Here is a 56456-nt window from a genome sequence, read left to right on the forward strand (position 1 = left end):
CGCCTGAGTGCTGACGAGGCGAGCCGGATCGCGGCTGTCCTGCCCAGTCCGAAGACGCGCGAGGCGGTGAATCCCACGGGCTTTACGCGCCGTTATGGCAATACCATCGAGGCGCGAATTGGCCAGGTGCGCCGGGACGGACTGGACGCCTGCGTCTACGAATAAGGCGCATCGCCGAAGCGTCGGGTGAACATCAACAGCGAAAACAAGCGCTTGTCAAATGGCATATATGATATACCATTACATAAATGATATTTCATAACACATTGATTGTAAGGTATTTTTCTTGCGAGCAGGCGCGAAATAGATAAGACGAGCGTTTACTTGCACGCCAACAGGGGGTGGTTTGGGACTAGCGCACGAACACAGTCAGCACGGACATGACCACGGGCACAATCACGGCCTGGGCCACGGCCACTCGCATGCGCCTGCCGATTTCGGTCGCGCCTTTGCGGTAGGCATCGTGCTCAACACCGCCTTTGTCATTGTCGAGGCGGTGTACGGTATCATCTCGGGGTCGATGGCGCTGGTGGCTGACGCGGGCCACAACCTGTCCGACGTGCTCGGCCTGCTGATTGCCTGGGGCGCCAGCGTGGCAGCCAAGAAGCCGCCCTCGGCGCGTTTTACCTATGGCCTGAAGAGTTCGACTATCCTGGCGGCCTTCGCCAATGCCATGCTGCTGCTGATCGCCATCGGTGCCATCCTGTTCGAGACGGTGCACCGCTTCGTCGATCCGGTCGAGCCAGAGGGCTGGACCATGATATGGGTGGCGGGCATCGGCATCGTCATCAACACGGCCACCGCGCTGATGTTCGTGCGCGGACGCAAGCACGACCTCAACATTCGCGGTGCCTTCCTGCACATGGCAGCAGACGCGCTGGTAAGCGTGGGCGTCGTGATCGCCGGCGTTGCGATCCTGCTGACGGGGCTGGTGCTGATCGACCCGGTGGTCAGCTTCGTTATCGTTGCCGTAATCGCCTGGGGCACCTGGGGCTTGCTCAAGGACAGCGTGAAAATGGGCCTCCATGCAGTGCCCGACGGCGTCGACGAAGACAGTGTGCGCGCTTACCTGTCCGCCCGGCCAGGGGTCAGCGAAGTCTGCGATCTGCACATCTGGCCGATGTCGACCACGGAAACCGCACTGACGGCGCATCTGGTGATGCCCGGCGGCCATCCCGGCGACGCCTTCTTGCAGGAGATCACCAACGAACTCGAGCATCACCACGCCATCGGTCATGTCACAATGCAAGTCGTGCGCGCGCGCGCCAACACGCGGTGCTGTTCATGACTGACGAGATGGTACGCACAGGCGGCTGTGCTTGCGGAGCGGTGCGCTATCGCATCAGCGGCGAGCCGATGATGGTGCACAACTGCCATTGCCGCCAGTGCCAGCAGCAGACCGGCTCCACCAGTGTGGTCAACGCCTTCTGGGAAAGCGACAGGGTGGCTATCACGGGCGATCTTGCGGAGGCCGAGCTGGCGGGTGGTAGCGGCAACGCGCATGTCATCGCGCGCTGCGCCGCCTGCGGTACGGCCGTGCTCAGCTACTACGGACGCATGGGCCGCCTGATGAGCGGTGTGCGCGCGGGCACGCTCGACGATCCCGGCAGCGTGACGCCTGACGTGGCGATCTTCACCGCAGAGAAGATGCCCTGGGTGACGCTTCCGGAAGACGTTCCTTACTTCGAGGGCTACTACGATGCCCGCGAGGTCCTGCCGGAGGCGAGCCTAGACCGGCTGCGCGCGCTGGGCGAGCGACGCAAGGCGGGCGAGGGCTAGCGCTCGCTAAACGCCGCGGGATCGGGGCAGGGGAGTTCGTTGGCGTTGTGCGCCAGGGCGATGCCGACATAGGCGCTGCGGCTTTCGAACTGGTAGATGAATCCCAGCGTCTCCGGCCCAGCTGCCGGACTGACCATGTAGCGCATGTCACCGTCCTCGTTGAAGCCAAGGACGGTTATCTTGTTGCCATAGAACCACAGGTGGATCGGCTGGCTTGCGTATAGCCTGCGCGTTGAACATTCGCCGACAACGCTGGTGCTTTCGCTCTGCTCGCGAGCGGAAATGCTGAATGTCAGCGTCACGGGATAGTCTTCGGGATCGACGCGGTTCACGTTGGCTGACCAGCTGACACGTGCAGGCCACGTGGGCACGTCTTCGGCGGCAACGGGGCGATAGGACAGCGGCGGGCGCAGGCGCTCTCGGTCGACAAAAGTGCCGCCGTACCAGTCGCCATCCTGGTCAAGCAGGACGACGTCGGTGCTGAGGCTGGGTGCTTCCAGCTTCACGCCCTGTTCGAAGGCGCCATCGCCGTCGAAATCGCGGAAACAGGTGCCGCTCGACGCGACAAGGCGATTGGTGAGCATGTGGCAATAGAGGCTTGGCCGGTTGGATGAGCCATAAAGCAGCGTACCCACGGCCAAGGGATTTTCCCGTGATGCGCCGATATCTTCCTGCATGTCCGCGTCCGGCACTTCGAGCAGCTCGACGGCCAGTTCGGGGCGGATGCGGGCAGTCAGCAGGGCATCGCCGCGTTCTGCCACCAGCTCCTCGTTAGCTGCCTCGCTCGAGAATTCGGCGACAAAGCGCGTGGCGGTCTGCGTCTGGGCGAGCACAGGCGTGGCAACCAGCATGGCCGCGCCCGCCACCAGTGCGATCTTCAACATTGCGGGAGGCCCTCCACCCCTGTCTCGCCTGTCCGGCGAGGTTGCCTGAACGGCAATCATGCGGGCAACTGCCAACAGCCGCAAGCCGGAAATTCAGCCTGCAGCACAACAACTTGGGGGAGGGCGAGTCGGGGAGGAGTGAACCCCTCCCGGTGGGCCTATTCCTGCGGCTGCGCGTCCGGATTCTGCATCGGCACCTCGCCATTGGGATCGCTTTCGACGAGCTGGGCCACCTGCTGGTAGACAGCGGCGTTCTGGTTCATCTGGTCAGCGACGGGCGGGTTCTGTTCGCCTACCTGCTGGAAGAACATGCTGGCGTCGCGCAGCATCTTGGCGGCGAGTTGGGCATTGGTCGGCATGGAATAATCCCTTCTTTGCCCTCGCGCCCGGGGCGCAAGGGAATGAGCGCGCGCCAGCGTCAGGCGCGCAGGATGGTGGCCCGGCGGGGCCTGGTGAATGTTCCGGAAGGTTCGGGGAACCGGGTGGGAGGCAGATCGCGGCAGGCGATCAGGCTGCCTCTTCCTTTTTGCCTTTGCCGTTGTCGTTGGCGAGCACGCGGACGGGTTCCTTGCGGCCGGCGACCACGTCGGCATCGACAACCACTTCGGACACGTCCTCCATGCTGGGCAGGTCGAACATGGTGTCCAGCAGCAGGCCTTCCACAATCGACCGCAGGCCGCGCGCGCCGGTCTTGCGCTTGATGGCCTTCTCGGCAATCGCGGCAAGGGCTTCGTCGGTGAAGGTGAGTTCCACGTCTTCAAGCTCGAACAGCTTGTGGTACTGCTTCACCAGCGCGTTCTTCGGTTCCTTGAGGATCGTCACCAGCGCTTCGGCATCGAGGTCGTGTAGCGTGGCGATGACCGGCAAGCGGCCGACGAATTCCGGGATCAGGCCGAACTTCAGCAGGTCTTCCGGTTCGCACTTCTCCAGCATTTCGCCGATGCGAGCCTTGCTCGGATCCTCGACATTGGCGCCGAAGCCGATCGAACGCTTCTGCAAGCGGTCACCGATGATCTTTTCCAAGCCGGCAAAGGCCCCGCCGACGATGAACAGGATGTTGGTCGTGTCCACCTGCAGGAATTCCTGCTGCGGGTGCTTGCGGCCGCCCTGCGGCGGCACCGAGGCGGTGGTGCCTTCCATCAGCTTGAGCAGCGCCTGCTGCACGCCTTCGCCCGACACGTCGCGGGTGATGGAGGGGTTTTCCGCCTTGCGGGTGATCTTGTCGATCTCGTCAATGTAGACGATGCCGTGCTGCGCCTTCTCGACGTTGTAGTCCGAGCTCTGGAGCAGCTTGAGGATGATGTTTTCCACGTCCTCGCCCACGTAACCGGCTTCGGTCAGCGTGGTGGCGTCGGCCATGGTGAAGGGTACGTCGAAGGTGCGTGCCAGCGTCTGCGCCAGCAGCGTCTTGCCGCTGCCGGTGGGGCCGACCAGCAGGATGTTCGACTTGGCCAGCTCCACGTCGCCGGTCTTCGCCGAATACTTCAGGCGCTTGTAGTGGTTGTGCACGGCGACCGAGAGCACACGCTTGGCGCGCTCTTGGCCGATGACATAGTCGTTCAGCGTCTCGCAGATATCGATCGGGGCAGGAACGCCGCCGCCCTTGTTGCCGGCAAGGCCGCTCTTGGCCTCTTCGCGGATGATGTCGTTGCACAGCTCCACGCACTCGTCGCAGATGAACACCGTGGGTCCGGCGATCAGCTTGCGAACCTCGTGCTGGCTCTTGCCGCAGAAGCTGCAGTAGAGGGTGCTTTTGCTATCGGTTCCGCTCAACTTGGTCATGTCTCTCGTCCTGTGCGCCCTTGCCGGTGGACCTGTAAAGGGCACGAGCGCGGGATTCGGCCCACCAATCTAGGGCAGGCACGATGAATATCAATCGAATGAAAGCCTAGCATCCACCACTTGCGCTAGCCTGAAGGTTCAGGGTTGCCAAAATGCTACAACTCTGGCGCCGGTGGTTGACGGTGCGCGAGGATGCCAGGACTTACTCCGGAGCCCCGCCGCCGCCGGACGCTTCGCGGGCTGCTTCGTCCTTCGGACGGTGCGCGAAGACGGCGTCGACGATGCCGAACTTCTTGGCTTCCTCGGCGTCGAGGAAGGTGTCGCGATCCATCGCCCGCTCGATATCCGACAGGCTCTGGCCGGTATACTGCACGTAGAGGTCGTTCATCCGCTGGCGGATGCGCAGGATCTCGCGGGCCTGGATTTCGATGTCCGAGGCCATGCCGCGGGCACCGCCCGAGGGCTGGTGCACCATGATGCGGGCATTGGGCAGGGCCACGCGCATGCCGGGTTCACCGGCGGCGAGCAGGAAAGAACCCATCGAGGCCGCCTGGCCGATCACCACGGTACGGACCTTGGGCTTGATGTACTGCATGGTGTCGTGGATCGCCATGCCGGCCGTCACAACGCCGCCCGGCGAGTTGATGTACATCGAGATGTCGTTGGAGTTCTCACTCTCGAGGTAGAGCAACTGGGCCACGATCAGGCTGGCCATGTGGTCTTCCACCTGGCCGCTGACGAAGACGATGCGTTCGCGCAGCAGGCGGCTGAAGATGTCGAAGGCACGCTCGCCGCGGCTGGTGCTTTCCACCACGGTCGGCACCAGGCCGCCGGTAACGGGATCGGTGTGGAAACGGTCTTGGTTGTCGCCGAACAGGTCGAACATGCGTGGTCCTCTTTCTTGAAATTCGCCAAGCCTATGTCGCGTGTGGCGCGCCAAGGTTCAAGGGCCATGCAGCGGCAGTCTTCAGAATCCGTTTATCCAGCGCAAATTTGCAGGCTCGACGCCCGTCGATGCGGGTTGCCGCGGTGAATCCCTTCGTCGGGCCTGATTGGCCGCTTGTCGATAGGCGAGGGTCTTGCTGACCGGTTTCCCCTGTAACCGCTCACGATTACATCTGTCGACGATGGAGGGGACTTACTTGTCGCGCATTATCCTTGCCACCACTGCGCTCGCCTGCCTGGCATTCGCCAGTCCCGCAACGGCGCAGGAGATGGAAGAACCGTCCGATCCTGATGCCGCCGACGCTACTGCCGCAGACCCGGCAAGCGATACGCGCAACGGCGCACGCACCTACACGCCGGAGGATTTCGCCCGCTTTGCCCCGCGCAACGCGCTCGACATGCTCGGCGAGGTGCCGGGCTTCACCGTGCGCGGCGAAAACAGCGATCGCGGGCTGGGCCAGGCCAGCGCCAACGTCCTGATCAATGGTGAGCGCATCACCAACAAGAGCGACGGCGTGACCAGCCAGTTGCAACGCATTGCCACGGACCGGGTGGAGCGCATCGAGATTGTCGACGGTGCGACGCTGGGCATTGCCGGGCTGTCAGGGCAGGTCGCCAACGTAATCACCAAGCCGGGCGGAATCAGCGGTCGCTTCTCATACCGCGCCAGCTTCCGCCCGCGCTATGCCGAACCGGCTTACTACGGTGGCGAGGTGTCGCTCAGCGGCTCCGGCGACAACCTCGAGTGGACTGTTGCGGCCGCCAACGGCATCGGACGCGGCGCGGCCGGGGGCAGCAATGCCTTTATCTACGACGCGGACGGCAACGTGCTCGAACAGCGTGATATCCGCATGCAGTTCGTGGGCGACTTTCCGCGCGTTTCCGGCACCGTGAAATGGACCAGCCCGGGCGGCACCGTGGTCAATGCCAATGCCAACTACCGCCGCGCATACGAGGACTTCCGTGAATACCAGGACCGAGACCTGACGACAGGCACGGACCTCTTCCGCAGGTTCGAGAACCGCAATCGCGGCTGGGGCTATGAATTCGGCGGCAACGTGGAGTTCGATCTTGCCGGCGGGCGCCTGAAATTGATCGGGCTGGAGCGGTACAGCCGCAACCGGTCGCGCGCCGATTCCATTTTCGACTATGTCGATGGCAGCCCCGACGAGGGTAGCCGCTTTGCCTCGCGCACCGAATCCGGTGAACGCATCGGGCGTGCCGAGTACAGCTGGGACATGCTGGGCGGTGATTGGCAGCTCGACGCCGAGGCCGCCTTCAACAGGCTGGACCGGACGGCACAGCTGTTCGATCTCGACCCCACGGGCACCTTTGTCGAAATCCCTTTTCCCAACGGCACCGGCGGCGTGACCGAGGACCGGTACGAAACCATCCTCACCCACAGCCGTCCGCTGGCTGACGACCTCAGCCTGCAGATCGGGCTGGGCGGTGAATATTCGACCATTTCACAGACAGGTGCCAATGGCCTGACGCGCAGCTTCTGGCGGCCCAAGGGCTCGCTCAACCTAGCCTGGCAGCCCGAAGAGGGGCTTGATATCTCGCTCGAACTCGCCCGCACCGTGGGCCAGTTGTCGTTCGGCGATTTCCTTGCCAGCGTCTCGCTCAACCAGAACCAGCAGAACGCCGGCAATGTTGAACTGGTGCCGCCGCAGAACTGGGAGCTGGAGCTGGAGGCGACCAAGACGCTGGGCCGCTGGGGCAGCACCAACCTGCGCCTCTATGCCCGGCTGATAGACGACTATATCGAATTTATCCCCGTTACTGGCGGGCTGGAAACGCGCGGCAATATCGACAGCGCCAGCCTTGTCGGCATGCGTTGGAATTCCACCTTCCAGCTGGCTCCGTTGGGATTCAAAGGCGCGCAGCTGGACCTGACACTGGTGCTGGAAGAGACCCGGCTCGACGACCCGCTGACAGGTGAAAGCCGCAGCTTTGGCGGCCACCAGAACCGCCGGATCGAAACCGAACTGCGCCATGACGTGCCCGGAAGCAACTGGGCCTGGGGCCTGGGCGTGGAGTACAATCACACGCTGCCGTACTACCGCTTGGGTGAGACCGGCTTCAATTACGAAGGCCCCGCCTACACCTACGCCTTTATCGAGCACAAGGACGTGTTCGGGATGACGGCCAACCTGACGGTGTTCAACGTGACAGACGGCCGCGCAATCCAGGATCGCTATGTCTACGCTGGCTATCGCGACCGCTCGCCGCTGTTGTTCCGCGAGACGCAGGACCTGTCGGTCCAGCCGATCTTCAACTTCCGCCTGACTGGGGACTTCTAGACGTATTGCAGACTGGGGGCAGTGCGGGCTACATGCGCCACCGCGCCCCAAGATCCTCCGTATTACTTGACGGCGATCGAGGCCGAGACAAGTTGCGACAAATGTCTTGCTTGTCGGCAGGGAGGAAACTCTCTACCGCCCGGACAAAGTCAAATTGGGGAAAATCTGCGTGAATTCTCGCCGCCTGCTATGGGCACCCCCGGTGCTCGCCGCGGCCATTCTTGTGGCGGCAACGCCGGCCTACGCCGAAGAGGAGAACCCCGCCCCCGCTCCGCCACAGACTGGTGAGTTCGAGGGCGAGGGCGCGACCGCGCGCGAGGTATACACGCCGGAAGACTTTGACCGCTTTGCTCCCCGCACGGCTGCTGACCTGCTCGAGGAAATCCCCGGCTTCCAGTCGAGCGGTGGCGGCGGCGGTGGTGGTGGCGGCGGCGGCGAAAACCGCGGCTTTGGCCAGGCCAACGAGAACGTGCTGATCAACGGCAATCGCCTGTCCAGCAAGTCGACGAGCACCACCGAACAGCTTTCGCGCATCCCCGTTGCCAATGTCATCCGCATCGAAGTTGTCGACGGCGCGACACTGGACATTCCCGGCCTGACCGGCCGTGTGGCCAATATCATCGTGGTGCAGGGCAGCATGTCGGGCCAGTTCGAATGGCGACCGCAGTTTGCAACCGGTGTGTCGGACCCCAACTGGCTCGAAGGCGAGATCTCGGTTTCGGGTAGCAGCGGCCCGCTCGAATACACGGTAGCGCTCCAGAACGGCGGGTTCATGCGCGGATCGGCCGGACCAGCCATTTTCACCGATGCATTCGGCGTGGTGGACGAGCGCTTCAACACCAGCAAGGGCTCCTTTAACCGGCCTTCAATCGAGGGGCAGTTCCGCTTCGACGTGGCGCCGGAAGTCGTCGCCAACCTCAACGTCAACACCGGACTGACGATCTTCCGCAGCACCGAGTCTGAATTGCGGGTGGCAGGCAACCCGCTCGATCCTTTCGACGAACGCTTCCGCACCACCAATGACGAATGGAGCTACGAAATCGGTGGCGACATCGAGTTTCCGCTTGGTCCGGGCCGCCTGAAGCTGATTGCGCTGGAGAGCTACGAGGACGGCGACTTCCTTACCCGTTCGCTGCTCGAGCTCGGCTCCCTGCCCGCCACGGGTTCGCAGTTCGCCCGTTCGCAGCAGCAAGGCGAGCGGATTGGCCGCGCCGAATATTCATGGTCCATGCTGGGTGCAGACTGGCAGCTCTCGGGCGAGGCGGCCTTCAACCGGCTTGACCAGGAAGGGCGCCTGTTCGGCTATGACGCAGATGTCGCCGACTATATCGAAATCCCGTTTCCCTCGGGCGTCGGCGGCGTGCGCGAGGATCGCTACGAAGGCCTGCTCAGCGTCGGTTTCCCGATCACCGGCAACCTGTCGATGCAGTTGATCGCCGGCGGCGAGTATTCGCAGATTTCCCAGACCGGGGCCGATGCCAATGCGCGCAGCTTCCAGCGGCCCAAGGGCTCGGTGAGCCTGGCATGGGCCCCGGCTCCCGGATTGGACATCAACTTGCTGGTGGCGCGGCGGGTCGGCCAGCTCAATTTTGGTGACTTCCTCGCCAGCGTAAACCTGTCCCAAGACCAGTCGAACGCCGGCAACAACGACCTGCGTCCGCAGCAGAACTGGGATATCGAGTTGCAGGTCGCCAAGAATTTCGGACCTTACGGTTCCGCAACGCTGACGCTGTTTGACGAGAGCATCGAGGACCTGGTGCTGATCGTGCCGGTGAACGGCGGTGGCGAGGCGCGTGGAAACATTGCCAGCGCCCATCGGCGCGGTGCCCGCTTTGTCGGCACGTTGGAGCTTGGACCGCTTGGTTGGCGCGGGGCGCAGCTGGACCTGCGCATGGAAATCGAGGATTCCTCGCTCGTCGACCCGGTCACCGGTGTTGACCGCCGCTTTGACGGCAATGACCCGTTCCAGATCCGTGTCGACTTCCGGCATGACGTGCCGGCGACGGACTGGGCCTGGGGATTGGAGTTCCGCGATACGGAACGGCGGCCGTTCTACCGGGTGCGCGAGGTCATCTTCGACCACAACCCCAGTACCTTTGGCGCCGTGTTCGTCGAGCACAAGGACCTGCTGGGGGCCACCGTGCGGCTACGCGTGGGTAACCTGTTCAGCGCCAATTCGACCTTGCTCCGCACCGTCTATGACGGTTCACGCGATACCGCGCCGATCCTGTTCACCGAAGAACGGCGCAGCGAGATCGGCCAGGTCTTCAACCTGACCGTTTCGGGCAGCTTCTAACTCCCGCCAAAGCCGGCAGACGGCCAAAGAAAAGGGCGGCTGGACCCGTTCGGTCCGCCGCCCTCTTTCATGTGACTGGCCGGTGCCAGCTTACTTCTTCGCAGGAGCCTTCTTGGCCGGTGCCTTCTTTGCAGCAGGCTTCTTGGCCGGGGCCTTCTTCGCGGCGGGCTTGGCCTCGGCGCTGTCGGCCTTCTTGGCTGCGGGCTTCTTGGCGGAAGCCTTCTTCGCCGGAGCCTTCTTCGCCGGAGCCTTCTTCTTCGGCGCTTCGGCCGGAGCTTCTTCGGCTTCGATCGCGGCTTCCAGCTCTTCGCGGGTCACTTCACGTTCGGTGACTTCGGCCTTGTCGAACAGGAAGTCGACGACCTTGTCCTCGTACAGCGGGGCGCGCAGCTGGGCCTGGGCCATGGCGTCATTGCGGACATATTCCACGAACCGCTCACGGTCTTCCGGACGGTACTGCTGGGCAGCCTGCTGGATCAGCATCTGCATTTCCTGCGAGCTGATTTCCACGCCGTTGGTCTGGCCGATTTCGCTGAGCAGCAGGCCCAGGCGCACACGACGTTCGGCGATGCGCTTGTAATCGTCCTTCTCGGCTTCGATTTCCTTCAGCGCGGCTTCGGGATCTTCCTCGCGGGCAGCTTCCTGCTGCAGCTGGTTCCAGATCTGCTGGAATTCGGCTTCCACCATGGTCGGCGGCACGTCGAAGTCGTGGTCGGCAGCCAGCTTGTCGAGCAGCTGGCGCTTCATCTGCGTGCGGGTGAGACCGGCCGATTCCTGCTCGATCTGGCCCTTCATCAGCTCTTTCAGCTTGTCGAGGCCTTCGAGACCGAAGTTCTTGGCGAAGTCGTCGTCGATCTTGGTTTCGGCTTCGACCTTCACCTGCTTCACGGTGATGTCGAATTCGGCTTCCTTACCGGCGAGGTGCTCGGCCTGGTAATCGGCGGGGAAGGTGACCTTGATGGTCTTCTTGTCACCGGTCTTCGCGCCGGTCAGCTGCTCTTCGAAGCCGGGAATGAACTGGCCCGAACCGATCACCAGCGGGGCGTCCTGCGCCGCGCCGTTTTCGAATTCCACGCCGTCCAGCTTGCCAACGAAGTCGATGATCAGCTGGTCGCCTTCCGCGGCCTTCTTGGACTTGGGGGCGTCCTTGTAGCTCTTCTGCCCTTCAGCCAGGCGGCCGAGGGCTTCGTCGAGCTGCTCGTCGCTCACCGGCACGGTGAGGCGTTCCAGCTTCAGCCCCTCGATCGAAGGCGCGGTGATTTCCGGCAGCACTTCAACCTCAACGGTCAGCTCGGCATCCTTGCCCTGCTCGTAACCGTCAGCCATTTCGACCTTCGGCTGCAGCGCGGGGCGCAGCTGCTTGTCGCGGATCAGGCCGTCGACCGATTCGCGCAGCGTGGTGTTGAGCACGTCGGCGTGCAGCGCCTCGCCGTGCATCTTGCGCACGAGGTTGGCGGGCACCTTGCCAGGACGGAAGCCGGGCATGCGCACCTGCGGGGCGACCTTCTTTACCTCGGCATCGATCTTTGCTTCGATGTCCTTGGCAGGAATGGTCAGGGTGTAGGCGCGCTTGAGGCCTTCGTTGGTGGTTTCGACGATCTGCATGATAAGCCTTTACTCAAATCTCTCCGGCACTTCGGCAGGGCCTGCGGTTCAGCCAGCGGAACTGGTGCGGGCGAAGGGACTCGAACCCCCACATCTTGCGATACTGGTACCTAAAACCAGCGCGTCTACCAATTCCGCCACGCCCGCGGCCCGACGAAGTCTGCAGGCGTGACGCCTGCGAAACGAAGCGGTGCCCTTATAAGGGAGTCACAGAAAGGGCAAGGCGGACTTGCGCCAGCGCGCCAAGCCGATTGATTTTTTGTGCCGCCCAGCTATCGGGCTTGGCCCATGAGCGACGAAAACACGGCAAAGCCCGCGGGCGACACCCCGCCCGATCACCTCTCGGTTCACCCGCACAGCGAGCATTTCGATGCCGACAAGCTGCAGCGCGGTATCGGCATCCGGTTCAAGGGCCGGGTGCGTACCGATATCGAGGAGTATTGCATCTCCGAAGGCTGGGTGCGCGTACAGGCCGGCAAGACGGTGGACCGCAAGGGTCGCCCGCTGACGATCAGGCTCAACGGCCCGGTCGAAGCCTGGTACGAAGATCTGGGCGAAGATGCGCCAGTCGCGAAGGCCGACTAGGCGCTAGCCCTCAGACAATCGGATCGTTCGGGTCGTCCACCAGTGCATCGGGGTGCGTGGTGGTCATCCGCAGGATCGCGTAGCCGAGAATTGCCGAGATCAGCGATCCCAGCAGGATGCCGATCTTGGCCTCGTCCCGCAGTAGCGCCGAACCCGGGAAGGCCAGTTCGCCGATAAACAGGCTCATGGTGAAGCCGATCCCGCAAAGGACGGCGACGCCCCAGACTTCGGGCCAGGAACAGCCTTCCGGTTTCTTGACGACGCCGAGCTTCACCGCTCCCCAGACGGCGGCGAAGATGCCCATCTGCTTGCCGATGATCAGGCCTGCGGCCACGGCCAGCGGTAGCGGGTCGAGCAGGTTGTTGAGGCCGATGCCTTCGAGGCTGACACCGGCATTGGCGAAGCCGAAGATGGGGACGACCAGATAGGCGCTCCACGGCACCAACGCGTGTTCGGCATCTTCCACCATGGAATTGCCGTCCTTCGTGCGCATGGGAATGGTGAAGGCCGCCAGCACGCCGGCGATGGTGGCGTGGACGCCCGAATTGAGCACGCAGTACCACAGGATCACCGTGCATATGACGAAGGGCCACATGCGCGCGACGCCATAGCGGTTCATGGCGAACATGCCGACCAGGACGATGAGCGAGAAGATCAGCCACATCATCTTCGGGTCGGAGTAGAAAATGGCGATGATCGCCACCGCGCCGATATCGTCGACGATGGCAACGGTCAGCAGGAACAGTCGCAGTGCCTTGGGTACGCGGCTGCCGAGCAGGCCGATCACGCCCATGGCAAAGGCGATGTCGGTGGCCGCCGGGATTGCCATGCCGGCGCGGTACTCGGGATCGCCGCCGGTGACACCGAGGAAAACCAGGATCGGCATGGCCATGCCGGCAATCGCGGCGATCACCGGCAGGTTGCGCTGCTGCGGATCGGACAGGTTGCCGGAGATCAGTTCGCGCTTCACTTCCAGTCCGACGACGAAGAAGAAGATCACCATCAGCCCGTCGTTGATCCACCCGTGCAGGTTGTCGAGGACCATCAGCTTTTCGAAGTTGCCGGGAATGCCGCGCCAGAAATCCTCCCCGAACAGCGAGCCTTCGAACAGTTCGTGATAGGCGTGATAGACACCGGAATTGGCCACGATCATGGCGATGATCGCCACGGCGATCAGCAGGATTCCCTCGAACGCATCAGCCTTGAACAGGGCCTTGAAGGGACGAACGGCGACGGTGAGGAGACTGGGTTGATCCATGCTGCTAGCCCTTTTCGCAATTGCAGCACTTTTGCAAGTCTCAAGGCATGATGTAGCCAGGGCCGGCCGCAACATTGCCTTTTTCCCGATAAGGGTTAACCCTGTGTTCTGGAAGGAAACAGGGGGAACTCCGGCATGAGCAACGAGGGCTGGACGGCGCTGCAATGGCTCGCGCTCGCCGAGCACGAGTTGCTGCTGTTTGCGGGAGTCTTCTTTCTGCTCGGCGCAATTGACGAACTGGCAATGGATGTTGCCTGGCTGTGGTTGCGCTTCACCGGGCGGGCCAAGACCCGGCAGCTGTCGCGGTCGGACTTGCGCCATCGTGCGCTGGGCGGACGCGCCGCCGTGCTGGTGCCAGCCTGGCAGGAAGCCGCGGTCATCGCTGACACCCTGCGGCATGCCCTCGAAGCATGGCAGCAGCAGGACCTGCGCATCTACGTCGGCGTCTACCGCAATGATCCGGCCACGCTGGAAGCCGCTGCGCGCGGCGCCGCGGGCGATCCGCGCGTGCGGATCGTTGTGCATGACCGCGAAGGTCCCTCGACCAAGGCCGATTGCCTCAACCGCTTGTACCGCGCCTTGCAGCAGGACGAACTGCGCGAGGGTCGCCTCGCCCACATGGTTGTGCTGCACGATGCGGAGGACATGGTCGATCCCGCCGCGCTGGCCTTGCTCGACAGCGCCATTGATCAATACCAGTTCGTGCAGCTGCCGGTATTGGCATTGCCGCAGGAAAAGTCGCGCTGGATCGGCAGCCACTATTGCGAAGAGTTTGCCGAGGCGCACGGCAAGGCGCTGGTTGTCCGCGATGCGCTGGGCACCAGCCTGCCTGCCGCCGGCGTGGGCTGCGCCTTCGATCGCCAGATGCTTGGCACCATGGCTGCGGCAGCGAGTGCGGATGCTCCGTTCGACGAAGAGTCGCTGACTGAGGATTACGAACTCGGCATCAAGGTATCGGCCTTGGGGGGCAAGTCGCGCTTCCTGAGGTTGCACGGCGAAGACGGCGAGCTGATCGCCACGCGCGCCTATTTCCCATCGCGGCTGGACGAGTCCGTTCGGCAGAAGGCGCGGTGGATGCACGGCATCGCCTTGCAAGGGTGGGACCGGCTCGGCTGGACCGGCGGCCCGGCAGAATGGTGGATGCGCCTGCGCGACCGGCGCGGCCCGCTCAGCGCGCTGGTCCTGCTGACCGGATACACGCTGATGGCCCTCACCCTGGTGCTGCTGGCCTTCACGCTGGCCGGGGTCAGGCTTCCATGGCAGCCGAGTCCGCTGCTGCTGACGCTCGTGGGCCTGAACCTTGTCAGTTTCGCCTGGCGCGCTTTCATGCGCTTCACCTTCACCCGGTCAGAGCACGGCTGGCGGGAGGGCTTGCTGGCCGTGCTGCGGATCCCCGTCAGCAACGCCATCTCCATCATGGCTGGCTGCCGTGCACTTTACGCCTATGTCCGCAGCCTGCGCGGGACGCCGCCGCAGTGGGAGAAGACCGCCCACGACAATCATCCCGCCCGCAAGATCGAGCTGGAGTGGGCGTCGTGAGCGCCCGCACTTCCACGCGCGGCGTCCCGCTGCTCACACTGGTTCTGCTGCTTGGCGGCTGGGTCGCTCTGCGCGCGACAGTGTGGGAATCGCCGTTTCCCCAAGTCCTGCCGCTGCCGAGCGCGCCTTTTGCCGAGGAGCCGGTGACGCCGGTCGCTGTCATGCCAGTGATCTCGCCAACCGCGCCGGAAGCAGGCGAACCTGTCGCCGTCGAGCCGATGTGGATCGAACGGTCCGTCCCCGAACCGCTGGAGCGACCGAGCTTCGAGCGCGAAGCTGCATCGCAGACCAGCAACCGTGGCCCTCTAAACCGGGGCGGCATGCGCAGGACGGACCGGCTGATAGCCCATGCCATGTTGCTTGCTGCCGGCTATGACGCCGGCTCGCAGCCGTCCGACAATGCTCCCTACCAGCGCGGCGTCGGCCCGATTGCTCCCGGGGTGACCTATGCCCCCGAGGCGGCGCGGGACATGGGCTCTGCCGCCGCCGCGCAGCGCTGGTCGATGGACCTGTGGGCGCTATGGCGCGATGACACCACGACAGCGTTGACCTCGGGACGCCCGAGCTATGGCCGTAGCCAGATCGGCGCGGTGCTGCGCTACCGGCTCGATCCGTCGAGCGGTCACGCGCCCGAAGCGCACCTGCGCGCCACCCGTGCGCTGGAAGGGGAGCAGGAATCCGACGTCGCTGCCGGTCTCTCGGCCCGGCCGTTCCCCTCGGTCCCCGTGCGGCTCGCTGCCGAAGCGCGGGTGACCGAAACCGATCGCGGCACCGAATTGCGCGGTGCGGCCTATGCGGTCAGCGAGTTGCCTCCCGTTGCCTTGCCGGGCGGCTTCACCGGTGAGGCCTATGTCCAGGGCGGTTACGTGACTGGCGAGTTCGCCACACCGTTCGTTGACGGACAAGCGCGAATCACCCGCGAACTGGCCGGGACTGACCAGTTTCGCCTCACCGCAGGAGCCGGTGCATGGGGCGGGGCGCAAGATGACGCCAGTCGGCTGGACGTTGGCCCGAGCGCGGGCGTGACCTTCGACCTTGGGGCGGCGCGCGGCCGGGTTTCGGCGGACTACCGCTTCCGCATTGCCGGCGATGCCGAGCCGTCGAGTGGCCCTGCGCTCACACTTACGGCAGGTTTTTAGCCGCTCGGCGCCATTCAGCTTCAATCCATCGCGCCAATGGATTAGGCGCGGGTCATGGATGTCTACCTTCCCATTGCCAACCTTGCAGTCGACGGTTTCGTAATCGTCGGGCTGGGGTTGGTGACGGGCATGCTGTCGGGCCTGTTCGGCGTAGGCGGCGGCTTCCTCACCACGCCGCTGCTGATCTTCTACGGCATCCCGCCCACGGTCGCCGCCGCCAGTGCCGCATCGCAGGTGACGGGTGCCAGCGTTTCGGGCGTCTTCGCGCACAGCCGCAATGACGGGGTGGACTACCAGATGGGCGCGGTCACCGTGGCGGGCGGCATGCTGGGCGCACTGATCGGCGCGGTGATCTTCAACCTGTTGCGGAACATCGGCCAGATCGATGTCGTCATCAACGTGCTCTACGTCATCCTGCTGAGTTCCATTGGCGGGCTGATGGCGCGCGAGGCGCTGCAGTCGCTGTGGCCGGAGCGCTTCGGAGGCAGCGGCCAGCGTTCGGCCAAGCGCCGTCACCACCCGATGGTGGCCAGCCTGCCCTACCGCTGGCGCTTCTATCGCTCGGGCCTTTACATTTCGCCGCTCGGCCCGCTGATCCTGGGTGTGGTCGTGGGCATCCTGACCATGCTGATGGGCGTGGGCGGCGGCTTCATCATGGTGCCCGCCATGCTCTACATCCTCGGCATGAGTGCCAAGGTCGTTGTCGGCACCAGCCTGTTCAACATCCTCTTCATCACCATGCTGGTGACCATGGTACACGCCTTTACCACCCGCGCGGTGGACATCGTGCTCGCCGGATTGCTGCTGGTCGGCTCGGTCACCGGCGCGCAGCTTGGCACCAAGGTGGCGCAGTTTGCCAAGCCCGAGCACCTGCGGCTGGTGCTGGCCATGGTGGTGCTCACCATCGCGCTCTACATGGCCTTCGGCCTCGGCGTGCGCCCGAACGAAGTCTATTCGGTCGTGCCGCTATGAGGTGGTCCTGCCGTATCCTGCTGGCGCTTCTCGCCGCCGCACTGGCCCTGCCGGCTGCGGCGCAGACGCGCGACCCGATCCTCGTGCCGGATATCTCGCAGCACGAGATCGTCCTTCGGCAAGGATTCACCGGCGAGACCCTGTTGCTCTACGGCGCCGTCCTCGATCCGCGCGATCGCGACATCCAGTATGACGTGGTGGTGGTACTGAAAGGGCCCAGCGAACCGATCCGCTTGCGCGAGAAGCAGCGCGTGCTGGGCATCTGGGTCAATGCCGACAGCACAGATTTCCGATCGGTCCCCTCGTTCTACGCCATGGCCAGTTCGCGCCCGATCGAGCAGATCCTCGACGACGAGCGCGAGGCGGCGATCTACGAGCTGGGCCTCGAATACCTCCAGCTTTCCCCCTCGGGCCAGATCGACCCGGAAGAACAGGCGCGCTTTTCGCGCGGCCTTGTAGACCTGCGCCAGCGCCAGGGACTTTACGAGCAGTTCGACGAGGGGGTCGAGATCACCGAGGGCGTGCTCTACCGCGCTGAAATTCCGATCCCCTCCAACGTGATCTCCGGGCGTTATGTTGCCGAAACATTCGCCATTGCCGATGGCCGGGTCATTTCCTCTGCCACTTCGGAAGTGCAGGTGTTGAAGGAAGGGTTCGAGCGGGGTGTGGAGGACGCGGCAAACCAGCAGGCGCTGTTCTACGGGTTGTTCGCGGTCGGACTGTCGCTTTTCATGGGCTGGGCGGCAGGCCGCCTGTTCATGCTGCTTTAGCTGGCAAATCCGCAGTTTCCTTGGGGTTTATGCGTTCTTAACCCCGTTCGGGGTATTCGCGCAGGCTGAAATCCACTGCCGCGAAAGCAATGATCCATGACTGAGATGCCCGGGAAGCAGTTTTCAACCTTTAATTCCGTGCCGCCCGCAGATAACGGCGTGCCGGTTCCGCCGTCTGCCCCGGCCGCTGCCCCGGCCTCAGCTCAAGTTCTTGCTCAACCACCTGCTCAGGCGCCCGCTCAGGCACCTGCTCAGGCTCCGGCCCAAGTCGCGGCGCCGAGTCCTGAAATGCCCCGCGCGAAAGCTCCGGAGATGGACGACGAAGCGCTTGAATCCGCGCGCCAGCCGATTGGCGTGGTACTCGAAATTGCCGGTTCGGGCTCGCAGATCGCGCTCGACCTCGAGCGTCTCAACGAATGCATGGAAAGTCCCGATCCTTCGATCGCGCTGGCTGGCCAGGTCGGTAGCCAGATCAAGATCCGGACCAAGGACGGCTGGCTGCTTGCCAACGTGCGTGACCAGAAGCAGGACCGCCGCGGCACAGCCAATTCCATCGTCGCCCACATCGACTTCATGGGTGAAGGCAAGGAAGAAAAGCTGACCGGGAAGATCCATGGCTTTCGCCGCGGTGTGACGCGCTATCCGATCCCGGGCGCGCTGGTATATCCCGCCACCACGGAAGACCTGCGCCAGATCTACGCCAGCGACGGGCGCAGCTCGATCCAGATCGGCACCGTCTATCCCACCAACGACATCCGTGCCGGCATGTACATCGACGCCATGCTTGGCAAGCACTTCGCGCTGCTGGGCTCTACCGGTACCGGTAAGTCGACCAGCGCGGCGCTGATCCTGCACCGGATTTGCGAGGCTGCGCCCGAAGGCCACGTGTTGATGATCGATCCGCACGGCGAATATTCCGCCGCGTTCAAGAATTACGGCATGATCTTCGACGTCTCGAACCTGCAGATGCCATACTGGCTGATGAACTTCGAGGAACACTGCGAAGTGCTGCTGAAGTCCAGCGGCAACGACCTGCAGAACGACCGCGACATCCTTGCCAAGTGCCTGCTCGCCGCGCGCAGCAAGAATCGCCTGGCGCAGTCGATGGGCAAGATCACCGTGGATTCGCCCATCCCCTACCTGCTGTCCGACCTGTCCAACTTCGTCCAGGACGAAATGGGCAAGCTGGACAAGGCGACCAACACCGCACCCTACATGCGCATCAAGACCAAGATCGAAGAGATCAAGGCCGACCCGCGTTACCAGTTCATGTTCTCCGGCATGCTGGTGGGCGACACCATGGGGGAGTTCCTGTCGAAGATTTTCCGCATGCCTGGCAGCGGCAAGCCGATCTCGATCATCGACGTGTCTGGCGTGCCGTCCGATATCACCAGCACCGTGGTTGCCGTGCTCAGCCGCCTCGTATTCGACTTCGCCATCTGGGGCCGCAACGAGAAGACCAGCCCGATCCTGCTCGTCTGCGAAGAGGCGCACCGCTACGTCCCGAACGAGAAGAATGCCGACGGCAACTCGGTGGGCAAGGTGCTCAGCCGTATCGCCAAGGAAGGCCGTAAGTACGGTATCTCGCTGGGCCTGATCACACAGCGTCCGTCGGACCTTGCTGAAGGCGTGCTGTCACAGTGCGGTACGATCATCTCCATGCGTCTGAACAACGATCGCGACCAGGCCTTCGTGAAGGCCGCCATGCCCGAAGGCGCGCGCGGTTTCCTCGATTCCATCCCGGCGCTGCGCAACCGCGAATGCATCATCTGCGGCGAGGGCGTGTCGATCCCGATCCGCGTGTCGTTCGACAACCTCGAAGAGAGCAAGCGCCCGGCGTCGGAAGACCCGAGCTTCGTCGAACTGTGGAGCCGCGGCGGTGGCGAGGAAGAAGTCGTCCATCGCACTGTCACCCGCTGGCGCGCGCAGGGTACCTGATTTGCTTCTCGATCCCGCCTCCGCGGGATCGTCCTCGCTAGACGCGCAGCATAGCTGCGCCCGCTGCGGGCGGGCGGTCGCCCTTGCGGGCCTTCGGCCCGTTCCCACTGTGATCCTTCAGGCTTGGAATGGTGTCGGTCGCGCCTGGCGACCGACAGAGCGCGACTGCGCGACCGCAGGTGCCGCGTAGTCCAAAGGACGGAGCGAATAGCACCGAGGACGAGGCCGCAGAGGCGGCCTCGCAGATCAGAGATCAGGCGTCATGCGTCCGGCAGGCATCCCGTCGGCATGGCTGCCTTCGCTCGCCTCGGCAGGCCCCAGCGGCAGTTCGCTGCGCCAGTCCCAGTAGTGGTAGAACCACCAACCCATGGCGAGGCCGGCAACTGCGGCGACGGGGAAGGACAGCCAGATCGCGTCCGCACCCAGCCAATCGTAGGTAGCGTAGTAGAACCCCAGCCGTACCGGGAACAGCGCCACGCCGACCACCAGCAGCGGCACCCAGACCGCGCCTGCGGCGCGCATGGTGGCGGTGTAGATCATGGTCACGCCGAAGATGATGAAGTTCCAGCTCGCCAGCCACTGGATATGCCGCGCGATATCGACGGCGGGGCTGTCCGGCCCCAGGAACAGCACCAGCACCGGGCGGTCGAGCAGCAGCAGCAGGATCGTAACCGAGCCGGTGAAGGCCAGGTTCATCAGCAGGCCCGCGCGGGTGACGCTGTGCAGGTCGTCCCACTTGCGCGCGCCGATATACTGCGCCGCCATGGCGCTGACCGCGCCGCCAATCGCCATGGCCGGCATCTGGATATAGGTGAACAGCTGCATGGCCGCGCCGTAGGCTGCTGCCGTCATCAGCCCTTCGCGGTTGACCAGCCCGACGAAGACAATGCCCGCCGCGCTCATCACCAGCATTTGCGCGCCCATGGGCAGGCCCTTGGTGATGATGAAGCCCAACTCCTCGCGCGCAGGCTTGAGGTAGCGCAGCTCAGATCCGCGCAGGCGCAGCGGCAGGTCCTTGCGGTAGACGTAGATCACCATGGCCACGAAGGAAGCCATCGAGGCGACGATGGTCGCCGTGGCGGAACCGGCAATGCCCATGGCGGGCAGCGGCCCGACGCCGATGATCAGCAGCGGGTTGAGCACGGTGTCGATGGCGACGGTGACGCCCATGAAGATCAGCGGGGTCTTGGCATCGCCCGTGCCGCGCAGGCCCATCGACAGGATGATCGAGATCATGCCGAAGGGCATCGAAAGGAAGATCAGCCGCAGGTAGGTGAGGGCAAGCGGGTAAGCGTCGGCAGGCGTTGCCAGCAGGCGCAGCAGTGCAGGTGCCGTTGCGAAACCGATCCCCGCGATCAGGGCCATCAGCAGGGCGCAGAAGCCCACTGCCGTGCCGAAGGTGCGCCGCGCGCCGTCGACGTTGCGCGCGCCCCAGCGCTGACCGATCAGCACCGTGCCCGCCATGCCGAAACCGAAGGCGGCGCTGGCGACGAGGAACATGACGATATTGGCATTGGCCGTGGCGGCCAGCGCCTCTTCGCCGATCAGCCGTCCGACCCAGATCGAATTGATCGTGCCGTTGAGCGATTGCAGGACGTTGGTGAGCAGTGCCGGGATGGCGAAGAACATCAGCGTACGCGAGATCGGCCCGGCGGTCAGGTCGCCGCGCATGGCAGGCGCGGCAGGGCCGTCCCCGGGTGTGGAATCGTCGTTCATGTTCCGCGTGTGTCGCCGAACAGGTGGATGTGCAAGCGATCCGTCATGCGAAATCCGTATTCGAGGCAGAGCGGCGCGAGCCATTTCTCGCGCTGGCGCAGGGTTTCGCTGTCGGTGCCTTCGGGCATCAGGAACACGCGGCTGGCAGGCACCATGTGGGTGTCGACCAAGGTGCGGACCTCATCGAGGTCGCCCGGCTCGGCGATCACGAACTTGAGGAAGGCGCGCTCGTCGGTGGCCCAGCGGTCGAGCATGTCGGGCTTGAGGGCGAGGTCAGCCGGGTTGCCCGAGTGGGCCAGCTTGGGGCTGACGTTGTACTGGTCGACGCGGATGTCGAGCCGCGCAGGCGGGTCGATGGTGCCATTGGTTTCGATCTCCACCTGCATGTCGGGCAGGTTGCCCAGCATTGTCGCCAGCTTGCCAGCCTGCATCAGTGGTTCGCCGCCGGTGATGACGAGGCGTTTCTGGCCCAGCGCAGCCACGCGCGCAGCGACCTCGGCTTCGCCCAACTCCACCTGGTTGGCCTTGCGATCGAAGCTCTCGCCCGAACGGTGCGGGCGGTTGTCGCCCTCGAAGTGCCAGGTGTAGGCGGTGTCGCACCAGACGCAGGCGAGGTTGCAGCGCGACAGGCGCAGGAAGGCTACAGGCATTCCGGCGCTGGGGCCTTCGCCCTGCACGGAGGCGAAGATCTCGGGTTCGCCCGGAGCCTGTGTGGCGAGGACTAGCGACATCGTTTGCCGATAAGGTGTGACAGGTGTGACAGTGTCCTGACGCGAAAATCCATCCGATCACAGGGGGCGTGATCAATCGATCCAGTCGATTTCAGGCAAAGGGAAAAGACTGCGCCGATCATAGTCATATCCCCCTTGTTCCACATGCAAACGGCGTAGGAAAGCTACCCCAGCCGTTCCAGTGCCACCTGCAAGCGTTCGACCTCGGCACTGTGATGCGCGAGATCGGCCTTGGCCTTTTCGACTGCCTCGGGCTTGGCGCGTTCGACGAACTGGGCGTTGGACAGCCGCCCTTCGAGCGACTTGGCCTCCTTCTGCGAGGCCGCCAGCGCCTTCTCCAGCCGGATGCGCTCGGCGTCGATATCGATCACGCCTTCCAGCGGGACCACGAAAGTATCGCTGCCCGAAGCTACCTGCATGGCCGCGCCCGCAGGCGCTTCGCCAACGGTAATCGGCGACAGGCGCGCGAGCCGTTCGATGGCCGCGCTGCTGCGCTCGATCACGCTGGCGGCGAGGTCTGACGGCGCTTCGATGAAGGCGGCCAGCTTCTCGCTCGGGGAAATGCCCAGCTCGTTGCGTGCGCTGCGCGTGGCGGTGGTCAGCTCGATCACCCAGTCGATGGCATCGGTGGCCGCCTTGTTCACGCTGGCCTGCGGATTCACCCATTCGCCCACGATCAGGTCATGCGGGTGGCCGCGCGAGTTCCACAGTTCCTCGGTCACGAAGGGCATGAAGGGGTGCAGCATGACCAGGATCTGGTCGAGCGCCCAGCCGGCCACGGCGCGGGTTTCCTTCGCCGCGTCGGTATCGGGATCGTCCTGCAGCACGGGCTTGATCAGTTCGAGGTACCAGTCGCAGAAGCGGTCCCAAACGAAGTGGTAGATGGTGTTGGCGGCCGCATCGAAGCGCAGCTCTGCCATGGCCTTTTCCAGCGTTTCCGCCGTTTCTGCGAGTTCACCGATGATCCACTGGTTGGCGGCCATGCGCGCTTCGGGAGCGGCAATGTGCTTGCTCAGGCCCACGTCGTTCGACTGGCAGAAGCGCGCGGCATTCCACAGCTTGGTGGCGAAGTTGCGGTAACCCTCGACGCGCTTTTCATCCATCTTGATGTCGCGGCCCTGGCTTTCCATCGCCGCCATGAAGAAGCGTAGTGCGTCGGCCCCATACTGGTCGATCAGGCCCAGCGGATCGACCACGTTGCCCTTGGACTTGGACATCTTGGAACCGTCCGCCGCGCGCACCAGCCCGTGCAGGTAAAGCTTCTCCCACGGGCGCTCGTCCATGTTGTAGTAGCCCGCCATCATCATGCGGGCGTCCCAGAAGAACAGGATGTCGAAGCCGCTGATGAGCAGCGAGTTGGGATAGTGCTTCTTGACGAGGTCGGTGTTGTCCGGCCAGCCGAGCGTGGCGAAGGGCCACAGGGCGGACGAGAACCAGGTGTCGAGCACGTCTTCGTCGCGGGCCAGTGTAACGCCGTTACCGGCCTTTGCCTGGGCCTCTTCTTCGGTCATGGCCACATAGACCTTGCCGTTTTCGTCGTACCAAGCCGGAATCCGGTGGCCCCACCACAGCTGGCGGCTGACGCACCACGGCTGGATGTTTTCCATCCAGTTGAAGAAGGTCTTTTCCCAGGTCTTCGGGACGATCTCGATCTCGCCCGACTTCACCGCCGCGATCGGGCGCTTGGCCAGTTCGGCGGCATCGACGTACCACTGGTCGGTCAGCCATGGCTCGATCACCACGCCGCCGCGGTCGCCGAAAGGCGTGGCGATCACGCGCGGTTCGGCGTCGGCGACGATGTCCTCGCCCTGCTTGTTCTTGGAGACGTGCGGCACGAGGTGGCCGCTTTCCTTGAGCATTTCGACCACGCGCTTGCGGGCGTCGAAGCGGTCGAGGCCGATCAGTTCTTCGGGGATCAGGCCGTCGGCCGTCTGGCACACGGCGGCATCGGCATCGAGCATGTTGAGCATGTCGGCCGGCGCGATCCCGGCGCGCTTGCCCACTTCGAAGTCGTTGAAGTCGTGACCGGGAGTGATCTTCACCGCGCCCGAACCCAGTTCGGGGTCGGCGTGTTCGTCCGCCACGATGGGGACTTCGCGACCGGTGATCGGCAGCTTCACCCTGGCTCCGCGCGCGACGAGATCGGCATAGCGTTCATCGGTCGGGTGAACGGCCACGGCCATGTCGGCCAGCATCGTCTCGGGACGGGTGGTGGACACGCGGACGAAGCCCGAACCGTCAGCCAGCGGGTATTCGAACGTCCAGAAGCTGCCCTGCACGTCGATGGTTTCGACCTCGAGGTCCGAAATTGCCGTGCGCAGCTTGGGATCCCAGTTCACCAGCCGCTTGTCGCGGTAGATCAGGCCGTCGTTGTAGAGGTCCACGAAGACCTTGAGCACGGCCTTGGTGAAGTGCTCGTCCATGGTGAACTGCTCGCGGCTCCAGTCCATCGAGCAGCCGAGGCGGCGCAGCTGGCGGGTGATCGTGCCGCCGCTTTCTTCCTTCCACTCCCAGACCTTGGCGATGAAGTCTTCGCGGCTGTAGTTGGTGCGCTTGTCCTGCTTTTCCTCGAGCTGGCGTTCGACCACCATCTGCGTGGCGATACCGGCGTGGTCGGTGCCCACCACCCACAGCGCATCCTTGCCGCGCAGGCGTTCGTAACGGATCACGATGTCCTGCAGCGTGTTGTCCAGCGCGTGGCCGATGTGCAGGCTGCCGGTAACGTTGGGCGGCGGGTTGACGATGGTGAAGGGTTCCGCGTCCGGGCGGTGCGGGCGGAAAGCGCCGGTTTCTTCCCAATGGGAATACCACTTCGCCTCGATGGCGGCGGGGTCGAAAGTCTTGTCGAGTTCACGCGTCATAGGTGGCGGCCTTTGCCAGCGTGTATCCCCGTGTGCAACACGCGAAACAGTTGCGGCTCTGTCCATTTGTCACCATACCGGCTGTCCGATGAGGGAATGGGCTCAATTCAGCGTGGAGGAACGCGGCGGTCGGGCGACGCTCGTCATCAGCGGTCCCATGCTGGTCTCGACGATCGGTGAACTCGATCCCGAGCTGCGCGCCTACGACGGGTCGGTGCAAGCCATCGACATTTCCGAGGCCACACCCATCGATACCGTTGGAGCCTGGATCGTCTTCCGCTTCGCCAGCCGCACAGGTGCCGATGTCATCGGTGCCAGCGAGCAGGCCGAAGTGCTGCTCGACGCGGTGGAGGGCTGCAAGAGCGAGGCGGCGATCACGCCGGAGCGCGAGCCGATTTTCGGCCGTGTTACCGAACACGTCGGCAAGGCAGTGCTGGATCTGTTTGCGGGTATCACCCAGTCGATCGGATTCCTTGGCGGCGTGCTGGTGGCTTTTGCCACGATCGTGCGCCACCCCCGCCGCTTGCGCCTGCGGGCACTGACGCACCAGATGGAGCTGGTCGGCGTCACCTCGCTGCCGATCATCGGCCTGATGAGCTTCCTGATCGGCATCGTGATCGCCCAGCAGGGTGCTGTGCAATTGCAGCAGTTCGGCGCGGAAACCCTGACGGTGAACCTCGTCGGCCGCATCACCCTGCGCGAGCTGGGCGTGCTGATGACGGCAATCATGGTGGCGGGCCGGTCCGGCTCTGCCTTTGCCGCGCAAATCGGCACGATGAAGCTGACCGAGGAAATCGACGCCATGCGCACCATCGGCGTCTCGCCGATGGAGGCGCTGGTCCTGCCGCGCATTCTCGCCGCCGTGCTGATGATGCCGCTGCTCGGCTTTTTCGCCTCTGTTGTCGCCATCGTCGGCGGCGCGGTGATCGGCGATGTCATGCTCGGCATTCCGTTCCTGACATTCCTCGCCCGCATTCAGGAAGTTGTGCCGGTGACCGATTTCTACGTCGGCATGGTCAAGGCACCGGTTTTCGGACTGATCGTGGCCATGGCCGGTTGTTACCAGGGGATGCAGGTGCGCGGTAACGCCGAGGAAGTCGGCCTGCGCACCACCATGGCGGTGGTGCAGGCAATCTTCATGGTCATCGTGCTCGACGCCTTCTTTGCAGTGTTCTTCGAACGGATCGGCTGGATATGACCGACGAAGAACAGACGACCGAGCAGGCAGGCGGGGACGCTCCGTTCAACTGGGCCACGGCGGATACCACACCGGTGCCGATCCGGATCTCCGGACTGACCAACCGGTTCGGCGACTTTGCCGTGCATGAGGACCTCGACCTGGAGGTGCGTCGCGGCGAAATCCTGGGCGTGGTCGGTGGATCGGGTACCGGCAAGTCGGTGCTCATGCGCTCGATCATCGGTCTGCAGATTCCGGACGAAGGCACCATCGAGGTGTTCGGCCACGACATCACCGCTGCCGAACCGGACGAGGAAATCGGCGTGCGCAATCGCTGGGGCGTCCTGTTCCAGGGCGGCGCGCTGTTCTCCACCCTGACCGTGGCCGAGAATGTCGAAGTTCCGTTGAAGCAGTTCTATCCCGAACTCAGCCAGGAACTGCTCGACGAGATCGCCCGCTACAAGGTGGTCCTCAGCGGCCTGCCGGAAGAGGCGGCAAGCAAGTACCCGAGCGAACTGTCGGGCGGCATGAAGAAGCGCGCCGGCCTCGCCCGTGCGCTGGCGCTCGATCCGGAATTGCTGTTCCTTGACGAACCGACTGCGGGCCTCGACCCCATCGGTGCGGCCAAGTTCGACGAGCTGACGCGGGAACTGACCGATACGCTGGGCCTGACGGTGTTCCTGATCACCCACGATCTCGATACCCTGTACGCCATTTGCGACCGGGTGGCGGTGCTCGCGGACAAGAAGGTAATCGCGGTGGGGACGATCCCCGAGCTGCTGGAAACCGACCACCCGTGGATCCAGGAATACTTCAACGGCCCGCGCGCGCGGGCGGCCGTGGCAACACATCAACGCGGGAAAGCGTTGGACAATGACGACAGCGGGAAGGCATAGGAGAGGCCGATGGAAACAAGGGCAAACCATGTCTGGGTGGGCGTTGTCACGCTGCTCCTGCTGGCCGCGGCAGCGGTGTTCTTTGTCTGGCTTGCGCGCCTCGGCGATCGCAACAACAAGGAATACGACATCTTCTACGAACAGTCCGTGGGCGGTGTCGCCAAGGGCTCGGTAGTGACCTATTCGGGTGTTCCCGTTGGCCAGGTGACCGATATCCGAATTTGGGAACGCGATCCCGAATTCGTGAAAGTGCGCATCCGGCTGGACGGCGATACGCCGATCCTTGTCGGGACCACCGCCTCGATTTCGGCGAGTTTCACCGGCGTATCCAACATCAGCCTGTCAGGCGGGCGCAGCAACCAGCCGCCGATCTCTTGCGAGACCACCGAATGCGTCGAGGATAACGTGCCGGTGATCCCGCCGGCGGACAGCGCAGTGGGTGAAATCCTCGCTTCTGCGCCGCTGCTGCTGGAACGGCTGGCGACGCTGACGGACCGGCTGACCCGCGTGCTGGACGACGAGAACCAGAACTCTATCGCCGGCATCCTGCGCAACACCGATGCGATCAGCGCCGAACTGGCGCGCTCCAGCCCCGAAGTGCAGGCTACCTTGCAGGAATTGCAGGCCACCCTCGCACAGTCGACAGAGACGCTGGCTGCCTTCGAGGGCACCTTGCAGACGACGGACTCGCTGCTGCAAAACGAAGGGCCGCAAATCGCCAGCGAACTGCGCGAAACCCTCGCTACGGCGCAAAGCGCGGCCGCCGCGCTCGAATCCACGCTCGCCAATGTCGAACCGCTGACCCAGCAGCTGAACCAGGACACCTTGCCCGCCGCCACGGCCGCCATGCGCGACCTGCGCCAGACCAGCGCGACCTTGCGCACCATGACCGAACGGCTGGAAACCGAGGGCGCGGGTTCGTTGCTCGGCGGTCCGGCGCTGCCTGATTACGAGCCTTGAGGGGGAAGGACATGAAAATGACCAACAAGCCGATCCTTGCCGCCGCCCTGACCTCCTTGGCCGCGCTTGCCACCCTGTCCGCCTGCGTCAGCATCGGCGGGGGTGATCCGCCGGACCAGCTGCTGACGCTGACGCCTTCCGTCAATATCCCTGCCGGTACCGGTGCCGAAGGCGAAATCGCCGCCGCGCTGTCCGTACAGGTGCCCTCGGTGACGCAGCGCCTCAACGTGACGCGCATCCCGGTGACCACGAGCGACAGTTCGCTGGCTTACCTTGCCGATGCCTTCTGGGTCGAAAAGCCCGCGCAGCTGTTCCGCAATGTCCTGTCCGAAACCATTCGCGCCAAGGGCAACCGCATGGTGGTGAGCGGCGGCGAGCTGGAATATGCCGCGCGTACCCAACTGTCCGGCACGCTGGTCGACATGGGCTATGACGCGACCACCGGCAGCGCCGTGGTGCGTTATGATGCCGTGCTCGAGCTGCCTGACGGTACCGTGCGCACGCGCCGCTTCGAAAGCAGCGTTTCGGGCATTCCGGCAGAAGCGGGGATCGTGGGTTCGGCGCTCAACGAAGCGGCAAACACCGTGGCGGACGAAGTCGCGGAGTGGGTAGGCTGATCGCGAACGGGATTTCAGGTCCGGGCTGCCTTCAGAAATTCGGCCGCCCGTGTGAAAGCTTCCAGCTTCAGCGTTCGCGCTTCCTCGGCGGCCCAGTCCCAGCCCCATAGCTCTGCCTGCCAGTCCTGCTCGGCGTTGGCCGCGGCAAAAAGGGCAGGGAGGTCAGCCGCATCATCCATAGCGGCCATACCAACGACCAGCGAGGCGGCGAGCGAGGTCAGTGCAGTTAGCGCAGCGAGGGTGAATTCGTCTTCTCTCTCCAACACGGCGCCCAGCGCTGCCAGGCTGGCCTCGGGTTGCGGGCGGTGCATGATGCCGCTGGCGCGTTCGAACGTGATGCCATGGTGCCGTTCGCATGCGGTGAGAAGCGGCTCCCACAACTCTTCCTGTCGCTGGAACAGCGGTTCGTCCGGCTCGGCGCGATAGCACAGCGTATCGGTTTCGGCGTATTCGAGCAGCTTGGCCACGGTAGCGCTGCGCTCGCGCGAGATTACGTCGAGTGCATAGTCGGCCATGTCGCGGTGGAAGAAGCTCTTGGGGTCGACCTTTTCGCCTTGTGCGGCAAATTCGGCGGCTACCAGCTCTGCCAGCGCGCGGGTGGGAAGAACGTGCTGGTTGCCGCTCTGCGTCTTGATCGCGCGGCCATCGAGCAGGACCTGCCAGCCATCGTCACTCTCGGTGACCGAAACCTCTTTCCAGAACCGCTTCACGGACGTCGCGTCCCGTCGCGCTCGTTGCTGCTCCACATGCGGGAAAGCAGGGTGGGGAAGAGGAAGGTTTCGAGCATTCCGAGGACGATCAGCCCCCAGGCCAGCGGCTCGGGGAGGTCGAGTGCGCCGTTGGAGATTGCCAGCCCGGCAAGGATCATCAGCACGCCGCCGAAGCGCACGGCATTGATCACAATGAACCGGTTGCGCGCGCGCGCGTCGGCCTGCTCGCGGTCATCCATGGATGAGCTCCTCCAGTTCCTGCATGGTGCGCGCCACGCCAAGCGCGCCTGCTGCCAGCAACTCGTCTGCTTCGTGGTAACCCCAGTCGACGCCGATCGCGCGCACACCGGCGGCGCAGGCCATGTCGATGTCGAATACCGTATCACCGACCATCACCGTGTCTTCGGGCCGGGCCAGCACGTCGGCCATGGCCGCTTCGAGCATGGCGGGGTGCGGCTTTGACGGATGGCGGTCCGCCGTATGGGTGGTGGCGAATATCTCGGTCAGCCCGTGCATCGTCAGGGTAGAGGTCAGTCCGCGGTCCGACTTGCCGGTGGCCACGCCCAGCGCCCAGCCCTTGCCGTGCAGGCGGTGCAGCAGGTCGTGCATGCCGTCGAACAGCGGTTCGCGCACATTGCCCGCCTGCCGTGCCGCGAAGAAGGACTGTTTGTAAGCATCGACCGTGGCGGCCAGTTGGTCCGCCGCGAGATCAGGGGCGAGCTGCCGGATTGCCTGCGGCAGGCTGAGGCCGACGATACGGCGCACAGCGTGGGTATCGGGCGCGGGCAGGCCGCTCTCGGTGAAGGCTGCCGTCATGGCGTTGACGACTGCCGCCTGTCCGTCGCTGAGCGTGCCGTCGCAATCGAAGACTGCGAGCCGGACGGTCACTTGCGCCGCCCCTTGGGCTTGGCTCCCTTGCCGGGTTTGCCGGTGGGAGCGCCGCGCGCCTTGCGCTCGCCGCGACGGGCCTTGCGGTACTGCTTGGCATGCTGGCGCGCCGCCTGCTTCTTTTCTCCCTTGGTCCGCTCGGGCGGAGGAGTTAGCACCGGCTCGGCTTGGCTCAGGGACAGGTCGAACCCGAGTTGTTCCATCGATTGGGCAAAGTGTTCGGGGAGGTCCGCCGTGACGTCCAGCGTTCCGCCCTTGGGCGCGTCGATAATCAGCCGCCGCGCGTGGAGGTGCATCTTGCGGCTGACACTGCCGGTGAGGAAGGCATCCTGCCCGCCATACTTGCCATCGCCCACGATCGGGTGGCCGATTGCCGCCAGGTGGACGCGCAGCTGGTGCGTCCTGCCGGTGAAGGGCTGCAATTCGACCCAGGCGGCGGCATTGCCCGCGCGCTCGACCACGCGGTAGGCGGTCTTGGCGGGCTGGCCGTTCTCCGTGTCGACGTGCATCTTCTCGCCGCCGGTCCCTGGCTGCTTGGCCAGCGGAGCGTCGATGGTGCCTTCATAAACTTCGGGTACGCCGACGACGAGCGCCCAGTAGATCTTCTTGGCGCTGCGGCTGGAGAACCGCTTGGAGAAGAAGGCCGCGCTGCCGGGCGTGCGGGCGACCAGCAGGATGCCCGAGGTATCCTTGTCGAGCCGGTGGACGAGGCGCGGGCGCGGTTCGTCTTCGCCCGCATAGGCATCGAGCAGGCCGTCGACATGGCGATTGGTCTTGGTACCGCCTTGCGTGGCGAGGCCCGGCGGCTTGTTCAGCACCAGCGCGGCCTTGTCGCGGTAGATCAGCATCTCTTCCGCGAGGGCTTCGTCCTCGGGTGAAACCTCGCGCCGCTTGCGCTGGGTGCGCGCGCTGTCCTCGCCGCCCGGCGGCACGCGCAGCACCTGTCCGGTGGCCAGTCGATCCTCGGGCTTCACCCGCTTGCCGTCGACCCGCAGCTGGCCGGTGCGCGCCCAGCGGCTGACCGTGCCGAAGCCGACCTGCGGCAAGTGGCGCTTGAACCAGCGGTCCACGCGCACGCCATCATCGTCGGCATCGACGGTAAACTGGCGGACTTCCTTGTCTGAGCCCTTGTCTGAACCGGGGTTGCTGCTCATGAAACCAGCCGTGTGACCGTCAGGCCGAAGACCAGGCCGGAAACGCCGAGGCCGATCGACAGCATGATATAGAGCGCTGCGAACAGCAGCTGCCCGCGCTGGATCAGCATGGCGAGCTCGAGGCTGAAGGCGCTGAAGGTGGTGAAACCGCCCAGCAGGCCCACGCCGAGCAGCAGGCGCAGTTGGTCACCGCCTTGTCCGTGACGGGCGAGCACGCCTGCCAGCACGCCCATCAGCAGGCTGCCGATGGCGTTGACGGCGAGGGTCGCCCAAGGAAACATGGTCACCGCCTGGACGCCCATCCAGTGGGTCATCAGGCGGCCAAGCTGGTAGCGCAGCAGCGCACCGGCACCGCCGCCAAGCGCGACATAGGCAGATGCATAGAGCTGTGGAGTGGCATTCGACATGGGCGCTCCCTTAGCGATAGCCGCTGCCATGCGGAACCCAAAAGGCTCTCGCGCCTTGCATTTTGCCTGCGATTCGCATATCTGCGCCATCGTCAAGCCGATGTCCCTTGCGGATTCGGCGCGTTTTTCGTTGATTTACCATGGTGCACCCCGCGCCTTGATCCGCGGGCTCTGACCATTTTGATTAGATAAGGTGGCTTAGGTTTTATGCAGATCATCGTTCGCGATAACAATGTCGAGCAGGCTCTCCGCGCGCTCAAGAAGAAGCTGCAGCGCGAGGGGGTGTATCGCGAGATGAAGCTGCGTCGCCACTATGAGAAGCCGAGCGAAAAGCGTGCGCGCGAAAAGGCTGCCGCTGTGCGCCGCGCCCGCAAGCTGGAACGCAAGCGCGCAGAGCGCGACGGCGTCCGGTAAGCACACCGGAATTCAGGCTCACCAAGCTTGAAAGCAAATCGTAGCTAAGCCAAAGGGGCGTGGAAGCATTTTCCGCGCCCCTTTCGTTTGGCGCCCAAACGGGATCACCTGATATGACCGAAGTCACCCGCGTTCCGCTGCAGCCGATTGCCAAGGGCTCGCTCGTCAAGTTGTGGCTGGGTGTGCTTGCCGTCGTGGTGCTGGCCGCTGCCATTGCCTGGTGGGCCATGCCCAAGGGCCTGTCGGTCGATACCGTGGTGGCTGGCGAGGGTCCGGCACCGACGGCGGAGAGCGTGGTCTTCATGGACTATGTCGGCACGCTGGAGGACGGCACCGAGTTCGACCGTTCGCCGCCGATCCAGCCTTTCCCGGAAGAACTGGGCGTGCCGCAGGGTTACCCGATGGACCTGGCGCAGATGGTGCCGGGCTTCACCGAAGGCATGCTGCAGACGCGCGAAGGCGGCATCTACGAAATCTACATTCCCTCGGACCAGGCCTATGGCGACGACCCGCAGCCGGGCTCGCCCATCCCGCCGGGTGCGGACCTCACCTTCGAGGTGACCGTGTACAAGGTGCTGACGCAGGAAGAGTTCGAGGAACTCGGCATGCGCGTGCAGATGTACATGATGCAGCAGCAGATGGAGGCCCAGGCTGCGACCGAGGGTGCTGCTCCGACCGAGGGCGTGGCCCCGACCGAGTAGCCCGATGGCAGAGGGGGAGGTCATCGCGGAAACCCCGTCGGCCCAAGAGCCGATGCTCGCCGACTGGCCCGAACGTCCCTGGCTGCTCGCCGGACTGGGCGGCCTTGCCGGACTGATCGTCCACCTGCTGCTCGACGCCAACGAGCCATCACCTGCGCGCGCGGCGCTGGCGGCTGCGGCGTTCTTTTCCTTTGCCGCCGCCAGCTTTGTCCTCCGACCCAAGCGCTGGAGCGAGGCGGCGGTCTTTGCCGTGCTGCTTGGGCTCGTCATGGGCGGCATCGCCTGGCTCGCGGTCGATTCGGGCGACCACGTTGCCGGCGAGGAATTTGCCTTTGCCGCGGGCGTGTTCTTCTCGCTGCTGGCCGTGCCGCTGTTCCAGGCGGACTTCCACCGCAAGCGCTGGGCCACGCCCTACCGCGAAACCCATTTCCACGTCTGGACCGATGCCGTCAGCGCGGCAGGCGCGCTCGCCTTCGTGCTGCTGTCGTGGCTGTTGCTGTGGCTGCTCCGCGCATTGTTCAGCCTGATCGGCATCGAGCTGATCGAGGACCTGATCGAAACCACCGGCTTCGTCGGCCTGTTCTGCGGGGCGACTTACGGCGCGGCCATGGGCGTGCTGCGCAACCAGCTGAACGTGCTCGGCACCTTGCAGCGTGTGGTGCTGGTGGTGTTCTCGCTGCTTGCGGTGCCCTTCGGCTTCGCCATCGCGGTGTTCCTGGTGTTCCTGTTGCTGTCTGGCGGCTCTGCCCTGTGGGACGCGACCGACAGCGCCACGCCGGTGCTGCTGACCTGCGCGCTGGGCTGTTTCGTGCTCGCCAATGCCGTGGTGCGCGACGATGACGAGGCGCGCAGCGACAACGTGGTGATGCAGGCCGCGGCCATGATCCTCGCTGCCTCCATCTTCCCGCTCACCGTGTTCGCGGCGATCTCCATGGGCATCCGCATCGACCAGCACGGCCTCTCTCCGGAACGGCTGTGGGCACTGGTCGCCATTGCCATCGCGACCGCATACGGTCTGTCCTACTGGGTCGGGCTGGCGCGCGGACGCATGGCGGGCTGGGCCGAGTACCTGCGCCGCGCCAACCTGCATCTCGCCGCCGCCAGCTGCGTGGTGGCGCTGGTGCTGGCCCTGCCGCTCATCGACTTCGGCGGCATTTCCGCACGCCAGCAGATGGCGCGGCTGGATGCTGGCGAGGTTGCTCCGGAAGACTTCGACTTCAGAGCATTGCGCTGGGATTTCGGAGATGCAGGGCGCGATGTGCTGGCAGAGCTGGCCGAACGCGATGGCGAGATCGGCGAACTAGCGCTGGCGGCACAACGCCAGAGCGAGCGGCCTTACTGGTACGACGAAGCCGTGACCGAGGAATATCTCGACGAGACGACCGACGACATCGTGGTCTATCCTGCGGGATCGACTGCACCCGACGGCTTGCTGGACGCGATCGACAACGATTCGGTCTGCTGGATTGAAGGCACCTGCCGCATCTACCTGCAGGACGATGGCCGTACCGCCGTGGTGCTGGGTGACGAATGCGATACCGGCTACCGCGATGAAGACGACGCGACTGACCCAAGCATCGACTGCGGCATCAATGTCGAGGCCTTCGAGCTGGTGAACCGCAGCTGGCGCCGGATTCCCAACAGCCAGCCGTCGCGTACGATGACCACGGAAGACCAGCGCGCTGCGCTGGAACGCGAGCGGCAGGCCATCGAAAGCGGCGATGTTTCCATCGGCCCGTCCCAGCGGCGTACGATCTATATTGGCGACAAGCCCACCGGCAGGCAGTTCGACTAGCCTAACCGCTTGAAGCGCGCCCTTCGCGCGGCTAACGCGAGGCCCATGTCTGTAACCCGCGAACAAGTCGCCAAGATTGCCAGCTTGGCGCGCATCCAGATGGGCGAGCAGGAGCTCGACCACATGGTGCCCGAACTCAACAAGATCCTCGACTGGGTCGAGCAGCTGGGCGAGGTCGATACCTCATCGGTCGAGCCGATGACCGCCGTGATCCCCCAGGCCCTGCGCCTGCGCGACGACGTGGTCGATGCCGACCCGCACACCGCTGGCGGTCGCCGTGACGACGTGCTGGCCAATGCCCCCGTGGCCGAACACGGCTTCTACGGCGTGCCGAAGGTGATCGAATAGTGACCGATTTTACCCAGCTTGGCGTCAAGGCCATCCGCGACGGCGTGGCCGGTGGCGATTTCACCGCGCGTGAAGTGGCCGAGGTCTTCAACGGCGCGGTGGAAGCCGCTGCCGAACTCAACGCCTTCATCGTCGCCACGCCCGACCATGCACTGGCCGCCGCCGACAAGGTCGACGCCGCGCGCGCTGCGGGTGCGGAGCTTGGCCCGATGGCCGGTGTGCCGATCGGCATGAAGGACCTGTTCGCCACCAACGGCGTGCAGACCACGGCCGCCAGCCACATGCTCGAAGGCTTCGTGCCGCCTTATGAAAGCACCGTCAGCCAGAAGCTGTGGGACGCGGGCGCGGGCATGCTCGGCAAGCTGAACCTTGACCAGTTCGCCATGGGCTCGTCGAACGAGACCAGCTATTTTGGCCCGGTGAAGAGCCCGTGGAAGGCGGAAGGCAGCAATGCCACGCTGACGTCGGGCGGTTCCTCGGGTGGTTCTTCGGCAGCCGTTGCCGCGCGCCTCTGCCCGGCAGCGACCGGTACCGACACCGGCGGCTCGATCCGCCAGCCCTGCGCCATCACCGGCACCACCGGCATCAAGCCCACCTATGGCCGTTGCAGCCGCTGGGGCATTGTCGCCTTCGCCAGCAGTCTCGACCAGGCAGGCCCGATGTCGCGCTCGGTGGAAGACTGCGCGATCATGCTCGGCGCCATGGCGGGCTTCGATCCGAAGGATTCGACCAGCCTCGATGCGCCGGTGCCCGACTGGGCGGGCGCGCTGAACGCGGACCTGAAGGGCAAGAAGATCGGCATTCCGCGCGAATACCGGATGGATGGTATGGACGAGGAAATCCTCGCCAGTTGGCAAGCCGGCAAGGAATGGCTCCGCGATGCCGGTGCCGAGATCGTCGACGTCTCGCTGCCGCACACCAAGTATGCGCTGCCCGCCTACTACATCGTCGCCCCGGCAGAAGCCTCGTCCAACCTCGCGCGCTATGACGGCGTGCGTTACGGCCTGCGCGACCTGCCCGAAGGGGCGGGCCTGCAGGACATGTACGCCGCCACCCGCGCCGACGGTTTCGGCGACGAGGTGAAGCGCCGCATCATCATCGGCACCTATGTGCTCTCGGCAGGCTTCTATGACGCCTATTACACCCAGGCAATGAAGGTGCGCACGCTGGTGCAGCAGGACTTCCACAAGGCCTTCGCCGAGTGCGACGCGATCCTTGCGCCGACCACGCCGACCCCGGCCTTCCCGTTGGAAGAAATGAACAGCGACCCGCTGGCCATGTACCTCAACGACGTCTTCGCCGTGCCCGCTTCGCTGGCCGGCCTCCCGGCCATGAGCGTGCCCGCCACGCTGACCGCCAAGGGCCTGCCGCTGGGCCTGCAGGTGATCGGCAAGCCGATGGACGAACAGCAGGTACTCGACGTGGGTCTCGCAATCGAACAGCGCGCGGGCTTCACCGCGCAGCCGGAGAAGTGGTGGTGACGGAAGCACTGCGAACCGTGCGTTTCGACAAAGCCGATGCGCTGTTCGCAGATGCCGGTTCCGCATGGATGATGCTGACACGGCCAGCTGCCGCCGAAGCAATTTCGTGTTGTTCAGCAAAGGGCATTGCTGTGTCGATAGTTGAGGCTGGTATCTGGCACGAACCAGGATTTGAGGCGCGCCTCGACGGCATTTGGCACAGCGAGTTTGACGCGAAGTCTGATGTTGATTGCATCGACGAGAACAACTCGCGGGCGTTGCAATTCATCGTTGGGCTTCCGCAAGCCTATGACACGGCAATAATTTCGACTTTTGGAAACGAAGTATGAGCAACTACCGCATCCAGGGCGCTACGGGTGAATGGGAGGTCGTGATCGGCCTCGAGGTCCACGCGCAGGTCACCTCCAAGGCCAAGCTGTTTTCCGGCGCAAGCACCGCTTTCGGGGCGGAGCCGAACACGCAGGTGTCGCTCGTCGACGCGGCCATGCCGGGCATGTTGCCGGTGCCCAACCGCGAATGCATTCGCCAGGCCGTGCGCACGGGCATGGCGATCGAGGCGCAGATCAACAAGTGGTCGCGGTTCGACCGCAAGAACTACTTCTATGCCGACTTGCCGCAGGGCTACCAGATCAGCCAGCTCTACCACCCGCTGGTGGGCGAGGGGCAGCTGGTGATCGAGGCGGACGAGAAGGCCGGCATCCCCGAAGACAAGGTGATCCGCATCGAGCGCATCCACGTCGAACAGGACGCGGGCAAGCTGATGCACGACCAGCACCCGACCATGTCCTATGTCGATCTCAACCGCACCGGCGTGGCGCTGATGGAAATCGTCAGCCGCCCGGACATGACCTCGCCCGCCGAGGCCGGGGCCTATATCCGCAAGTTGCGTTCGATCCTGCGCTATGTCGGCTCGTGCGACGGCAACATGGAAGAAGGCTCGATGCGCGCGGACGTCAACGTATCGGTGCGCAAGGTAGGTGACACCGAACTCGGCACCCGCACCGAGACCAAGAACGTCAACTCGGTGCGCTTCGTCATGCAGGCGATCGAGCACGAGGTGCAGCGCCAGATCGACGTGATCGAGGACGGCGGCCAGATCGTGCAGGAAACCCGCCTGTTCGATCCGGGCACCGGCACCACGCGCTCCATGCGCAGTAAGGAAGACGCGCACGACTATCGCTACTTCCCCGATCCGGACCTGCTGCCGCTGGAACTGGACGATGCTTTCCTCGACGATTGCCGCGCCAGCCTGCCCGAACTGCCGGATGCCAAGCGCGCGCGCTACGAGAACGAACTGGGCCTGACGCCCTACAACGCCCGCGAACTGACGGCAGAGGTGGAAACCTTCGCCCGCTTCGAGACATTGCTGGCAGCCACTGCGGCAGGCATCGGCAAGCCGGAGAAGGACGTGGCTACCGCGGTTGCCAACTGGTCGCTCTCGGTCGCGCCGGGCGTGGTCAAGGCGCTGGGTGACGAGGCGGACATGGCCAATGCCACGGCAGAGGCCCAGGCGGCGATCCTCGACATGCAGGCCAAGGGCGAGATCTCCGGCGGGCAGGCCAAGGAGATCTACGAGATCGTCCTCAAGACCGGCCGCGACCCGAACGAGATCGCCGATACCGAGGGCCTGAAGCAGGTCAGCGACACGGGCGCCATCGAGACCGCCATCGACGCGATCATCGCGGCGAACGGCGACAAGGTGGAAGAATACCGCGGCGGCAAGGACAAGCTGTTCGGCTTCTTCGTCGGCCAGACGATGAAGGCCATGCAGGGCAAGGCCAACCCCGCGGTGGTGAACCAGATCCTGAAGGACAAGCTGGGCTAAACAGTATCTTGCGCCAACGGGCCCTTGTGCCTAACCCCGATTCCAAAGAGAGTCGGAGGGGTTTCGTGAGATCGATTTTGTTGGCAGCAGTGCTGGCTGGCAGCACTGCCGCACCCGCACTTGCGCAGGATGAAACGCCGGAAGCTGCAGCAGTGCAGCAGGCGGCGCTGACCGAGGAAGAAATCGCGGCCATACCGATGCCCGAACTGGTGTTCGAGCCGAGCGCCAACGATATCGATAACTACGAGAAGTACTTCTACTTCCACCGCGCGGATACGGACTTCAACGAGGCCTATGCCGACATCCTCGAATGCGACGCGCTGGCCAGCGGCTTTCGCATCTATGCCGGGGCCTCCGAACCCTATCCCGGCTATTATGGCAGCCAGTACGGCATTGGCGGCGTCATCGGCGGGGTGATCGGGGCGGCGCTGGCGGATGCCATCCACGGCTCTGCCGCCCGCCGCGAGGCGCGCCGCGCCAACATGCGCAACTGCATGGCCTTCAAGGGCTACGCCCGATACGGCCTCGCCAAGGACCTGTGGGAGGAATTCAACTTCGAGGAAGGCAATGGCCGTGAGCCGGAGCCCCAGCGCACCGAGGCGCTGATGCAGCAGGCGCGCGTCGCCTCCGGTCCGACACCCGCAGCAGAGGCAATCGTCCCATGATCCGGCTCCTTGCACTGGCGCTTGCCGCCATCACCATCATTACGACCCCCGCCACGGCGCAGATCAGGGAACGCGATATCGAACGTGGCCGCACCACGATCGAAGCGGATCGGGGCTACATCTACCTCGAAACGGACGGGCGCTTCTTCGGGATCTTCCTGCGCGTTCCGGAGCCGGAGGACTACGTGGCCTACGAGCAGGCCCGCGAAGACCAGTTTGCCGAACTGCAGGAGCAGTACGCGCGCGATTATGCCGCGTTCGAGCGTGCCTATGCCAATGCGCGAGAGCGCCGTTGGCGACTGCCGACTGCGCCGGAGGAGCCGACCATGGCCGACGTCAGCGTCACTCCGCCGGAATTGCAGGACGCTGCCAGTTTCGGTCCGGGTAGTGACTTCGCGCACGACGACGACACGGATCGTCGCGCCTATCTCACGGTCGTGCGTCCGGGGACCTACGTCTGGTATGGGCCGGTCATGTACGACACAAATCAGGGCTTCGTCGGCGCCTGCAACTGCATGGGCACCGTCATGTTCGATGTGGTCCCGGGCGTGGTGACAGACCTCGGCGATTTCCTCACTGCAGCCCCGCGCTATGCGGATCGGGGTGGCGCACAGATGGAAGAATTCGGCAATTTCAGCGTCGTCGGCCTGTTGGGGTCGCGCACGGTCTCGTTGCCCACGCAGTCGCGTGAACCCAGCTTCGGTTTGCCGGAATCACTGGCTGCCTGGGCGGGCGAACCTGTCGAGTTCCGCGCTGCGGGCAAAATGAACAACTTCTATGGTACGCTGGTCGACCGCCTGCCGCCGATCGACGGCGTTCTGGAATATCGCCGCGACCAGGTGATCGACGCGCGTACCGGCGAGGTGCTGGAAACGCTCACCTTGCCGCAGAACAGCACTCCGTCCGAAGCGGAGCTGTAGCCGCCCTCAGGCCACCGCCTTCAGCACCTGCAAGCCGCCTTCCACCACGGCCCCGACCACTCGGTCGCGGCCGTCGGTCTTGGCGCAGTAGACGGCGCGGTCGGCGCGCTGGATGGCCTGGCGGGCGCTGACGCCCTGTTCGCGCAGGTAGAAGCCGATCGAGGCGGTTACCTTCAACTGGTTGAGCGGGCGCTCGAAAGCCAGCTCGGCAACGGCCTTGCGCGTGGCGATAGCCAGTTGCGCCAGCGCGGCGTTGTTTTCCGGCGGGACGAGGGCCACAAACTCTTCGCCGCCGGTGCGGCAGACCGTCCCGGTTCCATCGTAGAGCGCCTTCAGCCGCGCGGCGACTTCGCGCAGGACGGTGTCGCCCGCGTCGTGGCCGAAATTGTCGTTGACGCGCTTGAAGTGATCGAGGTCGATCACCACCACCCCGCCAATCGGCTGGCGACCGCGCGCATCCTCGTCCAGCAGGCGTTCCAGCTGCCGCCGGTTGCCGACCTGGGTCAGCGCATCGATCTCGCCTTCCTCGATCCGGCTGCGCACCATGTCGTGTCCGATCATCATCAACAGGACGATGCCGACCGACATGCCCATAACGGCACTGATCGACTGGAACACGATGTTCAGGTTGCGGTAGAAGTCGCTCACCTCTGCCAGCGAGGGGCCGATGGGGTTGACCAGGACCACCCCGGCCTTGCCCGCGTAGGACAGGCAGGCTGCCAGCACGACGGCAAAGGCGATCATGTCGACCATGGAATTGCGGCGCGCTTGCCACAGGCCTTGCAAGCCCGAGGCGATCACGATGGCGCCGGTGGCCTGGACGATAAACCCGCGTGAAGCATAGGGCGGGGCCCAGGGCATGCTGGGCATGACGTATATCGCGACGAGCACCACCATGGCGACAATCGACAGCGGCACGTGCCGCGCGTGGCGCGAGAGGAAGGCCTGCACCATCACCATCAGGGCAAGGAAATGCGTGATGACGGTGAAATAGTTGACCCAGCGGCTGCCATCCGGATCGCGGAAGCCGTCGACCAGGATCGAGGCGCAGGCGATGGCAAAGCCCAATGCCGCCCACCGCGCGCTCACCAGCTTGCGATCGACCACGGCCACGATCAGCAAGGCCACACTGAGGACGGCGTAGAGCGCGGGAATCAGGATAAGGAAAGCATTGCTGCCGGACATGTCGCCGCCGTAGCTTCCGAATGTTGCTATCGCCCTAAGTATGTTGGCAATTTGATCCACAGCGCGCCGATAGCGCGAGCGAATATTGCGCGCTAGACCCATTGTCATGCCAAGCCGCCCTGCCATCGTTCTCGTCCACCCGGAAATCCCGCACAACACCGGTGCGGTGGGGCGCACCTGCGTGGCGCTGGACATGGAACTGGTGCTGGTGCGGCCTTATGGGTTCACCCTGTCGGACAGACAGCTCAAGCGCGCCGGGCTGGATTACTGGCAGCACGTGCGGCTGGCCGAATATGCCAGTTGGGATGCGTTGCTGGAGGACCGCCAACCGCGTGCGGACCAGCTGTTCCTGTTCGAGGACGATGCGCCGACTAGCTTCTACGAGCCGGACTATCCGGACGACGCCCTGCTGGTGTTCGGCAGCGAGACCAAGGGGCTGCCCGCCGCGATCCGGCAGGCGCATCCGGACCGGCAGTTCCACCTGCCGATGCGATCAGCGCATATCCGGTCGCTGAACCTGGCCAACACCGTGACGGCGGCGGCCTACCAGGCGCTTCGCGGGAAGTTCTAGGCCTGCCGCTGGGCGGTGAAGTCCATCGAGCCCATGAAGCCAGCCTTGATCTTGCCGGTCACCGCGTCGCCGTTCACCTCGGCCGTGCCTTCCAGCTTCATCGGCATGGGGCTGGTCAGTTGCATGGTCCAGGTCAGCACGTTGCCGTCGATCTTGCCGTTCTCGGCTTCCATCTGGCCAAGGCTGCCCGACAGCTGGCCGGTGAACTCGGTGCCGTCGTCGTTGGGGACGACAGTGAAGGTGCCGGTCTGTTCGCCCATGGGGCTGTTGACCACGAAATCGTAGGTTCCGCCTACTTCGCTCATAATAGATTCCTCCCTCGGGCGGACGCTTACAGCGTATCCGCCGAAATGTATTCCGCTTCCATGCCGGCTTCTTCCAGCTGCGGTTCAACCAGGCTGCGGTCGCCCACGACCACGATAGTGAGGTCCTCGGGCTGCAGGTAGGTCGCCGCGGCTGCGTCGATGTCTTCGGGCGTGATCGCGCGGTAGATGTCCGGCAGCTGCACCTGGTAGCGGATGTCGCGGCCCAGCGTCTGGTTGCCCAGCAGCGCGCCGAGTACCTGACCGTTGGTCTCGAACCGGTTGGGCAGGTTGCGCACGTTGCCGTCGGTGACGCGCTGGAATTCCACCTCGTCGACGCCCTGCGTGGCGGGGAAGGCGCGCATCTGGTCAAGGATGACCTGGATCGAGTCTGCCGTGCGATCGGCCTGAACCTGCGTTTGCACGCTCATGACACGTTGGCCTTCGGCGAAGGGCAGGCTGGAAGAGATGCCGTAGGTCCAGCCGCGGGTTTCGCGCAGGTCCTGCATCAGCCGCGACAGGAAGCCGCTGCCAAGCACCTCGTTGGCGAGATTGAGCGGTTCCATGCCGGGCTGATACCCGGTAAGCTGGGTCAGGCGGCCGACGATGAGGTAGCTCGACGGCGAATTGGGACGGTCGATCACCACCACGCGCGGCATGGGGGCGGGGCTGGCCTGGTCCACCGCCTTGGCGGGCACGGGCGTTGCCGGGCCCTGCCAATCGCCGAAGCTGGCTTCGAGCGCGGCGAGCAGTTCGTCCATCTCCACATCGCCGACAACGGTAATGCTGGCAGTTTCCGGACGGATCCAGGTGGCATGGTCGGCGGCAAGGTCAGCCGTGGTCAGGCCTTCGATCACCGCCGGATCGCCCGCGCTGGAGGCATGGGCATATGGGTGGTCCTCACCGTAGACGAGCTGGGCGAAGGCACGGCTGGCCATCGAGCTGGGCGTCGAGAGCTCCTCCGCCACGGCGGCAAGGCGCCGGCTGCGCACGCGCTCCATGGCGTCGTCGGCAAAGGCCGGGTTGCGCACCATGTCTGCCATCAGGTCCAGCGAGGGACGCAGGTTGGGGGTGAGTGCAGACATCGAGGCGGTGCTGTTCTCGGCACCGGCGCTGATGCTGATCGAGGCGCCAAGCGTTTCTTGCGCCACGGCGAGTTCTTCGGCGCTGCGACTGGTCGTGCCTTCGGTAAGCATGTCGATTATGGTCTCATGCACGCCGTAGCGGCCGACACCGTCGACAACGGAACCGGCATCGAAGGTCATGGCCAGCGATACCTTGGGCACCGAGGTGCGGCGTGCCAGCACCACGGGGATGCCGTTGGACAGTTCGGCGCGCTCGACTTCGGGGAAGGTCAGTTCGCCCACCGGCGCAGGGGTCGGCAGTTCGATCGCCGGGCCGGTGCGGGTGACTTCGATATCGCTGCCGGTGTCGGGCTCCGGCGCGGGGTAGAGGTGTTCGTCCCCCCAGCCGCCCATGGTGGCACCGTCAAGCGTGCGTTCGCCCGGTACCACCGCCAGCGTGTAGGACGGGCGCGACAGCCAGCGCTGCATGGCATCGCGCACCATTTCCGGCGTAAGGGCAGCCATGGCTTCCAGCTCGGTGCGGTAGAAATCCGCATCGCCGGTGTAGAGCAGGCCTTCGGCGAGAATCATGCCCTTTCCGCCGAAGCCGCCGACGCGTTCGAGCGAGCCGATCTGGCTGGAGGCGATCTGGGTGGTGGCGCGGTCCAGCTCGTCCTGCGTCGGGCCTTCGGTCAGCATGCGCTCGAATTCGGCATCGAGCAGGGCGAGGGCCTCCTCGCGCGTCGCGTCGGGGCGCACCTGCACGTAGGCCTGGGCAAAGCCGAGCTGTTCGTAGGCCTGGTAATAGCCGCTGACGCTGACGGCGACTTCGGCCCCGCGCACCATCGAATTGTCGAGGCGCGAGGAGTTGAGGCCGCCGAGAATGTACATGCCGACCTGCAGCGGCACGGCATCGGGGTGTTCCATGTCCGGCCCGGTCCATGCGCGTACGATCAGTTCCAGCGGCACCTGGTCGGTCATCTCGTCGAACACGGGTTCGGCAAGGGTGACCGGACCGGCTTCGAACTGCTGCACTTCGGGGCCGCGCGGGATCGCGCCGAACCAGCGTTCCACCATCGGGCGGGCGGTTGCGGCGTCGATGTCGCCGGTCAGCGCCAGCACCACGTTGTTGGGGCCGTAATTGTCGGTGAACCAGCTGCGCACGTCTTCGAGGCTGGCTGCCGAAAGGTCTGCCATCGAGCCGATCACCGAGTGGCGATAGGGGTGGCCGACAGGCAGCAGGCCTTCGTTGATGCGGTATTCGAGCAGGCCGTAGGGCTGGTTGTCGCCCTGCCGCTTTTCGTTCTGCACCACGCCGCGCTGGTTATCGAGCCGTTCCTGGCTGAGCGAGCCGAGCAGGTAGCCCATGCGGTCCGCCTCCATCATCAGTGCGAGGTCGAGCGCGCCGGTGGGCACGGTTTCGACATAGTTGGTGCGGTCGTAGCTGGTGGAGCCGTTGGTGCTGGTCGAGCCCGCGGCTTCCAGCGGGATGTCGAAGTTTTCGACGTTCTCGCTGCCGGTGAACATGATGTGTTCGAACAGGTGGGCAAAGCCGGTGCGGCCACGCGGCTCGCTGACCGAACCCACGCGGTAATAGACGGTGACGCCCACCAGCGGCGACTTGCGGTCGGTGTGGACGATGGTGGTCAGCCCGTTGTCGAGCGTGAAGGTCTCATAGGGAATGTCGACCGCGGCGATCAGCTCGTCGAGCGATGCGGCTTGCGCGACCGGCTCTTCAACTACCGTCGGCGCCGCGGCCGTTTCGACCGGCGCCGTGGGAGTCGTGGAACAGGCTGCCAGGGCAATGGCGGCAGCAAACGAAGTGAGCGAGCGGAGCGCGAAAGACGTTTTCATGTGCAACCGGATAGCAGGTAAGTCCCGAAGCGGAAGCCGCTTTTCGGACTATTCGTCAATCCGCATCAGCTTTTCGCCCATCTTCACGACCTGTCCGATCCTCAGTCCGGCCACTCGCGGCGGATTGATAGTCTATTGCACCCCTTCCGTTGCGACCCAATCTAGCCGTCACACATGACGCTCGTACCCATCCTCCTGATTGCCCTGCTGATTGCCAGCATTCTCGTCTTTCGCAGCGTGGCGCGGCGGCAGAGGCGCAAGCGACTGCTTGCGACGCCGCTGACGCAGGAGCAGCGCGAGGTCCTGGATAACCTTGTGCCGATTGTCCGCCGCTTGCCGGAATCGCTGCGTCCAGCGCTGGAGGGGAAGATCAACCTCTTCCTCGACCAGGTTACCTTCCATGCGAACGGCCTCGAGCTAAAGGACGAAATGCGGCTCTCGATCGCGGCGCAGGCCTGCCTCCTGATCGTCAACAGCCCGGTCTGGTATGAAACGATCAGGACCGTGCTGATCTACCCGTCCAGCGTCCTGACGGGCCGCAAGGTTCACGATGGCTTCGTCGTGCACGAGCAGGATTCTCACCTGGCTGGCGAAAGCTGGAACCGTGGGCCGGTGGTCCTGGCGTGGGACCATGCGCTGCAGGGCGGCATTGATGCGGAAGATGGCTACAACGTCGTGATCCACGAATTCGCGCACCAGCTGGACAGCCTGACCGGCCACACCGATGGCATCCCCATCCTGCGCAAGGGGCAGCGCTATTCGGGCTGGGAAAAAGCCATGCTGGATGCCTACCACGGCCACGTGGAGAGGGTGGAAAGCGGGCATCATTCGCTGATCGCCCCCTATGGCGCGACCAACCACCAGGAGTTCTTCGCCGAGGCTACCGTCACTTTCTTCGAGAAGCCGCGCGCGCTTAAGCGGGAAGAGCCAGCGCTTTATGCGCAACTGGCGGAGTTGTTCGCACTTGATCCGGCGGGGTGGAACTGAGCCTAGTCCGCTGCACGCGCGATGGCTCGACTAGCGGACGAGCGAACTAGTCACGAGTATGGCGCACCGCAAGTCGCCATTCCTGAAGTGTCTCAATCTCCGGGGAGCTGGGTGGAAGCGCCGATCACGTAAACATAGGCGCGGGCAACGACCTCAAAGCCAACGCGCTCATGTTGCGGATCGGACCAGCGTGGCGGCGCCCTGCGCGAGATTGCGCGATTGATCGTGATCATGGAATCATCGACGATTGAGTGATTATATACGCTCAACGACTCTTGTGTTGCGCAATTGCAACACTATCTGTTTGGGAAACCACTCAAGGGGCTAGGAATGAATCTCGAAAAGTTCACCGACCGGGCGCGCGGCTTCCTGCAGAGCGCGCAGACCGTGGCCATTCGCAACAGCCACCAGCGCATTTCGCCCGAACATATCCTGAAGGCGCTTCTGGAAGACGAGGAGGGCATGGCTGCCGGACTGATGCAGCGTGCAGGGGCAAACCCCGGCCGCGCGGTGCAGGAAGTCGATGCCCTGCTGGCCAAGATCCCTGCCGTCAGCGGGGGCGGGGCGCAGCAGACGCCGGGCCTCGACAACGATGCCGTGCGCGTGCTCGACCAGGCCGAGCAGGTTTCCGACAAGGCCGGCGACTCTTACGTCACCGTCGAACGGCTGCTGCTGGCCTTGGTACTGGCCAAGACCACCAAGGCCGGACAGGCGCTGGCCGATGCGGGCCTGACTGCCGAGGCGCTCAACACCGCGATCAACGAACTGCGCAAGGGCAAGACGGCGGATAGCGCCAATGCCGAAGCCGCCTACGATGCGATGAAGAAGTACGCGCAGGACCTCACGCAGAAGGCCAGGGACGGCAAGCTCGACCCGGTTATCGGCCGCGACGAGGAAATCCGCCGCACGGTGCAGATCCTTGCCCGCCGTACCAAGAACAACCCCGTCCTGATCGGCGAACCCGGCACCGGCAAGACTGCCATCGCCGAAGGCCTCGCGCTGCGCATCGCCAATGGCGACGTGCCCGACAGCCTGAAGGATCGCACGCTGATGGCGCTCGACATGGGCAGCCTGATTGCCGGCGCGAAATATCGCGGCGAGTTCGAGGAACGCCTCAAGACCGTGCTCGACGAGGTGAAGGGCGCTGACGGCCAGATCATCCTGTTCATCGACGAGATGCACACCCTGATCGGTGCGGGCGCCTCGGAAGGCAGCATGGATGCGAGCAACCTGCTCAAGCCCGCGCTCGCCCGCGGCGAACTGCACTGCATCGGTGCGACCACGCTCGACGAATACCAGAAGTACGTCGAGAAGGACGCCGCCCTGCAGCGCCGTTTCCAGCCCGTCTTCGTCGACGAGCCGAGCGTGGAGGACACCATCTCCATCCTGCGCGGTATCAAGGAGAAGTACGAGCTGCACCACGGCGTGCGCATCACTGACGGTGCCATCGTGGCAGCAGCACAGCTCTCCGAACGCTACATTGCTGACCGCTTCCTGCCCGACAAGGCGATCGACCTGATGGACGAGGCTGCCAGCCGCATCCGCATGGAAGTGGAATCGAAGCCCGAGGAAATCGAGGGTCTCGACCGCCGGATCATCCAGCTCAAGATCGAAGAGCAGGCGCTGTCGAAAGAAACCGACGATGCCTCGAAGGATCGGCTTGCCGCCTTGCGCGAAGAGCTGGCCAATCTCGAGCAGCAGTCGAGCGAGCTGACCACCCGCTGGCAGAACGAACGCGACAAGATCCACGCCGAGGCGCGCATCAAGGAAGACCTTGATGCGGCGCGTATCGAGCTGGAGCAGGCACAGCGGGCGGGCGATCTCGCCAAGGCGGGTGAGCTGCAATACGGCAAGATACCGCAGCTGGAGACTGCTCTGGAAGAAGCGGGCAGCCACACCGAGAACGCCTTGCTCAAGGAAGAGGTGACCGAAGACGATATCGCCGGCGTGGTGAGCAAGTGGACCGGCATCCCCATGGAGAAGATGCTGCAGGGCGAGCGCGAGAAGCTCCTCAAGATGGAGGACGTGCTCGGCAGGCGGGTCATTGGCCAGGACAAGGCCGTGGAGGCCGTGTCCAAGGCCGTGCGCCGCGCGCGTGCGGGCCTGCAGGATCCGAACCGTCCGCTCGGCTCCTTCCTGTTCCTCGGCCCCACCGGCGTCGGCAAGACCGAGCTGACCAAGGCGCTGGCCGCCTTCCTGTTCGACGACGACCAGGCCATGGTCCGCATCGACATGAGCGAATTCATGGAGAAGCACGCGGTCGCCCGCCTGATCGGCGCGCCTCCGGGCTATGTCGGCTATGAAGAGGGCGGCGTCCTGACCGAAGCCGTGCGGCGGCGGCCTTACCAGGTGGTGCTGTTCGACGAGGTCGAGAAGGCGCACTCCGACGTGTTCAACGTGCTGCTGCAGGTGCTCGACGATGGCCACCTGACCGACGGGCAGGGCCGCAGGGTCGACTTCTCCAACACGCTGATCATCCTTACCAGCAACCTCGGCAGCCAGTTCCTCTCGAACCTCGATGACGACCAGAAGGTCGAAGATGTCGAAAGCCAGGTAATGGACGTGGTGCGCGGACACTTCCGCCCCGAGTTCCTCAACCGGCTCGACGAGATCGTGCTGTTCCACCGCCTGGGCATGGAGCACATGGCGCCGATCGTGGATCTCCAGGTCGCCCGCGTGCAGAAACTGCTCAAGGACCGCAAGATCGTGCTCGACCTGACGGACGGCGCGCGCAAGTGGCTGGCCCGTGTCGGCTACGATCCGGTCTACGGTGCAAGGCCGCTCAAGCGGGCGGTGCAGCGCTACGTGCAGGACCCGCTGGCCGAGAAACTTCTGGCCGGCGAGGTGCCCGATGGCAGCACCGTGAAGGTCGATGAAGGTGACGGAGAACTGCTGTTCTCCGTCACATGAATGCTGCAGCGCAACATTATTAGTTGCAACTGCCCCAAGGCTTTATGATAGTTGCAGCTGTTACTGTGTGATTTTTGTGACAGTCCGGTAAAATTGGCTGAGCGGTTTACAACCAGTTTTGACAAGCAACGGGTGCTCCTGCACTCCTTGCCTTCTGATCAATGGTCTGGGGTCGTCCAATCGCCATTTACTGCTGCTGAACGAGTAACGCGTTCTTGAGGGTTGCAGGGTATGGGCGTCTCCAAACTCAGGACAGGGTTGGAGCGCAATGAAAACTTTCCAGAAAAATACTCTCTATGGTCTCGCCGCATCGGTTTCGGCCGTTGCACTGTTTGCCGGTGCCCCCGCAGCTGCGCAGGAGGTCGATTGTGACGTCGATCCCACCGCAGAGGAATGCGACGATGTCGTCAGCGTCACTGATGATGGCGTCTCGACCGTTTCGGAAGATGAAGCGATCGTCGTTACCGGTACGCGTGTCCGTCGCGACACCTACACCAGCATCTCTCCGCTCCAGGTCCTGACGACCGAAGCCGAGCGCGACGTTGGCGAGTTCGATGCCGCACAGATCCTGCAGCGTTCGGAAGCTGCCGCCGGCGTGCAGATCGACGCTACCTTCCAGGGCTTCGTGCTCGACAACGGTCCGGGTTCGCAGACGCTGAACCTGCGTGGCCTCGGCGCTGACCGCACCCTGCTGCTAGTCAATGGCCGCCGCCTGGCTCCCGCCGGTGTGGAAGGCGCTCCCAGCGCGCCGTCGATCAACCTACTGCCGACCTCGCTGATCGCCCGCTACGACCTGCTGCTCGACGGTGCCTCGTCGGTCTACGGTTCGGACGCTGTGGCCGGCGTGGGTAACATCGTGCTGCGTCAGGACTTCGACGGGCTCGAACTGTTCGCTTCGGGCAACCTGAACGAGCAGAGCAATGGCGGCCACGACTTCACCGTCAGCGGCGCCTACGGCATCGACATGGAGCGCGGCTTCATCGGTATCGGTGCGGAATACTCGTACCGCGACGAAGTGACCTTCGGCGATCGCGACTTCCTGTCGGGTTGCAGCACGCACTACGAGGTTACCGACAGCGGCGAAATCCGCACCCTCGGTTTGCGCGACAACGCCACGGTCATGAACCGTACGCCGGGTGTCTCCGTTGCTGAAAGCCCCTGCGTGGTGGATGGCATCAGCGGACGCCTGTTCAACGCCTACACGCGCTTCGGCTCGGTCTATTTCCCCGCCAATGGCAACATCGCCAACATTCCGGGCTTGGGCTACGGCGAGTCGACCGACGCCTTCGGTGTCGATCTCGATACCAACGGTGACGGCATTCGCGACGTCGACTTCCAGAACGTCAACACCAACGGCAGCAATCTCGACGAGAGCCTGATCAGCCAGCAGAAGCTGTACAACGTGATGGCCTACGGTGAGTACCAGCTGACCGACGACGACTACGAGATTACGCCGTTCTTCGAAGCCAACTACAGTCGCGCAGAGATTAGCTCGGACAACACCGGTATCCCGCAGCTGTTTCCCTACGTGTCGGACTTCAATGCCTTCAATCCGTGTAACTTTGTTACCGGTACGGGCGTCGACTGCCGCGATGCCGACAACCAGCTGCAGCAACTCTACCCGGGACAGGCCAATTTCGGCCGCCTTAACCCCCTGTCGACCGGCTTTGCTCTGCCGGTACAGCCGATCGTGGCGATCGCCGGGGACCGCAACAACTTCGACATCGTGCAGGAACAGTACCGCGGTGTGCTCGGCATCCGGGGTAACCTGCCCTTCATCGACGACACCTGGACCTTCGAATTGTCTGGTGTCTACTCGCGTTCCGAAGGTAGCTCGGTCCGTCGGGGTATCCGGGAAGATCGCCTCGCGCTGGCGCTGGGTATCGACCCCACCGCGGACTTCGATGGTGATGGCATCGTCGACAACGACGGTGACGGCACCGCAGACGACTACGATCCGAACTACGACGTGTTCACCCTGCTCGGCGACACGCAGTACATCGGTGAGTGTAATGGTGCCGGACTCGCCAACCCCGACCTTGCCGCACCCGACCTGAATGCGGGGAGCTGTGTACCAGTCAACATGTTCGCTCCGAGCGTGATGACCGGAGCAATCGGTGACTTCGCCACGCAGGCGGAGCGCGACTATGTCTTCGGTGTCCGTTCCTTCGACACCACTTACGAACAGTTCCTGCTGTCGTTCTATGCGACCGGCGAAGTGCTCCAGCTGCCGGCTGGTCCGGTCTCGCTGGTGGTCGGCGGCGAATACCGCGAAGACAGCATCGAATCGCTGCCTGACCTGACCGCATCGCAGGGCCTGTTCTTCGGCTTCTTTGCCGACCAGGGCGCGGTTGGATCGAAGTACATCGTCGAAGGCTTCGGCGAGCTCGACGTTCCCGTGTTCGACAGCGAAACCTGGGGCCAGTTCGACCTCAACGTTTCGGGCCGTGTGACCGAAGAGGAATTCTACGGCACTGCCGGTACCTACTCGATCAAGGCTGGCTGGCGGATCATTCCGTCTGTGTTGGTCAAGGCCAGCTACGGCACCTCGTTCCGTGCGCCGAACCTGCGTGAGAACTTCCTGGCTGGCCAGTCGGGCTTCCTCACCCTGTTCGATCCCTGCGCGGTTCCGGCGGAAGCCTTCAATGCCGGTGCAGGCGGTTACCAGGCCAACCTGGACACGCGTGACCAGGCGATCATCGCGAACTGCCAGCGCGAAGGCCGTGACCCGTTCACCGTGGGTATCGACAACCAGGGCCTTAACACCCTGGCGAACTCGAGCGTGGAAATTACCTCGGGCGGTAGCCTGGACCTGAACCCGGAAACCTCGCGTTCGCTGACCGTTGGCCTGTCGGTCGCGGAAAGCTATGGCGATCTCGATTTCGCGTTCAACTTCAACTACTACGACATCAAGATCGAAGGCTCGATCGTCGAACCGTCGTCGCAGTTCATCATCAATGACTGCTTCACCCGCCAGGATGGTATCCGCAGCCCCTTCTGTGACCGTATCGACTTCGACACTGCGGCGACCAGCCGCATGCTGGTCTCGGACGTGGCCGCAGGCTTCATCAACCTCAACGAGGAAGTCGTGAAGGGCATCGATATGAATGCCAATTTCGACTACGGCATCCCGATGGGTGGCGAGGTGCTCGAATTGGGGCTGAACCTGCGTGCCAACCACCTGATCGAACGCAGCACGCTGTTCATCGACGACACCGGCGTTCCGTCGCTCGACGAAGACCAGGGCGAGTTCGGCTTCCCGGGCTGGACCGGTCGTGCGACCTTCACTGCCGGTTACGGTCCGGTGACCTTCACTTGGCAGACCCGTTACATCGGCGACACCGAGCAGCAGGCTGACGGTATCGACCCGCTGGACGACGCCTTTGGCAACCTGGGCACCGGTTTCCTGGGCGACACCTGTACCGGTAACGGTACGGCCAATGTCCCGGGTGATGGCGTCTTCTGCCGCGACATCGGTTATGCCGACGAGTACTTCGTGCACACCGCCTCGGTGCGCTACGAGTTCAGCGACTGGCTGACGCTGCGCGCCGGTGTGACCAACGTCTTCGACACCGATCCGCCGCTGATCGACTGTAACGAGCCGATCTCCTGCCGTTCGAACACGCCGCTGGGCAACGGTTACGACCTGAACGGCCGCGAGTTCTTCGGCTCGGTGAACATGCGCTTCTAAGCGAACGCTTCCGCTCCGGCGGATCGAGGACGGCCCCGCAACTCCGGTTGCGGGGCCGTACTTGTTGGTGCGGTTAGGCTGCGCGCCTTGACGCCGCGCCTCGCTGCACTAGGAGCGAAGGCCAAATCTAGGCAGAGGATTGGCTATGAAGATCGACGCAAGTGTTGCCGCCATCGTTACGGGCGGCGCTTCCGGACTGGGCGAGGCGAGCGCCCGCGCGCTGGCGGCAAAGGGCGCGAAAGTCGCGCTGTTCGATCTCAACGAGGAACTCGGCGAGGCCGTGGCGGCGGAGATCGGCGGCGTGTTCTGCAAGGTCGACGTTTCCGACGAAGCTTCGCTGGAGGCAGGTTTTGCCAAGGCGCGCGCGGCCCACGGGCAGGAGCGTGTCTTCGTCAATTGCGCCGGCATCGGCACCATCGGCAAGCTGACCCGGCGCGATCGCGAAACGGGCGAGATCAGCCACCTGCCGTTCGACCTGTTCGAGAAGACCATCAAGGTGAACCTGATCGGCACCTTCCAGTGCATGGCCAAGACCGCCACCGGCATGATGACCACGGATCCCGTGGGCGACAGCGCCGAACGCGGCGTGATCATAAACACCGCCTCCGTCGCTGCCGAGGACGGCCAGATCGGCCAGGTTGCCTATGCCGCGTCCAAGGCCGGTGTGAAGGGCATGACCCTGCCGGTCGCGCGTGACCTGATGAACGAAGGCATCCGCGTGAACACCATCCTGCCTGGCATCTTCCTGACCCCGATGATGGCAGGCCTGCCCGAAAAGGCGCAGGAATCGCTCGCCGCATCGGTGCCGTTCCCCAAGCGCCTCGGCCAGCCGGCGGAATATGCCTCGCTGGTGTGCTTCATGGTGGAAACCGAATACATGAACGCGGAAACCGTGCGCCTTGACGGCGGCATCCGCATGCCGCCGAAATAGGCGCAGGCAGGGAAGGGCGAAGCAGCATGGCGGACTGGCACATCGGCGTGATCGGCGGCTCGGGTCTCTACGAGCCCGGCGCGCTCGAAGATGCGCAGGAGATCGCCGTCAACAGCGCCTTCGGCGAGCCGTCGGGCCCAGTCACCACCGGCCAGCTGGGCGGCGTGAAGTTCACCTTCATCGCGCGCCACGGGGCCGGGCACAAGCGCGCGCCCAGCGAAGTCAATTTCCGCGCCAACATCGACGTGCTCAAGCGCTGCGGGGTGACGGACGTGCTTGCGATCTCCGCAATCGGCAGCCTGAAGGAGGAATTCGCTCCTGGTGATTTCGTGGCGGTTGACCAGTTGATTGACCGCACGGTCGGGCGCGAGCGCAGCTTCTTCGGCGAAGGTATCGTCGCGCATGTGCCGCTGGCCGATCCGGTCTGTCCGCGCCTGACCGAACTTGCGTGCAAGGCGGCGAAGAAAGCCGGGGCGAAAGTCCACAAGGGCGGCATCTATGTCGCCATCGAAGGGCCGCAGTTCTCCACCCGGGCCGAAAGCCACCTCTATCGCAACTGGGGTGCCGACGTGATCGGCATGACCGCCATGCCCGAGGCCCGCCTCGCGCGGGAGGCGGAGCTGCCCTATGCCCTGATGGGCATGGTGACCGACTACGACTGCTGGCGCGACGAGACGGCCGATGTCGACGTCACCGATATCCTCAAGGTCATGGCCGAAAACAGCAACAAGGCGAGAACCATGTTGGAGGCGCTGGTCGCGCAATTGCCCAAGAAGCGCGAAGCCAGCCCGATCGATACAATTCTCGACTATGCCATCATCACCCCGCGCGAAGCCTGGGATATTTCTGCCGTAACAAAGCTGGATGCAGTTGCAGGCAGATTGATAGATATGTTCCCGCACAGGGGCAGTTGATCATTGATCCTTGCAAACTGTTACAAAGTCCAACAAGGTAGTTGCCTATGCAACCGAACAGTCCTCTCTCGAATTTCCTTCCCTACCAGCTCTCGCTGGCGTCCAACGCCGTCAGTGGACGGATTGCGATCGAGTATCGCCAGCGCTTCGGCCTGACCATCCCCGAATGGCGCGTCATGGCCGTGCTCGGCGACGTGGGAGCGCTTACACAGCGTGACCTGACGCGGCGCACGATCATGGACAAGGTGGCCGTAAACCGTGCTTGCAAGGGCCTGGAAGACCGTGACCTTGCCGTGCGGACGCCGAACGAGGCGGACGGTCGTTCGCACCTGCTCGACCTGACCGAGGCGGGCCGCGAAATGCACGGGCAGATCATGCCGCTGGCAATGGAAATGGAAAGACGCCTGTTCGAAGGCTTCTCTGCGAACGAGCTCGATCTGTTCCGCAAGTTGCTTGATCGCGCGCGCCACCAGGCCGAGGAAATCGGCGATCTGGAGCTGGGCGGCGGCTTCGGCATGGGGTGATTTGCAGCGCCTGATGGCGCTCGCTCTTTTGTCATACGAAAAACCCCGTCCGGATCGCTCCGAACGGGGTTTTTGTTTGCGTCGTTCTAGCCGGTACTAGCCGTTGACCGGTCCGTCGCTGGAGAAAGCGTCGGAGATCGAACAGGCCGCCGGGCCAAGGATCACGATGAACAGCACCGGCAGGATGAACAGGATCAGCGGCACGGTCATGATCGCGGGCAGGCGCGCGGCCTTTTCCTCGGCGCGCATCATGCGCTCGTTGCGGAATTCCGCCGAGAGCACGCGCAGGGCGGAGGCCAGCGGCGTACCGTAGCGTTCGGTCTGCACCATCGTGGTCACCACGCCGCGCACGGCATCGAGGTCCACGCGGTAGGCGAGGTTCTCGAAAGCCTGGCGACGTTCGGTGAGGAACGACAGCTCGATCGCGGTCAGGGCGAATTCGTCACCCAGTTCGGGATAGGCGCGGCCCAGTTCCTTGGCGACGCGGTTGAAGGCGGCGTCCACGGTAAGGCCGGCCTCGGCGCAGATCACCAGCAGGTCGAGCGCGTCGGGCAGGCCTTTCTGGATCGCAGCGGTACGCTTCGAAGCGACGTTGGCGAGGTAGATTTCCGGGCCCTTGTAGCCCACGATGACCAGACCGGCGAAGCCGAAGAAGCGCTTCATGCTGCCCCATTCGGGGAAGGTGTCGGTCCAGTAGAAGATCACCACGCCGACAAGGCCCAACACTACCGGCAGCACCATGCGGGCGAAGATGATCATGATCGCCAGTTCTTTGTTGCGGTAGCCCGCCTGAGCCAGCTTCTGCTGGATCATCTTGACCTGGCTTTCCTGCAGCACCTTCATGCCCTGCAGGGTGTCTTTCATCTTGTCGGTCGTGTCGGTTCGACGCGTCAGGCTCTGGCGCTTCTTCGAACTCTGCGTGATCATGCCCGACTTGAGTTCGGCACGGCGTTCGTTCAGCGCCTTCACGCGCTTTGCCATCGGGTCCTTGACGGTCACGGCGGCATAGATGGCCATGATCATGGCCAGTGCAGCTATGCCCGCCAGAATCGTGCCGACGAGGATAACGTCGACGCCGAGCAGCGTGGGGCCGGAGGAGGGGGCGAAGGTCAACATTGGTTCTCTCTTCCTCCTGGATCAGATTTCGAAGCTGACCATCTTGGCCATGATGAAGGCACCGATGCTCATCCAGACCAGGCCGCCAAGGCCGGTCGCAATCAGTCGATCGTCTTCGAAGAAGCCGCCGATGTAGTTCGGGTTGATCCAGTAGATCAGGCCGAACACGATGAAGGGCAGGGCACCAACGATGTAGGCCGAGGCCTTCGATTCCGAGCTCATCGCCTTGATCTTCAGCTTCATCTGCGCGCGCTTGCGGAGCACGTCGGACAGGTTGCTGAGCGTTTCGGCGAGGTTACCACCGGTCTCGCGCTGGATGGCCAGCGTGATGACGAAGAACTGGAAT

Annotated in this window: 51 protein-coding genes and 1 tRNA gene (2 of these 52 only partly in view); 31 read left to right on the top strand and 21 right to left on the bottom strand. The window is 64.1% G+C overall.

Annotated features, from left to right (window positions below; genetic code table 11):
• The 3 genes from mtgA to AAEO60_RS01900 all read left to right on the top strand — a co-directional run.
• A protein-coding gene (gene mtgA, locus AAEO60_RS01890; RefSeq protein WP_341671952.1) for a monofunctional biosynthetic peptidoglycan transglycosylase crosses the window boundary here: on the top strand, positions 1–165 show its 3' end. The gene continues 507 nt to the left of window position 1, outside the view; 165 of the gene's 672 nt are visible here — the last part of the coding sequence; its start codon lies off the left edge, out of view; the stop codon is at positions 163–165.
• A 181-nt stretch (positions 166–346) separates the two neighbouring features.
• Complete coding sequence (locus AAEO60_RS01895; RefSeq protein WP_341671953.1) at positions 347–1288, top strand: cation diffusion facilitator family transporter; 942 nt, start codon at positions 347–349, stop codon at positions 1286–1288.
• Positions 1285–1779 (top strand): GFA family protein, encoded by a 495-nt coding sequence (locus AAEO60_RS01900; protein WP_341671954.1) that lies wholly within the window; start codon positions 1285–1287, stop codon positions 1777–1779. Before AAEO60_RS01895 ends, AAEO60_RS01900 begins: the two co-directional genes overlap by 4 nt.
• Here the strand turns inward: AAEO60_RS01900 and AAEO60_RS01905 are convergent.
• The 4 genes from AAEO60_RS01905 to AAEO60_RS01920 all read right to left on the bottom strand — a co-directional run bounded on the left by AAEO60_RS01905 (position 1776) and on the right by AAEO60_RS01920 (position 5331).
• Complete coding sequence (locus AAEO60_RS01905) at positions 1776–2663, bottom strand: hypothetical protein (protein WP_341671955.1); 888 nt, start codon at positions 2661–2663, stop codon at positions 1776–1778. The two genes, AAEO60_RS01900 and AAEO60_RS01905, sit on opposite strands and share 4 nt — an antisense overlap.
• A gap of 158 nt (positions 2664–2821) precedes the next feature.
• Entirely contained in the window at positions 2822–3022 is a 201-nt protein-coding gene (locus AAEO60_RS01910) for a hypothetical protein (RefSeq protein ID WP_341671956.1), read from the bottom strand.
• 148 nt (positions 3023–3170) lie between these two features.
• Positions 3171–4445: an ATP-dependent Clp protease ATP-binding subunit ClpX gene (gene clpX / locus AAEO60_RS01915; RefSeq protein WP_341671957.1), complete on the bottom strand. Its 1275-nt coding sequence runs from the start codon at positions 4443–4445 to the stop codon at positions 3171–3173.
• Positions 4446–4647: 202 nt separating this feature from the next.
• Entirely contained in the window at positions 4648–5331 is a 684-nt protein-coding gene (locus tag AAEO60_RS01920) for an ATP-dependent Clp protease proteolytic subunit (protein ID WP_341671958.1), read from the bottom strand.
• 256 nt (positions 5332–5587) lie between these two features.
• Between AAEO60_RS01920 and AAEO60_RS01925 the strand changes: the two genes are divergently transcribed.
• Both AAEO60_RS01925 and AAEO60_RS01930 read left to right on the top strand, forming a co-directional pair.
• The gene (locus AAEO60_RS01925; RefSeq protein WP_341671959.1) at positions 5588–7693 is read left to right on the top strand and encodes a TonB-dependent receptor plug domain-containing protein; all 2106 of its coding nucleotides are present in this window, start codon (positions 5588–5590) and stop codon (positions 7691–7693) included.
• A gap of 169 nt (positions 7694–7862) precedes the next feature.
• Positions 7863–9989 carry a TonB-dependent receptor plug domain-containing protein gene (locus AAEO60_RS01930; protein ID WP_341671960.1) on the top strand — a complete coding sequence of 709 codons (2127 nt, stop codon included), beginning with the start codon at positions 7863–7865 and terminating at the stop codon, positions 9987–9989.
• A gap of 90 nt (positions 9990–10079) precedes the next feature.
• On the opposite strand, the gene tig is transcribed toward AAEO60_RS01930, so the two are convergent.
• Both tig and AAEO60_RS01940 read right to left on the bottom strand, forming a co-directional pair.
• Positions 10080–11594 (bottom strand): trigger factor, encoded by a 1515-nt coding sequence (gene tig / locus AAEO60_RS01935; protein WP_341671961.1) that lies wholly within the window; start codon positions 11592–11594, stop codon positions 10080–10082.
• A 62-nt stretch (positions 11595–11656) separates the two neighbouring features.
• Positions 11657–11741 (bottom strand) — tRNA-Leu (locus AAEO60_RS01940).
• A gap of 141 nt (positions 11742–11882) precedes the next feature.
• Here AAEO60_RS01940 and AAEO60_RS01945 point away from each other — a divergent pair.
• The gene (locus AAEO60_RS01945; protein WP_341671962.1) at positions 11883–12179 is read left to right on the top strand and encodes a DUF3297 family protein; all 297 of its coding nucleotides are present in this window, start codon (positions 11883–11885) and stop codon (positions 12177–12179) included.
• Positions 12180–12189: 10 nt separating this feature from the next.
• On the opposite strand, the gene nhaA is transcribed toward AAEO60_RS01945, so the two are convergent.
• On the bottom strand, positions 12190–13437 hold the full coding sequence (nhaA, locus tag AAEO60_RS01950) for a Na+/H+ antiporter NhaA (RefSeq protein WP_341671963.1): 1248 nt from the start codon (positions 13435–13437) through the stop codon (positions 12190–12192).
• Between the two features lie 135 nt (positions 13438–13572).
• On the opposite strand from nhaA, the gene AAEO60_RS01955 reads away from it, so the two are divergent.
• The 5 genes from AAEO60_RS01955 (at position 13573) to AAEO60_RS01975 (ending at position 19795) form a co-directional block, all read left to right on the top strand.
• Positions 13573–14976 (top strand): glycosyl transferase family protein, encoded by a 1404-nt coding sequence (locus AAEO60_RS01955; RefSeq protein WP_341671964.1) that lies wholly within the window; start codon positions 13573–13575, stop codon positions 14974–14976.
• The gene (locus AAEO60_RS01960) at positions 14973–16115 is read left to right on the top strand and encodes a hypothetical protein (RefSeq protein WP_341671965.1); all 1143 of its coding nucleotides are present in this window, start codon (positions 14973–14975) and stop codon (positions 16113–16115) included. The genes AAEO60_RS01955 and AAEO60_RS01960 overlap by 4 nt, the downstream gene beginning before the upstream one ends.
• Before the next feature lie 54 nt (positions 16116–16169).
• Positions 16170–17087 (top strand): sulfite exporter TauE/SafE family protein, encoded by a 918-nt coding sequence (locus AAEO60_RS01965; protein ID WP_341671966.1) that lies wholly within the window; start codon positions 16170–16172, stop codon positions 17085–17087.
• Entirely contained in the window at positions 17084–17857 is a 774-nt protein-coding gene (locus tag AAEO60_RS01970) for a TIGR02186 family protein (RefSeq protein WP_341671967.1), read from the top strand. Before AAEO60_RS01965 ends, AAEO60_RS01970 begins: the two co-directional genes overlap by 4 nt.
• 288 nt (positions 17858–18145) lie before the next feature.
• Entirely contained in the window at positions 18146–19795 is a 1650-nt protein-coding gene (locus AAEO60_RS01975; protein ID WP_341671968.1) for an ATP-binding protein, read from the top strand.
• Between the two features lie 246 nt (positions 19796–20041).
• Here the strand turns inward: AAEO60_RS01975 and AAEO60_RS01980 are convergent, their stop codons facing one another.
• From AAEO60_RS01980 to AAEO60_RS01990, 3 genes are all read right to left on the bottom strand, one after another.
• A complete protein-coding gene (locus AAEO60_RS01980; RefSeq protein ID WP_341671969.1) occupies positions 20042–21511 on the bottom strand; it encodes an MATE family efflux transporter in 1470 nt (489 codons plus the stop codon).
• Entirely contained in the window at positions 21508–22242 is a 735-nt protein-coding gene (locus tag AAEO60_RS01985) for a 7-carboxy-7-deazaguanine synthase QueE (RefSeq protein WP_341671970.1), read from the bottom strand. Before AAEO60_RS01985 ends, AAEO60_RS01980 begins: the two co-directional genes overlap by 4 nt.
• Positions 22243–22406: 164 nt before the next feature.
• Positions 22407–25103: a valine--tRNA ligase gene (locus tag AAEO60_RS01990; protein ID WP_341671971.1), complete on the bottom strand. Its 2697-nt coding sequence runs from the start codon at positions 25101–25103 to the stop codon at positions 22407–22409.
• Positions 25104–25191: 88 nt separating this feature from the next.
• On the opposite strand from AAEO60_RS01990, the gene AAEO60_RS01995 reads away from it, so the two are divergent.
• From AAEO60_RS01995 to AAEO60_RS02010, 4 genes are read left to right on the top strand one after another with little or no spacing between them, the layout of a single operon-like run.
• Positions 25192–26301, top strand: coding sequence for an MlaE family ABC transporter permease (locus tag AAEO60_RS01995; protein WP_341671972.1), 1110 nt, complete (start codon positions 25192–25194; stop codon positions 26299–26301).
• Positions 26298–27176: an ABC transporter ATP-binding protein gene (locus AAEO60_RS02000; protein ID WP_341671973.1), complete on the top strand. Its 879-nt coding sequence runs from the start codon at positions 26298–26300 to the stop codon at positions 27174–27176. Before AAEO60_RS01995 ends, AAEO60_RS02000 begins: the two co-directional genes overlap by 4 nt.
• Positions 27177–27185: 9 nt before the next feature.
• The gene (locus AAEO60_RS02005; RefSeq protein ID WP_341671974.1) at positions 27186–28136 is read left to right on the top strand and encodes an MlaD family protein; all 951 of its coding nucleotides are present in this window, start codon (positions 27186–27188) and stop codon (positions 28134–28136) included.
• Between the two features lie 17 nt (positions 28137–28153).
• On the top strand, positions 28154–28753 hold the full coding sequence (locus tag AAEO60_RS02010; protein ID WP_341671975.1) for an ABC-type transport auxiliary lipoprotein family protein: 600 nt from the start codon (positions 28154–28156) through the stop codon (positions 28751–28753).
• Between the two features lie 14 nt (positions 28754–28767).
• On the opposite strand, the gene AAEO60_RS02015 is transcribed toward AAEO60_RS02010, so the two are convergent.
• The 5 genes from AAEO60_RS02015 to crcB are packed head-to-tail and all read right to left on the bottom strand — an operon-like array spanning position 28768 to position 31912.
• Positions 28768–29463, bottom strand: coding sequence for an ATP12 family chaperone protein (locus AAEO60_RS02015; RefSeq protein WP_341671976.1), 696 nt, complete (start codon positions 29461–29463; stop codon positions 28768–28770).
• Complete coding sequence (locus AAEO60_RS02020) at positions 29460–29702, bottom strand: hypothetical protein (protein ID WP_341671977.1); 243 nt, start codon at positions 29700–29702, stop codon at positions 29460–29462. The genes AAEO60_RS02015 and AAEO60_RS02020 overlap by 4 nt, the downstream gene beginning before the upstream one ends.
• Complete coding sequence (locus tag AAEO60_RS02025; RefSeq protein WP_341671978.1) at positions 29695–30351, bottom strand: HAD-IA family hydrolase; 657 nt, start codon at positions 30349–30351, stop codon at positions 29695–29697. The genes AAEO60_RS02020 and AAEO60_RS02025 overlap by 8 nt, the downstream gene beginning before the upstream one ends.
• On the bottom strand, positions 30348–31505 hold the full coding sequence (locus AAEO60_RS02030; RefSeq protein WP_341671979.1) for an RluA family pseudouridine synthase: 1158 nt from the start codon (positions 31503–31505) through the stop codon (positions 30348–30350). The genes AAEO60_RS02025 and AAEO60_RS02030 overlap by 4 nt, the downstream gene beginning before the upstream one ends.
• Entirely contained in the window at positions 31502–31912 is a 411-nt protein-coding gene (crcB, locus tag AAEO60_RS02035) for a fluoride efflux transporter CrcB (protein WP_341671980.1), read from the bottom strand. Before crcB ends, AAEO60_RS02030 begins: the two co-directional genes overlap by 4 nt.
• Positions 31913–32119: 207 nt before the next feature.
• Between crcB and rpsU the strand changes: the two genes are divergently transcribed.
• The 9 genes from rpsU to AAEO60_RS02080 all read left to right on the top strand — a co-directional run bounded on the left by rpsU (position 32120) and on the right by AAEO60_RS02080 (position 40061).
• Positions 32120–32326 (top strand): 30S ribosomal protein S21, encoded by a 207-nt coding sequence (gene rpsU, locus AAEO60_RS02040; protein ID WP_341671981.1) that lies wholly within the window; start codon positions 32120–32122, stop codon positions 32324–32326.
• 113 nt (positions 32327–32439) lie between these two features.
• On the top strand, positions 32440–33027 hold the full coding sequence (locus AAEO60_RS02045) for an FKBP-type peptidyl-prolyl cis-trans isomerase (protein WP_341671982.1): 588 nt from the start codon (positions 32440–32442) through the stop codon (positions 33025–33027).
• A gap of 4 nt (positions 33028–33031) precedes the next feature.
• Positions 33032–34822 (top strand): DUF4153 domain-containing protein, encoded by a 1791-nt coding sequence (locus AAEO60_RS02050; protein ID WP_341671983.1) that lies wholly within the window; start codon positions 33032–33034, stop codon positions 34820–34822.
• A 45-nt stretch (positions 34823–34867) separates the two neighbouring features.
• Positions 34868–35170 carry an Asp-tRNA(Asn)/Glu-tRNA(Gln) amidotransferase subunit GatC gene (gene gatC, locus AAEO60_RS02055; RefSeq protein WP_341671984.1) on the top strand — a complete coding sequence of 101 codons (303 nt, stop codon included), beginning with the start codon at positions 34868–34870 and terminating at the stop codon, positions 35168–35170.
• On the top strand, positions 35170–36651 hold the full coding sequence (gene gatA, locus AAEO60_RS02060) for an Asp-tRNA(Asn)/Glu-tRNA(Gln) amidotransferase subunit GatA (protein WP_341671985.1): 1482 nt from the start codon (positions 35170–35172) through the stop codon (positions 36649–36651). The genes gatC and gatA overlap by 1 nt, the downstream gene beginning before the upstream one ends.
• Positions 36648–36980, top strand: a complete 333-nt coding sequence (locus AAEO60_RS02065; protein ID WP_341671986.1) for a hypothetical protein — start codon at positions 36648–36650, stop codon at positions 36978–36980. Before gatA ends, AAEO60_RS02065 begins: the two co-directional genes overlap by 4 nt.
• Positions 36977–38476, top strand: a complete 1500-nt coding sequence (gatB, locus tag AAEO60_RS02070) for an Asp-tRNA(Asn)/Glu-tRNA(Gln) amidotransferase subunit GatB (protein WP_341671987.1) — start codon at positions 36977–36979, stop codon at positions 38474–38476. Before AAEO60_RS02065 ends, gatB begins: the two co-directional genes overlap by 4 nt.
• A gap of 65 nt (positions 38477–38541) precedes the next feature.
• Positions 38542–39141: a hypothetical protein gene (locus AAEO60_RS02075; protein WP_341671988.1), complete on the top strand. Its 600-nt coding sequence runs from the start codon at positions 38542–38544 to the stop codon at positions 39139–39141.
• On the top strand, positions 39138–40061 hold the full coding sequence (locus AAEO60_RS02080) for a hypothetical protein (RefSeq protein ID WP_341671989.1): 924 nt from the start codon (positions 39138–39140) through the stop codon (positions 40059–40061). The genes AAEO60_RS02075 and AAEO60_RS02080 overlap by 4 nt, the downstream gene beginning before the upstream one ends.
• A gap of 6 nt (positions 40062–40067) precedes the next feature.
• Here AAEO60_RS02080 and AAEO60_RS02085 read toward each other — a convergent pair whose 3' ends face one another.
• Complete coding sequence (locus AAEO60_RS02085; protein WP_341671990.1) at positions 40068–41246, bottom strand: GGDEF domain-containing protein; 1179 nt, start codon at positions 41244–41246, stop codon at positions 40068–40070.
• A gap of 106 nt (positions 41247–41352) precedes the next feature.
• On the opposite strand from AAEO60_RS02085, the gene AAEO60_RS02090 reads away from it, so the two are divergent.
• Complete coding sequence (locus tag AAEO60_RS02090; protein WP_341671991.1) at positions 41353–41817, top strand: tRNA (cytidine(34)-2'-O)-methyltransferase; 465 nt, start codon at positions 41353–41355, stop codon at positions 41815–41817.
• Here the strand turns inward: AAEO60_RS02090 and AAEO60_RS02095 are convergent.
• The gene (locus tag AAEO60_RS02095; RefSeq protein WP_341671992.1) at positions 41814–42122 is read right to left on the bottom strand and encodes a hypothetical protein; all 309 of its coding nucleotides are present in this window, start codon (positions 42120–42122) and stop codon (positions 41814–41816) included. The two genes, AAEO60_RS02090 and AAEO60_RS02095, sit on opposite strands and share 4 nt — an antisense overlap.
• Positions 42123–42148: 26 nt before the next feature.
• Positions 42149–45037, bottom strand: a complete 2889-nt coding sequence (locus tag AAEO60_RS02100; protein ID WP_341671993.1) for a M16 family metallopeptidase — start codon at positions 45035–45037, stop codon at positions 42149–42151.
• A gap of 174 nt (positions 45038–45211) precedes the next feature.
• Between AAEO60_RS02100 and AAEO60_RS02105 the strand changes: the two genes are divergently transcribed.
• Positions 45212–46024, top strand: a complete 813-nt coding sequence (locus AAEO60_RS02105) for a M90 family metallopeptidase (RefSeq protein WP_341671994.1) — start codon at positions 45212–45214, stop codon at positions 46022–46024.
• A 92-nt stretch (positions 46025–46116) separates the two neighbouring features.
• Here AAEO60_RS02105 and AAEO60_RS02110 read toward each other — a convergent pair whose 3' ends face one another.
• The gene (locus tag AAEO60_RS02110) at positions 46117–46257 is read right to left on the bottom strand and encodes a hypothetical protein (RefSeq protein WP_341671995.1); all 141 of its coding nucleotides are present in this window, start codon (positions 46255–46257) and stop codon (positions 46117–46119) included.
• A 97-nt stretch (positions 46258–46354) separates the two neighbouring features.
• Here AAEO60_RS02110 and clpB point away from each other — a divergent pair, with 97 nt between their 5' ends.
• The 5 genes from clpB to AAEO60_RS02135 all read left to right on the top strand — a co-directional run bounded on the left by clpB (position 46355) and on the right by AAEO60_RS02135 (position 54994).
• A complete protein-coding gene (gene clpB, locus AAEO60_RS02115; RefSeq protein WP_341671996.1) occupies positions 46355–48934 on the top strand; it encodes an ATP-dependent chaperone ClpB in 2580 nt (859 codons plus the stop codon).
• Positions 48935–49202: 268 nt separating this feature from the next.
• Positions 49203–52625 (top strand): TonB-dependent receptor domain-containing protein, encoded by a 3423-nt coding sequence (locus AAEO60_RS02120; protein WP_341671997.1) that lies wholly within the window; start codon positions 49203–49205, stop codon positions 52623–52625.
• A 145-nt stretch (positions 52626–52770) separates the two neighbouring features.
• Positions 52771–53556, top strand: a complete 786-nt coding sequence (locus AAEO60_RS02125) for an SDR family NAD(P)-dependent oxidoreductase (RefSeq protein WP_341671998.1) — start codon at positions 52771–52773, stop codon at positions 53554–53556.
• A gap of 26 nt (positions 53557–53582) precedes the next feature.
• Positions 53583–54470 carry an S-methyl-5'-thioadenosine phosphorylase gene (mtnP, locus tag AAEO60_RS02130; protein ID WP_341671999.1) on the top strand — a complete coding sequence of 296 codons (888 nt, stop codon included), beginning with the start codon at positions 53583–53585 and terminating at the stop codon, positions 54468–54470.
• Positions 54471–54517: 47 nt separating this feature from the next.
• Positions 54518–54994 (top strand): MarR family winged helix-turn-helix transcriptional regulator, encoded by a 477-nt coding sequence (locus AAEO60_RS02135; RefSeq protein ID WP_341672000.1) that lies wholly within the window; start codon positions 54518–54520, stop codon positions 54992–54994.
• A 96-nt stretch (positions 54995–55090) separates the two neighbouring features.
• Here the strand turns inward: AAEO60_RS02135 and AAEO60_RS02140 are convergent, their stop codons facing one another.
• Positions 55091–56110, bottom strand: coding sequence for a type II secretion system F family protein (locus AAEO60_RS02140; protein WP_341672001.1), 1020 nt, complete (start codon positions 56108–56110; stop codon positions 55091–55093).
• A gap of 21 nt (positions 56111–56131) precedes the next feature.
• Positions 56132–56456, bottom strand: partial view of a type II secretion system F family protein gene (locus tag AAEO60_RS02145; RefSeq protein WP_341672002.1) — the 3' portion only. It continues 647 nt past the right edge of the window; only the last 325 of its 972 coding nucleotides appear in the window; its start codon lies off the right edge, out of view; it ends in the stop codon at positions 56132–56134.

The organism is Aurantiacibacter gilvus, assembly GCF_038289935.1.
In the GTDB taxonomy this organism is placed as follows: Bacteria; Pseudomonadota; Alphaproteobacteria; order Sphingomonadales; family Sphingomonadaceae; genus Alteraurantiacibacter; species Alteraurantiacibacter gilvus.

Coding starts and splice junctions, on each gene's coding strand:
- AAEO60_RS01980 (WP_341671969.1), bottom strand. CDS start 21,511: ATGAACGACGATTCCACACCCGGGGACGGCCCTGCCGCGCCTGCCATG.
- AAEO60_RS02010 (WP_341671975.1), top strand. CDS start 28,154: ATGACCAACAAGCCGATCCTTGCCGCCGCCCTGACCTCCTTGGCCGCG.
- AAEO60_RS02125 (WP_341671998.1), top strand. CDS start 52,771: ATGAAGATCGACGCAAGTGTTGCCGCCATCGTTACGGGCGGCGCTTCC.
- AAEO60_RS02090 (WP_341671991.1), top strand. CDS start 41,353: ATGCCAAGCCGCCCTGCCATCGTTCTCGTCCACCCGGAAATCCCGCAC.
- AAEO60_RS01910 (WP_341671956.1), bottom strand. CDS start 3,022: ATGCCGACCAATGCCCAACTCGCCGCCAAGATGCTGCGCGACGCCAGC.
- clpB (WP_341671996.1), top strand. CDS start 46,355: ATGAATCTCGAAAAGTTCACCGACCGGGCGCGCGGCTTCCTGCAGAGC.
- AAEO60_RS02110 (WP_341671995.1), bottom strand. CDS start 46,257: ATGATCACGATCAATCGCGCAATCTCGCGCAGGGCGCCGCCACGCTGG.
- AAEO60_RS02000 (WP_341671973.1), top strand. CDS start 26,298: ATGACCGACGAAGAACAGACGACCGAGCAGGCAGGCGGGGACGCTCCG.
- AAEO60_RS02085 (WP_341671990.1), bottom strand. CDS start 41,246: ATGTCCGGCAGCAATGCTTTCCTTATCCTGATTCCCGCGCTCTACGCC.
- AAEO60_RS01975 (WP_341671968.1), top strand. CDS start 18,146: ATGCCCCGCGCGAAAGCTCCGGAGATGGACGACGAAGCGCTTGAATCC.
- gatB (WP_341671987.1), top strand. CDS start 36,977: ATGAGCAACTACCGCATCCAGGGCGCTACGGGTGAATGGGAGGTCGTG.
- AAEO60_RS02100 (WP_341671993.1), bottom strand. CDS start 45,037: ATGAAAACGTCTTTCGCGCTCCGCTCGCTCACTTCGTTTGCTGCCGCC.
- AAEO60_RS02105 (WP_341671994.1), top strand. CDS start 45,212: ATGACGCTCGTACCCATCCTCCTGATTGCCCTGCTGATTGCCAGCATT.
- AAEO60_RS01920 (WP_341671958.1), bottom strand. CDS start 5,331: ATGTTCGACCTGTTCGGCGACAACCAAGACCGTTTCCACACCGATCCC.
- AAEO60_RS02120 (WP_341671997.1), top strand. CDS start 49,203: ATGAAAACTTTCCAGAAAAATACTCTCTATGGTCTCGCCGCATCGGTT.
- clpX (WP_341671957.1), bottom strand. CDS start 4,445: ATGACCAAGTTGAGCGGAACCGATAGCAAAAGCACCCTCTACTGCAGC.
- AAEO60_RS01965 (WP_341671966.1), top strand. CDS start 16,170: ATGGATGTCTACCTTCCCATTGCCAACCTTGCAGTCGACGGTTTCGTA.
- AAEO60_RS02135 (WP_341672000.1), top strand. CDS start 54,518: ATGCAACCGAACAGTCCTCTCTCGAATTTCCTTCCCTACCAGCTCTCG.
- AAEO60_RS01995 (WP_341671972.1), top strand. CDS start 25,192: ATGAGGGAATGGGCTCAATTCAGCGTGGAGGAACGCGGCGGTCGGGCG.
- AAEO60_RS02030 (WP_341671979.1), bottom strand. CDS start 31,505: ATGAGCAGCAACCCCGGTTCAGACAAGGGCTCAGACAAGGAAGTCCGC.
- mtnP (WP_341671999.1), top strand. CDS start 53,583: ATGGCGGACTGGCACATCGGCGTGATCGGCGGCTCGGGTCTCTACGAG.
- AAEO60_RS01985 (WP_341671970.1), bottom strand. CDS start 22,242: ATGTCGCTAGTCCTCGCCACACAGGCTCCGGGCGAACCCGAGATCTTC.
- tig (WP_341671961.1), bottom strand. CDS start 11,594: ATGCAGATCGTCGAAACCACCAACGAAGGCCTCAAGCGCGCCTACACC.
- AAEO60_RS02020 (WP_341671977.1), bottom strand. CDS start 29,702: ATGGATGACCGCGAGCAGGCCGACGCGCGCGCGCGCAACCGGTTCATT.
- AAEO60_RS02005 (WP_341671974.1), top strand. CDS start 27,186: ATGGAAACAAGGGCAAACCATGTCTGGGTGGGCGTTGTCACGCTGCTC.
- AAEO60_RS02140 (WP_341672001.1), bottom strand. CDS start 56,110: ATGTTGACCTTCGCCCCCTCCTCCGGCCCCACGCTGCTCGGCGTCGAC.
- AAEO60_RS02045 (WP_341671982.1), top strand. CDS start 32,440: ATGACCGAAGTCACCCGCGTTCCGCTGCAGCCGATTGCCAAGGGCTCG.
- AAEO60_RS01955 (WP_341671964.1), top strand. CDS start 13,573: ATGAGCAACGAGGGCTGGACGGCGCTGCAATGGCTCGCGCTCGCCGAG.
- nhaA (WP_341671963.1), bottom strand. CDS start 13,437: ATGGATCAACCCAGTCTCCTCACCGTCGCCGTTCGTCCCTTCAAGGCC.
- AAEO60_RS01970 (WP_341671967.1), top strand. CDS start 17,084: ATGAGGTGGTCCTGCCGTATCCTGCTGGCGCTTCTCGCCGCCGCACTG.
- AAEO60_RS01900 (WP_341671954.1), top strand. CDS start 1,285: ATGACTGACGAGATGGTACGCACAGGCGGCTGTGCTTGCGGAGCGGTG.
- AAEO60_RS01905 (WP_341671955.1), bottom strand. CDS start 2,663: ATGTTGAAGATCGCACTGGTGGCGGGCGCGGCCATGCTGGTTGCCACG.
- AAEO60_RS02080 (WP_341671989.1), top strand. CDS start 39,138: ATGATCCGGCTCCTTGCACTGGCGCTTGCCGCCATCACCATCATTACG.
- rpsU (WP_341671981.1), top strand. CDS start 32,120: ATGCAGATCATCGTTCGCGATAACAATGTCGAGCAGGCTCTCCGCGCG.
- AAEO60_RS02050 (WP_341671983.1), top strand. CDS start 33,032: ATGGCAGAGGGGGAGGTCATCGCGGAAACCCCGTCGGCCCAAGAGCCG.
- AAEO60_RS01990 (WP_341671971.1), bottom strand. CDS start 25,103: ATGACGCGTGAACTCGACAAGACTTTCGACCCCGCCGCCATCGAGGCG.
- gatC (WP_341671984.1), top strand. CDS start 34,868: ATGTCTGTAACCCGCGAACAAGTCGCCAAGATTGCCAGCTTGGCGCGC.
- crcB (WP_341671980.1), bottom strand. CDS start 31,912: ATGTCGAATGCCACTCCACAGCTCTATGCATCTGCCTATGTCGCGCTT.
- AAEO60_RS01945 (WP_341671962.1), top strand. CDS start 11,883: ATGAGCGACGAAAACACGGCAAAGCCCGCGGGCGACACCCCGCCCGAT.
- AAEO60_RS02095 (WP_341671992.1), bottom strand. CDS start 42,122: ATGAGCGAAGTAGGCGGAACCTACGATTTCGTGGTCAACAGCCCCATG.